The sequence below is a fragment of the Pantoea sp. FN0305 genome, from assembly GCF_050113845.1.
Lineage (GTDB): Bacteria > Pseudomonadota > Gammaproteobacteria > Enterobacterales > Enterobacteriaceae > Mixta > Mixta alhagi.
Map to the genome: position 1 here is coordinate 113,237 of NZ_JBNJSN010000009.1, position 46,652 is coordinate 159,888.

Annotated in this window: 44 protein-coding genes, 2 tRNA genes and 5 pseudogenes (1 of these 51 cut by a window edge); 14 read left to right on the plus strand and 37 right to left on the minus strand. The window is 52.6% G+C overall.

The genetic code is table 11. The features are described 5' to 3' along the window. A protein-coding gene (locus ACQE3Y_RS17485) for a hypothetical protein (protein WP_426982163.1) crosses the window boundary here: on the minus strand, positions 1-237 show its 5' end (the start). The gene continues 468 nt to the left of window position 1, outside the view; 237 of the gene's 705 nt are visible here — the first part of the coding sequence; it begins with the start codon at positions 235-237; its stop codon lies off the left edge, out of view. Positions 238-1,091: 854 nt separating this feature from the next. On the opposite strand from ACQE3Y_RS17485, the gene ACQE3Y_RS17490 reads away from it, so the two are divergent. Then, positions 1,092-1,439: a putative T6SS immunity periplasmic lipoprotein gene (locus ACQE3Y_RS17490; protein ID WP_426982164.1), complete on the plus strand. Its 348-nt coding sequence runs from the start codon at positions 1,092-1,094 to the stop codon at positions 1,437-1,439. 170 nt (positions 1,440-1,609) lie between these two features. On the opposite strand, the gene ACQE3Y_RS17495 is transcribed toward ACQE3Y_RS17490, so the two are convergent. From ACQE3Y_RS17495 to pepA, 4 genes are all read right to left on the minus strand, one after another. Next, entirely contained in the window at positions 1,610-2,113 is a 504-nt protein-coding gene (locus tag ACQE3Y_RS17495) for a GNAT family N-acetyltransferase (RefSeq protein WP_250651634.1), read from the minus strand. Between the two features lie 134 nt (positions 2,114-2,247). Next, positions 2,248-5,103, minus strand: a complete 2,856-nt coding sequence (locus ACQE3Y_RS17500; RefSeq protein WP_250651635.1) for a valine--tRNA ligase — start codon at positions 5,101-5,103, stop codon at positions 2,248-2,250. A 5-nt stretch (positions 5,104-5,108) separates the two neighbouring features. Continuing rightward, positions 5,109-5,579, minus strand: a complete 471-nt coding sequence (locus ACQE3Y_RS17505; RefSeq protein WP_250651636.1) for a DNA polymerase III subunit chi — start codon at positions 5,577-5,579, stop codon at positions 5,109-5,111. Between the two features lie 205 nt (positions 5,580-5,784). Further along, on the minus strand, positions 5,785-7,293 hold the full coding sequence (pepA, locus tag ACQE3Y_RS17510) for a leucyl aminopeptidase (protein ID WP_085068239.1): 1,509 nt from the start codon (positions 7,291-7,293) through the stop codon (positions 5,785-5,787). Positions 7,294-7,555: 262 nt separating this feature from the next. On the opposite strand from pepA, the gene lptF reads away from it, so the two are divergent. From lptF to ACQE3Y_RS17530, 4 genes are all read left to right on the plus strand, one after another. After that, a complete protein-coding gene (gene lptF, locus ACQE3Y_RS17515) occupies positions 7,556-8,656 on the plus strand; it encodes an LPS export ABC transporter permease LptF (protein WP_426974828.1) in 1,101 nt (366 codons plus the stop codon). Then, positions 8,656-9,732: an LPS export ABC transporter permease LptG gene (lptG, locus tag ACQE3Y_RS17520; RefSeq protein WP_426974827.1), complete on the plus strand. Its 1,077-nt coding sequence runs from the start codon at positions 8,656-8,658 to the stop codon at positions 9,730-9,732. Before lptF ends, lptG begins: the two co-directional genes overlap by 1 nt. 584 nt (positions 9,733-10,316) lie before the next feature. Then, on the plus strand, positions 10,317-10,724 hold the full coding sequence (locus tag ACQE3Y_RS17525) for a YsnF/AvaK domain-containing protein (RefSeq protein WP_426982165.1): 408 nt from the start codon (positions 10,317-10,319) through the stop codon (positions 10,722-10,724). A gap of 30 nt (positions 10,725-10,754) precedes the next feature. Then, positions 10,755-11,894 (plus strand): YsnF/AvaK domain-containing protein, encoded by a 1,140-nt coding sequence (locus tag ACQE3Y_RS17530; RefSeq protein WP_426982166.1) that lies wholly within the window; start codon positions 10,755-10,757, stop codon positions 11,892-11,894. Here ACQE3Y_RS17530 and ACQE3Y_RS17535 read toward each other — a convergent pair whose 3' ends face one another. Both ACQE3Y_RS17535 and ACQE3Y_RS17540 read right to left on the minus strand, forming a co-directional pair. Further along, positions 11,895-13,187, minus strand: coding sequence for a DUF445 domain-containing protein (locus ACQE3Y_RS17535; RefSeq protein WP_426982167.1), 1,293 nt, complete (start codon positions 13,185-13,187; stop codon positions 11,895-11,897). Positions 13,188-13,225: 38 nt separating this feature from the next. After that, positions 13,226-13,711 carry a winged helix-turn-helix domain-containing protein gene (locus ACQE3Y_RS17540; RefSeq protein WP_426974823.1) on the minus strand — a complete coding sequence of 162 codons (486 nt, stop codon included), beginning with the start codon at positions 13,709-13,711 and terminating at the stop codon, positions 13,226-13,228. Positions 13,712-14,289: 578 nt separating this feature from the next. Between ACQE3Y_RS17540 and ACQE3Y_RS17545 the strand changes: the two genes are divergently transcribed. The 4 genes from ACQE3Y_RS17545 to ACQE3Y_RS17560 are packed head-to-tail and all read left to right on the plus strand — an operon-like array spanning position 14,290 to position 19,048. Further along, entirely contained in the window at positions 14,290-14,811 is a 522-nt protein-coding gene (locus tag ACQE3Y_RS17545) for a fimbrial protein (protein WP_426974822.1), read from the plus strand. Positions 14,812-14,865: 54 nt separating this feature from the next. Further along, positions 14,866-15,549 (plus strand): fimbrial biogenesis chaperone, encoded by a 684-nt coding sequence (locus ACQE3Y_RS17550; protein WP_426982168.1) that lies wholly within the window; start codon positions 14,866-14,868, stop codon positions 15,547-15,549. A gap of 30 nt (positions 15,550-15,579) precedes the next feature. Continuing rightward, positions 15,580-18,081, plus strand: coding sequence for a fimbria/pilus outer membrane usher protein (locus ACQE3Y_RS17555; protein WP_426982169.1), 2,502 nt, complete (start codon positions 15,580-15,582; stop codon positions 18,079-18,081). A gap of 22 nt (positions 18,082-18,103) precedes the next feature. After that, complete coding sequence (locus tag ACQE3Y_RS17560) at positions 18,104-19,048, plus strand: fimbrial protein (protein WP_426982170.1); 945 nt, start codon at positions 18,104-18,106, stop codon at positions 19,046-19,048. Between the two features lie 66 nt (positions 19,049-19,114). Here the strand turns inward: ACQE3Y_RS17560 and ACQE3Y_RS17565 are convergent, their stop codons facing one another. After that, on the minus strand, positions 19,115-19,624 hold the full coding sequence (locus ACQE3Y_RS17565) for a DUF2501 domain-containing protein (protein WP_426974818.1): 510 nt from the start codon (positions 19,622-19,624) through the stop codon (positions 19,115-19,117). Positions 19,625-19,862: 238 nt separating this feature from the next. Between ACQE3Y_RS17565 and ACQE3Y_RS17570 the strand changes: the two genes are divergently transcribed. Further along, positions 19,863-19,947: transfer RNA gene (locus tag ACQE3Y_RS17570), tRNA-Leu, on the plus strand. 148 nt (positions 19,948-20,095) lie between these two features. On the opposite strand, the gene ACQE3Y_RS17575 is transcribed toward ACQE3Y_RS17570, so the two are convergent. The 8 genes and pseudogenes from ACQE3Y_RS17575 to ACQE3Y_RS17610 all read right to left on the minus strand — a co-directional run bounded on the left by ACQE3Y_RS17575 (position 20,096) and on the right by ACQE3Y_RS17610 (position 25,302). Then, positions 20,096-21,022, minus strand: a complete 927-nt coding sequence (locus ACQE3Y_RS17575; RefSeq protein ID WP_426974817.1) for a tyrosine-type recombinase/integrase — start codon at positions 21,020-21,022, stop codon at positions 20,096-20,098. Continuing rightward, a pseudogene (gene mobH / locus ACQE3Y_RS17580) lies at positions 21,012-22,611 on the minus strand (MobH family relaxase). Before mobH ends, ACQE3Y_RS17575 begins: the two are co-directional and overlap by 11 nt. A gap of 243 nt (positions 22,612-22,854) precedes the next feature. After that, positions 22,855-23,766: an ArdC family protein gene (locus ACQE3Y_RS17585; protein ID WP_426974816.1), complete on the minus strand. Its 912-nt coding sequence runs from the start codon at positions 23,764-23,766 to the stop codon at positions 22,855-22,857. A gap of 216 nt (positions 23,767-23,982) precedes the next feature. Continuing rightward, positions 23,983-24,063 (minus strand): annotated as a pseudogene (locus ACQE3Y_RS17590) (PFL_4703 family integrating conjugative element protein); the annotation flags it as partial. Then, entirely contained in the window at positions 24,060-24,413 is a 354-nt protein-coding gene (locus tag ACQE3Y_RS17595) for a TIGR03750 family conjugal transfer protein (RefSeq protein WP_426974815.1), read from the minus strand. The gene ACQE3Y_RS17595 and the pseudogene ACQE3Y_RS17590, both read right to left, overlap by 4 nt. A gap of 3 nt (positions 24,414-24,416) precedes the next feature. Further along, a complete protein-coding gene (locus tag ACQE3Y_RS17600) occupies positions 24,417-24,743 on the minus strand; it encodes a TIGR03745 family integrating conjugative element membrane protein (RefSeq protein WP_426974814.1) in 327 nt (108 codons plus the stop codon). A 17-nt stretch (positions 24,744-24,760) separates the two neighbouring features. After that, positions 24,761-24,994, minus strand: a complete 234-nt coding sequence (locus ACQE3Y_RS17605) for a TIGR03758 family integrating conjugative element protein (protein WP_426974813.1) — start codon at positions 24,992-24,994, stop codon at positions 24,761-24,763. After that, complete coding sequence (locus ACQE3Y_RS17610) at positions 24,991-25,302, minus strand: RAQPRD family integrative conjugative element protein (RefSeq protein WP_426974812.1); 312 nt, start codon at positions 25,300-25,302, stop codon at positions 24,991-24,993. Before ACQE3Y_RS17610 ends, ACQE3Y_RS17605 begins: the two co-directional genes overlap by 4 nt. A gap of 145 nt (positions 25,303-25,447) precedes the next feature. On the opposite strand from ACQE3Y_RS17610, the gene ACQE3Y_RS17615 reads away from it, so the two are divergent. After that, positions 25,448-26,110, plus strand: a complete 663-nt coding sequence (locus ACQE3Y_RS17615) for a hypothetical protein (protein ID WP_426982171.1) — start codon at positions 25,448-25,450, stop codon at positions 26,108-26,110. A 344-nt stretch (positions 26,111-26,454) separates the two neighbouring features. On the opposite strand, the gene ACQE3Y_RS17620 is transcribed toward ACQE3Y_RS17615, so the two are convergent. The 14 genes and pseudogenes from ACQE3Y_RS17620 to ACQE3Y_RS17685 all read right to left on the minus strand — a co-directional run bounded on the left by ACQE3Y_RS17620 (position 26,455) and on the right by ACQE3Y_RS17685 (position 37,686). Then, positions 26,455-27,372: a nucleotidyl transferase AbiEii/AbiGii toxin family protein gene (locus tag ACQE3Y_RS17620; RefSeq protein WP_426974810.1), complete on the minus strand. Its 918-nt coding sequence runs from the start codon at positions 27,370-27,372 to the stop codon at positions 26,455-26,457. After that, positions 27,365-28,138, minus strand: a complete 774-nt coding sequence (locus ACQE3Y_RS17625; protein WP_426974809.1) for a type IV toxin-antitoxin system AbiEi family antitoxin — start codon at positions 28,136-28,138, stop codon at positions 27,365-27,367. The genes ACQE3Y_RS17620 and ACQE3Y_RS17625 overlap by 8 nt, the downstream gene beginning before the upstream one ends. Positions 28,139-28,268: 130 nt before the next feature. Next, positions 28,269-28,952 (minus strand): TIGR03747 family integrating conjugative element membrane protein, encoded by a 684-nt coding sequence (locus ACQE3Y_RS17630; protein WP_426974808.1) that lies wholly within the window; start codon positions 28,950-28,952, stop codon positions 28,269-28,271. Continuing rightward, positions 28,952-29,218: a hypothetical protein gene (locus ACQE3Y_RS17635; protein ID WP_426974807.1), complete on the minus strand. Its 267-nt coding sequence runs from the start codon at positions 29,216-29,218 to the stop codon at positions 28,952-28,954. The genes ACQE3Y_RS17630 and ACQE3Y_RS17635 overlap by 1 nt, the downstream gene beginning before the upstream one ends. Continuing rightward, positions 29,181-31,214: a type IV conjugative transfer system coupling protein TraD gene (traD, locus tag ACQE3Y_RS17640; protein WP_426982172.1), complete on the minus strand. Its 2,034-nt coding sequence runs from the start codon at positions 31,212-31,214 to the stop codon at positions 29,181-29,183. Before traD ends, ACQE3Y_RS17635 begins: the two co-directional genes overlap by 38 nt. Then, a complete protein-coding gene (locus ACQE3Y_RS17645) occupies positions 31,211-31,585 on the minus strand; it encodes an integrating conjugative element protein (RefSeq protein WP_426982173.1) in 375 nt (124 codons plus the stop codon). The genes traD and ACQE3Y_RS17645 overlap by 4 nt, the downstream gene beginning before the upstream one ends. Further along, positions 31,582-32,115: a transglycosylase gene (locus ACQE3Y_RS17650; protein ID WP_426974803.1), complete on the minus strand. Its 534-nt coding sequence runs from the start codon at positions 32,113-32,115 to the stop codon at positions 31,582-31,584. The genes ACQE3Y_RS17645 and ACQE3Y_RS17650 overlap by 4 nt, the downstream gene beginning before the upstream one ends. Continuing rightward, the gene (locus tag ACQE3Y_RS17655; RefSeq protein WP_426974802.1) at positions 32,091-32,741 is read right to left on the minus strand and encodes a TIGR03759 family integrating conjugative element protein; all 651 of its coding nucleotides are present in this window, start codon (positions 32,739-32,741) and stop codon (positions 32,091-32,093) included. The genes ACQE3Y_RS17650 and ACQE3Y_RS17655 overlap by 25 nt, the downstream gene beginning before the upstream one ends. 5 nt (positions 32,742-32,746) lie before the next feature. Beyond that, positions 32,747-33,355 carry a hypothetical protein gene (locus tag ACQE3Y_RS17660; RefSeq protein ID WP_426982174.1) on the minus strand — a complete coding sequence of 203 codons (609 nt, stop codon included), beginning with the start codon at positions 33,353-33,355 and terminating at the stop codon, positions 32,747-32,749. A 47-nt stretch (positions 33,356-33,402) separates the two neighbouring features. Continuing rightward, complete coding sequence (locus ACQE3Y_RS17665; protein ID WP_426982175.1) at positions 33,403-33,801, minus strand: hypothetical protein; 399 nt, start codon at positions 33,799-33,801, stop codon at positions 33,403-33,405. A 120-nt stretch (positions 33,802-33,921) separates the two neighbouring features. Continuing rightward, positions 33,922-34,338, minus strand: a complete 417-nt coding sequence (locus tag ACQE3Y_RS17670; RefSeq protein ID WP_426974798.1) for an STY4534 family ICE replication protein — start codon at positions 34,336-34,338, stop codon at positions 33,922-33,924. Between the two features lie 565 nt (positions 34,339-34,903). Next, positions 34,904-35,398, minus strand: coding sequence for a DUF3158 family protein (locus tag ACQE3Y_RS17675; RefSeq protein ID WP_426982176.1), 495 nt, complete (start codon positions 35,396-35,398; stop codon positions 34,904-34,906). Continuing rightward, positions 35,388-36,088: pseudogene (locus ACQE3Y_RS17680) on the minus strand (PFL_4669 family integrating conjugative element protein). Before ACQE3Y_RS17680 ends, ACQE3Y_RS17675 begins: the two are co-directional and overlap by 11 nt. A gap of 278 nt (positions 36,089-36,366) precedes the next feature. Continuing rightward, positions 36,367-37,686 carry a hypothetical protein gene (locus ACQE3Y_RS17685; protein ID WP_426974796.1) on the minus strand — a complete coding sequence of 440 codons (1,320 nt, stop codon included), beginning with the start codon at positions 37,684-37,686 and terminating at the stop codon, positions 36,367-36,369. An 814-nt stretch (positions 37,687-38,500) separates the two neighbouring features. Here ACQE3Y_RS17685 and ACQE3Y_RS17690 point away from each other — a divergent pair. Next, positions 38,501-38,797: pseudogene (locus ACQE3Y_RS17690) on the plus strand (helix-turn-helix transcriptional regulator). 558 nt (positions 38,798-39,355) lie between these two features. Then, positions 39,356-40,432: a protein adenylyltransferase Fic gene (fic, locus tag ACQE3Y_RS17695; protein ID WP_426982177.1), complete on the plus strand. Its 1,077-nt coding sequence runs from the start codon at positions 39,356-39,358 to the stop codon at positions 40,430-40,432. 50 nt (positions 40,433-40,482) lie between these two features. Here fic and ACQE3Y_RS17700 read toward each other — a convergent pair whose 3' ends face one another. From ACQE3Y_RS17700 to ACQE3Y_RS17725, 6 genes and pseudogenes are all read right to left on the minus strand, one after another. Further along, positions 40,483-41,616, minus strand: a complete 1,134-nt coding sequence (locus tag ACQE3Y_RS17700) for an STY4528 family pathogenicity island replication protein (RefSeq protein ID WP_426974794.1) — start codon at positions 41,614-41,616, stop codon at positions 40,483-40,485. Positions 41,617-41,634: 18 nt separating this feature from the next. Further along, positions 41,635-42,174 carry a DUF2857 domain-containing protein gene (locus ACQE3Y_RS17705; protein ID WP_426974793.1) on the minus strand — a complete coding sequence of 180 codons (540 nt, stop codon included), beginning with the start codon at positions 42,172-42,174 and terminating at the stop codon, positions 41,635-41,637. Beyond that, positions 42,158-43,640: pseudogene (locus tag ACQE3Y_RS17710) on the minus strand (ParB family protein). Before ACQE3Y_RS17710 ends, ACQE3Y_RS17705 begins: the two are co-directional and overlap by 17 nt. Further along, the gene (dnaB, locus tag ACQE3Y_RS17715; protein WP_426974792.1) at positions 43,637-44,992 is read right to left on the minus strand and encodes a replicative DNA helicase; all 1,356 of its coding nucleotides are present in this window, start codon (positions 44,990-44,992) and stop codon (positions 43,637-43,639) included. The pseudogene ACQE3Y_RS17710 and the gene dnaB overlap by 4 nt, the downstream one beginning before the upstream one ends. Beyond that, positions 44,985-45,359, minus strand: coding sequence for a hypothetical protein (locus ACQE3Y_RS17720; protein WP_426974791.1), 375 nt, complete (start codon positions 45,357-45,359; stop codon positions 44,985-44,987). Before ACQE3Y_RS17720 ends, dnaB begins: the two co-directional genes overlap by 8 nt. Continuing rightward, entirely contained in the window at positions 45,356-46,240 is an 885-nt protein-coding gene (locus ACQE3Y_RS17725) for a ParA family protein (protein WP_426974790.1), read from the minus strand. Before ACQE3Y_RS17725 ends, ACQE3Y_RS17720 begins: the two co-directional genes overlap by 4 nt. Positions 46,241-46,285: 45 nt before the next feature. Between ACQE3Y_RS17725 and ACQE3Y_RS17730 the strand changes: the two genes are divergently transcribed. Then, positions 46,286-46,376, plus strand: a tRNA-OTHER gene (locus ACQE3Y_RS17730). A 167-nt stretch (positions 46,377-46,543) separates the two neighbouring features. On the opposite strand, the gene ACQE3Y_RS17735 is transcribed toward ACQE3Y_RS17730, so the two are convergent. Next, the coding region (locus tag ACQE3Y_RS17735) for an IS3 family transposase (protein WP_426981673.1) at positions 46,544-46,652 on the minus strand (109 nt) is incomplete at its 5' end.

A 46,652-nucleotide genomic window follows, 5' to 3' on the forward strand; every position in this document is an offset into this window, starting at 1 on the left:
TGTCCCGCCGACTTCAGCGATAGCAACGCCTGCCAACAATAAAGCCGGGATATGTTCTTCTTTTGCTATTTTAATTACTTTATCTTTATTATAAGTCAGGTAAGCCGCTTTATAGGCCCATAGGTAATTTTCCCCTGTAAGGAAGCGTTGGTTATTTGGAAGAAACCAAAAACGCATGAAGTCGACTCCGTTCCAATGGGGAAAACCTTCGTTATCAACTTTGCAAAACATATTCATGTCGCCTCTCCTGGCATTAATTCCATAGACTATATTTTACTTTCTGGTTAAAAAGTCGTCAATAACGAATCTATTAAAAAGGCGCTTACAGCGCCTTTAACATCCTTACTTCGCAGTCGTCGTGACCGTTGCAACCGAGCGGCCCGTAAATATACTAAAATTATAAATACGATAATAATGTAGGAATTAATAATACAAATCTAAACATGGTTAAAAAAAACACTATTACGATAAAGCGCAATACTGGCAAGTGTGACAAGCTAAGCAATATATCGCATTTTTAATTGACAGCATCTATCTAAAGCAGAGTATGATTTATAGTCAGCAGACAAGGAGGTTTTTATGGGGATACAAAGAGGTGGGTTACGTTTAATGACACCTGGGGAAATTAATTTATCTCAGCAACTATATCATCATTCAATACAATAAGGTTTGGATACATCACGGGAGCTTTTTACCTTTTGGCATGCAAGAAAACAATACTGCGATGACACCAACTGGTGAGATATGGTTTGAAACGAATGTATATTCAGATGATTACTCTATAGTTCCATCGATTTACAACACCTTTTTATACATGAAATGATGCATGTCTGGCAAAAACAAAAGGGCATGTATGTGATAATGCGTGGGCTATTCTCCTGGGCTGCTGATTACTCTTATGATTTGACAAAACTCAGGCTGGCTGACTATTCACTGGAGCAACAGGCTGCTATCGTCGCTGATTACTGGTTGCTAACGTCACACGGGTTTAAAAATTATTCTTATATTGTAAAGTATAAAGGCCTTCATCAGAATGAAAACCATAATTCATTAATTTTGAAATATAAAAAAGTATTGGGAGGGTTTCCTTTTTGAGAAATTTTATTTTACTCGCTCTGTTTTTTTTAACATCCTGCGGTTCAGGGGACAGACTGCAATTTAGAAATCCTGGTAACTCAAGCATTACTTTAAATTCAGTGTGTATTAATGCACAGCCGGGTAAGGTGTTATCTTACTACTTGCTAAGCTCTTCCGTTAATCATTATAAAAAGCCTATTGCTACAGAAGATAATATAAAAAAATCTTATCCAGATGCGTGTATTTCCACAAGCCTGCAATCAGATGCGAAATACACTCTTATTTATATTTTAGATAACGATAAGTACAGGCTGGAGTTTTCCGTTGATCGTCAGGGAAAGATTAGCCCGGGAGGAAGATAACTTAATGTTATCAGTGTTTTGATAAGATTAGTTTCCATAGTATAACGCTATGCTATAACGAGAATTCTTATATGTGTTAATTTCAACTTACTGCTTTTACCTGGTACTGCTACCAGGTACAGCTGTGTTCACCAGTGATGAACTCACTAAGACAAGCCAATAAAAGGCGCTTACAGCGCCTTTAACATCCTTACTTCGCAGTCGTCGTGACCGGTGCAACCGAGCGGCCCGTCAATATGTTGAAAACCCAGTTTTTCATATAACCGAATCGCCTGCGTCAGGCTGGCGGTGGTTTCCAGGTAGCAGCGCTTAAAGCCGTGCTCACGGGCAAAATCCATCGCCTGTAGCGCCAGACGGTGCGCCATGCCGCGACCGCGCAGCTGCGGCAGGAAATACATTTTTTGCAGTTCGCATATATCCGGCGCGCTGCACTGCAGCGGAGCCACGCCGCCGCCACCCATAATCTTGCCATCCAGCTCAATAACCCAGTAGGCGCTATTCTCCGTGTTATACAGCTCAAATAGCCGATCCAGATTAGGATCGGAAACGGTATAGCCTTTATCAGCGGTCAGGCCGAACTCAGCGGATACGGTACGTATTACCTGCGCAATATGCGGGTTATCTGCTGCGGTAATCGGGCGGACGCGAAGCGAAGTGTCTGGGGCGATATTCATACGTCTGGCTCAGATTAAGAAAAGGAAAAAGAGTGTAATAACACCGCTTGCCGCCTGATGCAATGGCACAGGATGATGACATAAAAAAACCGTGGTCAGGTTGCCCTGCCACGGTTGTTTTTTGCTTTAGCGGATTACAGCGCGGCGATAACGCTCTGCTGTTCAATCAGCTTGGCTTTGCCCTGTTCCAGCTCCGCCATACGATCGCGCTCTTTCGCAACCACCGCTTCCGGTGCGCGGGCAACGAAAGACTCGTTGGAAAGGCGAGCATTGATTTTTTCCATCTCGGCTTCCAGCTTCGCCAGCTCTTTGGCCAGACGATCCAGCTCCGCTTCCTTATCGACCAGACCCGCCATCGGGATCAGCAGTTCAGCGCCATCCACCAGCTTGGTGACGGAAAGCGGACCTTTCTCTCCCTGCGCCAGCACGGTAATGTCGCTTAAACGCGCCATCGCCTGCAGGAAGTTACGGTTCTCGCTCACGCGACGCTGAGCGTCGGCACTGGCACCGCGCAGCAGCAGCTCTAACGGTTTACCCGGAGAGATATTCATCTCGGCGCGGATATTACGTACCGCTACAATCGCCTGCTTCAGCCATTCCGTATCGGTCAGCGCCGCATCGTCTGCCTGTGCCGCGTTATAAGCCGGGAAAGGCTGCAGCATGATGGTATCGTCGCTGATGCCTTTCAGCACTTTTACCCGCTGCCAGATGGTTTCAGTGATAAACGGAATAATCGGGTGCGCCAGGCGCAGCAGCGCTTCCAGCACGGTAACCAGCGTATGACGCGTACCGCGCAGCTCCGCTTCTGAACCGTTGTGCATCACCGGCTTGGTCAGCTCCAGATACCAGTCGCAGAACTGGTTCCAGGTGAACTCATACAGAATGTTCGCAGCGATATCGAAGCGATAGCTGTCCAGCGCTTCACGATAAGCTTTCACCGTGTTGTTGAACTCTGCCAGAATCCAGCGATCGGCCAGCGACAGCACCATTTCGCCGCCGTTCTGCCCGCAATCTTTCTCTTCGGTATTCATCAGCACAAAGCGGCTGGCGTTCCACAGCTTATTACAGAAGTTGCGGTAGCCTTCCAGACGCTTCATATCCCAGTTGATATCGCGACCGGTAGAGGCCAGCGCCGCCAGCGTAAAGCGCAGCGCATCGGTGCCCGCCGGCTCGATGCCGTTCGGGAACTGCTTCTCGGTGCGCTTGCGAATTTTTTCCGCCAGCTGCGGCTGCATCATGTTGCCGGTACGTTTTTCCAGCAGCGCCTCAAGCGAAATGCCATCCACCATATCCAGCGGATCGATGACGTTACCTTTCGATTTCGACATCTTCTGGCCTTCTTCATCGCGGATCAAACCGGTCATATAGACGGTTTTGAACGGCACCTGCGGCTTACCGTTTTCATCCTTCATAAAGTGCATGGTCAGCATGATCATGCGCGCAATCCAGAAGAAGATGATATCGAAGCCGCTGACCAGCACGCTGGTCGGGTGGAAGGTGCGCAGCGCGTCGGTATTCTCCGGCCAGCCAAGGGTAGAGAACGTCCAGAGACCGGAAGAGAACCAGGTATCCAGTACGTCATCGTCCTGATGCAGCGCAACGCTGGCATCCAGCTGGTTTTCCGCGCGCACTTCTTCTTCGCTGCGGCCAACATAAACGTTGCCCTGTGCGTCATACCAGGCAGGAATACGATGACCCCACCACAGCTGGCGAGAAATACACCAGTCCTGAATATCGCGCATCCAGGAGAAGTACATGTTTTCGTACTGCTTCGGTACAAACTGAATATCGCCGTTCTCAACCGCTTCAACCGCCACTTTTGCCAGCGGCGCGGTGCGCACGTACCATTGATCGGTCAGCATCGGCTCGATCACCACACCGCCGCGATCGCCGTAAGGCACGGTCAGGTCGTGAGCTTTAACCTCTTCCAGCAGGCCCAGCGCGTCAACGGCAGCGACGATCGCTTTACGTGCGGCAAAACGTTCCAGCTTCTGGAACTGTTCCGGCAGGGTCGTGGCGTAGACGTCAGTTTCTTCGCCGTTGGTATCGTAAACCTGGGCGCTTTCACGGATATCGCCATCAAAGGTCAGAATATTGATCATCGGCAGCTTATGACGACGGCCAACTTCATAGTCGTTGAAATCGTGCGCCGGGGTGATCTTCACGCAGCCGGTGCCTTTTTCCATATCGGCATGCTCATCGCCCAGAATCGGGATACGACGATCCACCAGCGGCAGCACGACATACTTACCGATCAGATCTTTATAACGCGGATCTTCCGGATTAACCGCCACGCCGGTATCGCCCAGCAGGGTTTCCGGACGGGTCGTGGCAACCACCAGATAATCTTTACCATCAGCGGTTTTCGCGCCGTCCGCCAGCGGATAGCGGATATGCCACATGGAACCTTTGGTTTCACGGTTTTCCACTTCCAGATCGGAGATGGCGGTGCGCAGCTTCGGATCCCAGTTAACCAGGCGTTTGCCACGGTAGATCAGGTTCTCTTTATACAGGCGAACAAACACTTCTTTCACCGCATTAGAGAGACCTTCATCCATAGTGAAGCGCTCGCGCTCCCAGTCTACAGAGTTACCGAGGCGGCGCATCTGGTTAGTAATGGTGCCGCCAGATTCCGCTTTCCATTGCCACACCTTGTCGATAAAGGCATCGCGACCGTAATCCTGGCGTGTTTTTCCCTCTTCAGCGGCAATCTTGCGCTCTACAACCATTTGCGTGGCGATACCCGCGTGGTCGGTTCCGACCTGCCACAGGGTATTTTTTCCCTGCATGCGCTGATAACGCACCATAGTGTCCATGATGGTTTGCTGGAAGGCATGACCCATATGCAAGCTACCGGTGACGTTCGGCGGCGGGATCATGATGCAGAAGCTTTCCTGGCTGGTATCGCCATTCGGTTTAAAGTAGCCCTGCTTTTCCCAATGCTCGTAAAGCGGCTGTTCGATCTCTTGCGGATTATATGTCTTTTCCATTTCTGCTATGTCGTTTGCGGCTGTGGCGGGGTTGCCGTATTCAAGTGGAAGCCGACGCTGCGATAGGCTTTATAGCGTGCACGCGCCTGCTGTTTCAAAGATTCTTCGCTCGGAACAAAGTCTATCACTTCATGGAAAGCGGTGGCAAAATCTGCAAACTGCGGCAGCAGGCTGATCAGCAGATCGCGCGGCGCGTTGCCCCGGCGCTGCGGCCAGGCCAGCTCCACCGGCGCGCCATATTTCGGGCCTTCTCCGGCCAGATTATGCGGAACGAAGGCGTTGGCCGGACGTTGCCACAGCGCCTCATCCAGGCGAATCGCCTGCTGTTCATCTTCACAGGCGATCAAAATGCGCTGGCCTTTACGCCAGTGTTCGGCAGCAAGGTCGCAGGTCAGCCGCTCAATGGCGTTCAGACCATCCGCGGCGGAGTCTTGGTCCGGAACCTGCTCCAGAAGATAGAACGTTGCGTTTTTCATGGTCTGGATTCTTTATGCGTGACAGAAAATTCTTGTTCCGGGCTTGGATGCCGGAAGAAAAAGCACTTTACCATAAGTGAGTGAGGATTTGCCCGCCTGGCACAGAGTGGCGTAAGGAAACCTGCGTCAGGCGATACAACGCGTGCGCCGGCAGGCAAAAAAATCCCCGGCTTAAGCGCCAGGGACTTTTTATCATGAGGAAGGCTTAATCGTCGCCGTTCAGCCCGGCGCGGTTCAACAGGAACTGCGACAGCAGGGCGACAGGACGACCGGTCGCACCTTTGGCTTTACCTGAGCGCCAGGCCGTGCCCGCGATATCCAGATGCGCCCAGTTATATTTGCGCGCAAAGCGAGCCAGGAAGCAGGCAGCGGTAATGGCTCCACCCGGACGGCCGCCAATATTTGCCATATCAGCGAAGTTGGATTCCAGCTGCTCCTGATACTCATCCGCCATCGGCAGACGCCAGGCACGGTCGCCCGCCTGCTCGGAAGCGCCGATCAGCTCGTGCGCCAACGGGTTATGGTTCGACAGCAAGCCGCTGATATGATGACCCAGCGCGATCACGCAGGCACCGGTCAGCGTGGCAACATCAATCACCACGTCCGGATCGAAACGCTCAACGTAGGTTAAGGCGTCGCACAGCACCAGACGGCCCTCGGCATCGGTATTCAGCACCTCTACCGTCTGTCCGGACATGGTGGTCAGCACATCACCCGGACGGAACGCCCGGCCGCCCGGCATGTTTTCACAACCGGCCAGCACGCCGACCACGTTCAGCGGCAGGTTCAGCTCCGCCACCATGCGCATCACGCCATAGACCGAAGCCGCGCCGCACATATCGTATTTCATCTCATCCATGCCTTCGGCAGGCTTGATGGAGATACCGCCGGAATCGAAAGTCAGCCCTTTACCCACCAGCACAATAGGTTTGCTTTCCGGGTCCGGACTGCCTTTATATTCAATCACCGACATCAGCGATTCATTCTGCGACCCCTGGCCGACCGCCAGATAGGCGTTCATGCCCAGCTCTTTCATCTGCTGTTCGCCGATAACGCGCGTGGTGATGTTGCTCCAGGCGTCCGCCAGCTGACGCGCCTGCGAAGCCAGATAGGCAGCGTTACAGATATTCGGTGGCATATTGCCAAGATCTTTTGCCGCTTTGATGCCGGCGGCAATTGCCAGGCCGTGCTGAATGGCGCGCTCGCCGCTGGTCAGCTCGCGGCGCGTAGGCACGTTAAACACCATTTTACGCAGCGGACGACGCGGTTCGACTTTATTGCTTTTCAACTGGTCGAAGCTGTAAAGGGTCTCTTTCGCCGTTTCCACCGCCTGGCGTACTTTCCAGTAAGTGTTGCGCCCTTTAACATGCAGTTCGGTCAGAAAGCAGACCGCTTCCATTGAGCCGGTATCATTCAGCGTATTAATGGTTTTTTGAATGACCTGCTTATACTGGCGCTCGTCCAGCTCTCGCTCTTTTCCACAGCCAATGAGCAAAATCCGCTCAGAAAGGATATTCGGCACATGATGCAGCAGCAGCGTTTGGCCCACTTTACCTTCCAGCTCGCCGCGGCGCAGCAGGGCGCTGATATAGCCATCGCTGATTTTATCCAGCTGTTCGGCGATTGGCGACAGACGGCGCGGCTCAAAGACACCCACAACGATACAGGCACTACGCTGTTTCTCGGGGCTACCGCTTTTTACACTGAACTCCATGCACTCTCCTGAATCTTAAAGACAACGGCGCTGGCTGCGGCTAGAATGTACCGCTTCGTAACGTTTACGCCGTTGCGTACGACGCTCCTGGTAGCCAGGCGTCAGTTTGTGTTTCAGTGACATTGTTATTTTTGACGTCACCTGAACGCTTGTGTCATACAATAGATCTATGACAACGGCCATTGATGATGAGAAATGGCGAATAAGCGTTGAAACTATCGATTTTCCAGCAAAAAGACAAGTTTTCACAGGCATACGAAGCGTGATAATCATTAGATATCTGGTTCGGGAAACGCTCAAAAGCCAGCTGGCAATACTCTTTATCCTGCTGTTGATCTTCTTCTGTCAGAAGCTAGTCAGGATCCTGGGCGCTGCCGTGGATGGTGAGATCCCGACAAACTTAGTTCTTACCCTGTTAGGGCTCGGCGTGCCAGAAATGGCACAGCTTATACTGCCGCTCAGCCTGTTCCTGGCCATCCTGATGACGCTGGGGCGGCTGTATACCGAAAGCGAAATCACCGTGATGCACGCCTGCGGCTTAAGCAAGGCGGTGCTGGTCAAAGCGGCGATGGTGCTGATGCTGCTAACGGCGGCGGTGGCGGCAGTCAACGTTGTCTGGCTTGGCCCCTGGTCATCGCGCTATCAAAGCGAGGTGACGCAGAATGCGAAAGCTAATCCTGGCGCTGCGGCGCTGGCGGCGGGGAAATTCCAGCCCTCCAGCGACGGCAATAGCGTTCTCTTTATTGAAGATGTGAAAGGCAATCAGTTCGGTCACGTTTTCCTGGCGCAGCTGCGTCCGAAAGGCAATGCGCGCCCGTCCGTTGTAATGGCGGATAGCGGCTATATGGAGCAGCGTCCGGACGGTTCGCAGGTGGTCACGCTGGATAAAGGCACCCGCTTTGAGGGCACCGCGCTGCTGCGTGATTTCCGCATTACGGATTTCACGCACTATCAGGCGATTGTCGGCTATAAAACCGCCACGCTCGATCCTAACGACGCCGAACAGGCGGAGTTTAAGGATCTGTTCGGCAACAGATCGCCGGAGTTCCGCTCTGAGCTGCACTGGCGTTTAACGCTGATATTTGCCGTGCTGGCGATGGCGCTGATGGTGGTACCGCTTAGCGTGGTAAACCCACGTCAGGGACGCGTGCTTTCCATGTTACCGGCTATGCTGCTCTATTTAATCTTCTTCCTGTTACAAAGCTCGCTAAAATCAAACGGCGCGAAGGGACGGCTCGATCCGGCAATCTGGATGTGGGCGGTTAACCTGAGCTATCTGGCGCTGGCGATTGTTCTGAACGTGTGGGATACGGTGCCGATGCGCCGTCTGCGCGCCCGCTTTACGCGTGGAGGCTCAATCTGATGTTTGGCGTATTAGACCGCTATATCGGTAAAACGATCTTTAACACCATTATGCTGACGCTTTTTATGCTGGTATCGCTTTCCGGCATTATTAAGTTTGTCGATCAGCTGCGCAAAACCGGGCAGGGCGCCTACACAGCGTTGGATGCAGGCTATTACGCGCTGCTCAGCGTGCCAAAGGATATCGAGACATTCTTTCCGATGGCCGCGCTGCTTGGCGCGTTGCTGGGCCTTGGCACCCTGGCGCAGCGCAGTGAGCTGGTGGTGATGCAAGCCTCTGGTTTTACCCGTCTGCAAATCGCGCTGTCGGTGATGAAAACTGCCATTCCGCTGGTGCTGCTCACCATGGCGATCGGTGAGTTTGTTGCGCCGCAGGGCGAGCAGATGGCGCGTAACTTCCGTGCGCAACAGCTGCTCGGCGGCTCGCTGCTCTCTACCCATTCCGGCCTCTGGGCAAAAGATGGCAATAGCTTTATCTATATAGAGCGCCTGAAGGGCAATAATGAACTTGATGGCGTCAGTATCTACAACTTTAACGATCAGCGGCGGTTGGTGAGTGTACGCTATGCCGCTACCGCTACCTGGGATAAAGAGCAGCGGCGCTGGAATCTGGGGCAGGTGGATGAGTCCAATCTGACCGATGCCAAACAGATCACCGGCAAGCAGAGCATTAACGGCCAGTGGAAAACCAATCTGACGCCAGACAAACTTGGCGTGGTGGCACTGGACCCGGATGCGCTGTCGATCCGTGGGCTGTATAACTACTCTAAATATCTGGTGCAGAGCGGTCAGGAGTCAGGACGCTATCGGCTTAATATGTGGGGCAAGATTTTCCAGCCGCTGTCGGTGGCAGTAATGATGCTGATGGCGCTGTCGTTTATCTTTGGCCCGCTGCGTAGCGTATCGATGGGCGTGCGTGTGGTCACCGGTATCAGCTTTGGCTTTCTGTTCTATGTGCTGGATCAGATTTTTGGTCCGCTCAGCCTGGTATATGGCTTACCGCCGATTTTGGGCGCGGTGCTGCCCAGCGCGGCCTTCTTTGCTATCAGTGTCTGGATGCTGATGAAGCGACGTTAAGCTTCTGGTGCGGCAGATGACTGCCGCACCGGCTTAGCAGCCTGACGGGCTGCTGTTTTCTTGCACGACCTTTCTACCCTGTTTACGCTGCTTCCTGCTTCCTGCTTCCTGCTTCCTGCTTTCTTATTTCTCTGTTCTTTGCTGTGATTTTATTTTTATAAATATTAACTGGGGTCATGACTTTTAATTTTTGCAAATTTATTTTATTGCGAAATATCTGATTTTTTGCCTGCTCATAATTTATTACGGCCCTGATAAGGTAAATGTAAATAGTCTCGTGATTTTTTTTCTCGACGCGTCACGCTTGTTTAATTTGCTGCATTTATAACAAGTTAGGCGCTAAAGAAAATCTGGCGCGGATAAAAGGAAAAACAAAAAGGCCGTTAAGCCAGAAAAAGCGGCAATAATCAGGGCCGTTTACCCGCTCATTATTAACAGGATTTATATTTCTTAACAATTTGCCGTGCTCGATTATTACATAAGCTCCCGTTTGGTCTATGCTTTATAACTATTACGGTAAGTTATCGGAAACGTTCGATAATCGATGCATATTCTGAACGGCGCTATTTTATGGAGGGCGAGTAATGACGAAGAAAATTGCGCCGCATGAGAAAGTAACGGAACAGCATGAAGCCATTCCGTTAGCAGAAGAGCAGGCGGAGGTAAGCACGCAGCGCGTGGTTGACCGTCGCATCCGTATTAGCCGCTCCACGACAACGGCAGAGAAGCTGTTAGAAACCGAGCTCTGGCATGAAGAAGTTAAGATAGAACACATCGAAAAAAATGAACCAGTGGAGGCAGGCTATTTCCCAGAGGTTCGTCAGGAAGGCGATGTGTTAATTGTGCCGGTAATTGAAGAGCAGGTGGAAATTATTCGTCACTATATATTGAAAGAAGAAGTACATATTCACAAGCTGAAGAAAAGCGAACAGTTTCAGCAAAAAGTAACATTACGTAGCCAGGAGATAGAGATCAACAAGGAAGATACTTAACCGTCAACCTAAGCACGAGGAGACTATTATATGGCACACGAAAAAATCGTAACTGCTTTTAATCAGATACAGCAGGCGCAAGTGGCTAAAGAAAAACTAATTGCCGAAGGTATTGCGGAAAATCATATTGATATTATTTCAGGTGAAAGATTACGCGTAGAAGGTAAAGAGATCCGTCATCCAAGTTTCTGGCAGCGCCTGTTTGGCGATGATGTTGATGATGATTACGCCACTGAATATAACAAAGCAATTCAGGGCGGCGGCGTGCTGCTGACCGTACGCGCACCGAAAGAAGATGCCGACCGTGTTGAAGCGCTGCTGGATCAATATTCCACCGATTACTCCGCCTCTTATAATCGTTCTGGCGTTGCAGACACCACTGGCGCTCATCGTGAACACCTGGGTGAAACCAACGATCTTACCGGGCGCACCACCTCCGCAGGCTTTACTGCCGGTGCCAGCGGCGTAACCGGTAACAACAATCCGGCATCAGGCGTGCCGGGCACACTGGATGATAAAAACACCACCGCAGGTAAAACGGGCGCAACCGATCTGGTTAATGATGCCACCACCAGCGGTGTGGTAACCGGTACCGGTACTGGCGCGACAGGCGCTGCGGCAACCGGCATTGCAGGCACCACCGCCGGCGCAACGCTTACCGGCAGCGAGAACGCCGAAGCGCTGAAGCTGGCTGAAGAAGAAGTGGCTATTGGTAAACGTCAGGTCAGCGATGGTGTGGTACGTCTGCGTCGTTATACCGTTGAAGATGAAGTTGCTGAAGACGTATCGCTGTTTGAACAGCACGCCGACGTTTTCCGTACCGCTGTTGATGAACCCGCTTATCTGAGCGACGTTGACTGGTCCGATAAAACCATTGAAGTGGAAGAGTCCCACGAGATCCCAACGGTAAGCAAAACTGCACGCATTAAAGAAGAGGTGGGTGTACGTAACGAAACCTCAGAACGTGTAGAAACAGTGAAAGATACCGTTCGCCGTCAGGAAGTGGAAGTAGAGCAGACCGGCGCTACCGGCCTGGAGAAAGATAAACTGGCGGGTACCACCGGCCTGCATCAGGATCCTCTGACCGGCACCACCGGCCTGGAGAAAGATAACCTGACCGGTACCGGCAGCGATCTTGAAAAAGATCGTCTTACCGGCCTGAAGAAGTAATCAGTGACTCTGGCCCGCGCTGAGCATTTGCCACAGCGCGGGCAGCTGCGTTATTAACCACAGCAGCAGCCCTATACAGCCTCCCACCAGCGTTCCGTTGATACGAATAAACTGTAAATCCTTCCCGATATTCAACTCGATCTGTTGCGACATCTCACGCGCATCCCAGCTTTTTACCGTGTCGCTGATATGACGCGTCAGGAATGCGGCGAAGTCGGGCGCAACGGTACGCGCCGCCTGTTCCATATGCTGATTCAGCGAAGAGCGTAGCGCGCTGTCATTCACCAGCGTTTCACCCAGCCACAAACCCGCTTCCGCCACGCGCTGTCGCACGCGCGAATCTTCAGCATTCAGATCCGCTTTCAGCCATTCACGTAAATCGCCCCACAGTTCACTGATATAGCGGTTCAGCGCTTCATCTTCCTTCAGATAACCTTTAATGGTTTCTGCGCGCTCCGCCATATCAGGATCGTTTTTCAGCCGGGAAATCAGTTTTTCCACCGCACGATTAAAGCCCATACGCAGCTCATGACCTTGATCCTGGCTGACATCATCAAGCAGTGAATTCACCGCGCTGGAGACCAGTTCAGCGCTATGCTCGCCCAGCCACTCGGTTGGCAGCATTTTGGCTTTAATCGGATGTTCGCGCTTCAGCCAGCGCACGATTTGCATGGCGATAAAGTCGCGCGTGCTTTCGCGATTGATCAGGCGCAGCAGCTGTTCCACGGCGGCATCCAGTAGCGCCTGATGGCGATTATTTTTGGTCAGGCTTTCCAGCAGCAGGGCGCTTGACTGCGTCAGATCAACTTTATCGATCGCTTTATGTACGGCGTGGCGAATAAAGTGCTGAATACGCGTATCGTCGGTAAGATCCAGAAATCCGCGCATCAGCTGCAGCAGATGTTGCCCCAGCCGCTGCGCATTATCCGGCGCGCTCAGCCAGTTGCCGATCAGCTGTGCCGGATCGTGCCGACGAATCAGCGCCAGCAGCGACTCCGCATCAAGAAATTTTTCCTGTACGAAGCGGCCCAGATTTTCGCCGATGCGATCTTTATTACGGGGGATGATGGCCGTATGACGAGAGATAAAGGGCACCGGAACGCGCCGAAACAGCGCAACCACGGCAAACCAGTCGGCGAGTGCCCCAACCATTGCGGCTTCCGCTACCGCTTTCAAACCGCTCACCCACAGCCGGGGCGGCATAAACAGCGTAGCAATAAAGGTGGCTGCCGCCATCAGCAGCAGTGAAAGCGCCAGGCGCTTGGCTCGTTTAAGTTCGTTTATTTTCTGCATGCTACCAGCATAGCGTAGCGCGTTAAGAAAATCGTGCCTCACTGATTAAACGCCGTCCATAAGGCAAACAGGCTTAACAGCAGCGCCATCCACAGCACTAAAAACAGGCTCAGGCTGCCTTTTCTGTTGAGCGGGATATCGTCCTGTTGTTCCAGCACTAAATGAGGTGACGTGGTGAGAAAGTTTTTATCCGCCACCGTCTCAACTTTCGCTGAAAGAGTAATTCCTTTTTTGGGCACGGTGATAATAATATTTTCATCAATACCGACGCGCTTTAATGTTTTCCGCAGAATAGAGATATTTTGATAAAGCGTATTGACGGTGACTTCCATTCCATGTTTACGCCAGACTTCATTCATAAAATCCTCCTGCGTAATAACGCTCCCTTTTCTCTCAATTAATAATGACAAGCAGCGGCTGGTTGGCTGATTAAGCCTGGTATCCTTTTCAGGATAGAATTTACTTGAGGTTAAAGTATGTTTTAATGGATCGAAGATAACGTTATTATTAATGCAGTAGAGCATGGTTAATCCCTCAGTAACCTAATCCATGAGTAACAACACGCAACGAGTGAATAGAGCGTCAAGCTAACATAACGCTGTTTTTCATTCAAACCCCTTACCAGACGCAGAGTGAATTAAAAGGATGCATAATCTTATTTTTCATATTTTTTAAATATTTCAATTTTTAATTACCTATTCACTTTGATTTAATTTTTTGATTTTAATCATTTTTAGTTGCTGATTCAGCCTGATGTCGCGCTGTTGTTTTCTTATATTATGAAGTTTTTTTTCGCTTTCCTGAATTATGCATTCTTCACTTTCCATTTTCCGGTTTTCTTGTAGTTTTGCTGTTGCTGGGCAATTCACCTGCTGTGGTTAATTCTTTACGTAATTATGACTGCAACGGATGCGGCGCCAGCTAATAAATTAATAACCTGGATGATGCTTTATAACACAGTCGTTCTGTACCTCTGTTATGCCTGTCTACTCTTTTACCGGCATTGCGAATAATTTTTGATGACTGCACCAGGGAATAAAAGGAAGAGTGCCCATTCCGGGCATTCGGGTCTATCACCTTTAATCAGCTCATAAGGATGTATATGAAACGTCTTAATAAAATCTCATTAGGGATGGCGTTCCTGCTCGCCTCGGCTTCAACGCTGGCCTACGACGGGACGGTAAATTTTAATGGTGAAGTTATTGATAATACCTGTGTAGTTTCACTGGGCGACAGCGGCAATAGCCTGATAGTCCCTATGGGTTCGGTAAATAAAAGCAGCTTTACCGGTAAAGGCTCCATCGCCTCAACCACTCAGTTTGTTCTGACCCTGACCGATTGCCCGGCGGTTAACGCACGCGTGAAGTTTGATGGCCCTACCTATGATGGCGATCAGGATGTGCTGGCGCTTAATGCTGGCGCGGGCGTGGCATCGGGCGTTGGTATTCAGCTTTACGATCAGAACATGACCAAACTGCCGCTGTTTACCGCCTCCAGTCCCTATGAGCTGCAGGAAAAGGTGGCTAACAACCTGAAGTTTTATGCCAGCTACATCGCGACGTCTGCAAGCGTTTCGCCTGGCCCGGCTAACGCCGTTGCCACCTTCACCATGAATTATAATTAATCCAACCTGCAATGGGTCGGCTCAGGCCCATTGCTTCTTGCAGGGATAGCCGGAATGTATAAATGGATTTTTGGCTGGTTGCTTATGCTGGTGCTGCTGAATAGCACTGCGACAGCAGGGGTTATCGTAGGCGGTACGCGGATTATTTTCCACGGCGCAAAAAAAGAGACCGCCATTAGCGTAACCAATCCAGATAACAACGTCTGGTTAATTCAGTCCTGGGTTGAAAGCCCTGATAAAAGCAAAGCCCCCTTTATCTTCTCGCCACCGCTTTTTCGCCTCGATAGCCAGCAAAAGAACGTGTTACGCCTGATCTATACCGGCGCGCCATTACCGCAGGATCGGGAAAGCCTGTTCTGGGCCAATATAAAATCGATCCCCAGCGCGGCAGACGATGAGAACGTCTTACAGATTGCGATTAAAACGCAGATCAAACTTATCTGGCGTCCCGTTGCCCTGGAAAAAACAGTTACCCGTGCTGAGATGGCCAGACTTAGCTGGCGCTGGCAGCAGGGAAAACTGCAGGTATCCAACCCCACGCCCTATTACATGAACTTCCATTCACTTGAGGTTAATGGCAACGCGATTGCCGGGCCGGAATGGGTCGCGCCCTTTGACAATAAACAGTACGCCTTACCGCAGCCGGCGCGCTCCGGAAAAGTAAGCTGGCGGCTGATAAATGATTATGGCGCGATCACCCAACCCTTTGAGGCGACCTATTCACCACACAGCCAGTAAAAGAACGACGCTGTCGTTAAGGAAAAGAATATGGCGGAGGGAAAATTACGCCACTTATTATTGCCGTGCATGATTACGGCGGTTATTCAGACCAACAGCAGCTATGCCGTCACCTTTAATCCGGCGCTGCTGGAGCGCCACGGGCTGGATAACGAAGCGGTGGATCTCTCCGCTTTTGAGAACAACCTGCTGCCACCCGGCACCTATCGGGTTGAGGTTGTGGTAAATAACCAGCCGCAGGAGACGCGTGACGTGTCCTTTCGTTGGTCAGACTCACAGGAGCTGATGCCCTGCCTGAGCGTGGACGATCTGGCACGCTACGACGTGAACATTGCGCGCTACCCTGAGCTGCAGCAGAGCGACGGCTGCGCCGATCTGACGCAGATTCATGATGCGGCGGCGCGGCTGGATGTTAACGCCCAGCGCCTGCTGCTAAGCATTCCGCAGGCGGCGTTACAGTACCAGGCGCGAGAGACAGTGCCGCCGGAGCAGTGGGATAACGGCATCAACGCACTGCTGCTTAACTACCGTTTCAGCGGCGCGCACAGCGAAGCGCTGGAAGCGCATCACCACAACAGCGACAGCCAGTTTTTGAGCCTGCGTCCCGGCCTTAACATCGGGCCGTGGCGGGTGCGCAACTACAGCACCTGGTCGCGCAGCCGCCACCGGCAGGGCGACTGGAACAACCTTTATACCCTGGCGCAGCGCGAGATTGTGCCGCTACAGGCGCAGCTTACGCTGGGAGAGAGCAGCTCCCCCAGCGACATGTATGACAGCGTTAACTTTCGCGGCGTACAGCTGGCGTCGGATGAGGATATGCTGCCGGACAGCCTGAGAGGCTATGCGCCGGTGGTACGCGGCATCGCCCGCAGCCACGCGCAGGTTAATGTTTATCAGAACGGTCAGATCATCTATCAGACCTACGTCGCGCCCGGTGCCTTCGCCATTGCCGATATCTATCCTACCGGCGGCAGCGGCGATTTGACCGTTATCATTAATGAAGCGGACGGCAGCGAACAACAGCTGGTGGTGCCTTTTGCCTCGGTGCCGGTGTTACAGCGTGAAGGACACATTAAATACAGCATCACCGGCGGCGAGTACCGTGGCTACGGCAACCACCACGGCGGCGATCTCTTTTTCCAGGCGACCGGCATCATCGGCCTGCCGCAGGCATTTACGCTCTATGGCGGCACGCAGCAGGCGGAGAACTATCGCTCGCTGGTGGCGGGCGTTGGGAAAAATCTTGGCTCGCTGGGGGCGCTCTCGCTGGATGCCACGCTGGCGCATAGCCAGCCTGCCCATCAGGATCGATCGCAGGGGCACGCCTGGCGGCTGCGCTATGGCAAAAACTTTATCAACACCGGTACCAGCGTGGCGCTGGCGGGCTACCGCTATGCCACCAGCGGTTTTTACAGCCTGAACGATGTCATGGAGAGTGATACGCGCGATCGCCTGTGGCAGTGGGATCGTCGGCGACAGCGGGCCGAGCTGACGCTTACCCAGAGCCTGTGGCCGGGAGCGGGGTCGCTTACGCTCAGTGCGATCAAGGAAGAGTACTGGGATAACCAGCATCAGACGCGCTCCCTGAACCTTGGCTACAACAACAGCTGGCAGGGCATCAGCGTCAGCCTGAACTACAGCTATAACCGCAACACCCTCAAGCCCGCCTGGCGCGACAAAAGCGCGCGCGAAGATCAGGTGCTGGCGTTATCGCTTAGCGTACCGCTCAGCCGCTGGGCAGACCACACCTGGGCCAACTATCAGATGAACAGCGCCCGCCACGGCAGCAGCAGCCATTCGGCCGGACTGAGCGGCACCGCGCTTGCTGACCATAACCTAAGCTGGAGCCTGCGCCAGGGCTACACCAGCCGCAACGAAGGCAGCAGCGGCAGCGGTGAGATCGATTTTCGCGGCGCTTATGGCGAAGCGGATGCGGGCTATGCCTGGGATCGCCATAGCCGACGTCTGAGCTACGGCCTGAGCGGCGCGCTGGTGGCGCATCGGGATGGCATCACGCTCAGCCAGCCGCTGGGCGAGACGGCGGCGCTGGTCAAAGCACCGGGCATCGCCAACGCCTCCGTACTTAATCAGACCGGCGTCAGCACTGACTTTCGTGGCTATACGCTGGTGCCTTATCTGCGCGCTTATCGCATAAGCGAGATCATGCTCGATCCGCTGTCGCTACCGGATACGGTTGAGCTACAGCAGACCACGCAACAGGTGGTGCCAACGCGTGGTGCAGTAGTGCGGGCGGATTTCAGCGGCAGAGTGGGCGAGCGCGCCCTGGTCACGCTGATCCGGCGTAACGGCCTGCCGGTTCCCTTCGGCGCAACGGTCACGCTTGCCGACGATAGCGGGGACTACAGCAGCATTGTTGGCGATAACGGCGAGGTGTGGCTGAGCGGCCTTTCTGAGCAGGTATCACTACAGGTGAGCTGGGGCAGCCGCGCCGGAAGCCAGTGCCGCGCTGATTTTACCCTGCCAGAAGAGAGAGATGACATCGTGACGCAGCTACAGACCATCTGCCAGTAACCGGCGCGAAGAGGAAGATGCCATGAACACGCTAACGAACGTGCTGGTGCTTATCGCAGGCACTATTACGGCAACCAGCGGCCTGGCCGCAGGCTGCGATATCGGCGCACCTAAAACGCAGCGCATTGCGCTGTCCGACTTGATTATCGATCCTAACCTGCCGCCGGGCAGCCTGCTGGATAGCAAGATCATCAACGTAGCGGGATGGATGGCGCAGAGCTGTAGCGGCAGCGTGCCCTATCACTCTGCCATGACCGGCAGCTGGAGCAGGCCGAGCGCGGTAATGCCGGGAGTTTATGACACCGGCGTGCCGGGCGTCGGCGTTAAAATTACCGACTATCGTTTCTCCGATCGCTTTGTGCCGCTGAGCGCCACGCTGACGCCAGAAGGTGATGCTCCGGTGCTGGGTTCCGATATTCAGCTGCTGTTTTACCGCACCGGCGATATCACGCCGGGCAGCTTTCCCGGTGGTGAGGTGGCGCACTTCTCGCTGCCGGACAGCAGCGGCAACCTGACCAGCGTGCTGAGCCTGCAGCTGGTATCCGGCGATGTGCGCATCAAAAGCTGTTATGCCAAAACCCCCAACCAGACGGTGCAGCTGGGAACCATCAGCCGCAGCGCCGCAGTGGGCTACGGCAGCAGCGTGGCGCCTACGGCATTTAAAATTGAGCTGCTGTGCCAGGGCGATCTGCCGATAAACGTTTCTTTTTCTTCCGCCAGCAGTGTGCCGTCGCCGGAACCAGGCATAGTGCCGATCGATAACATCCCGGGCGCGGCCACCGGCGTGGCGATTAAGATTATGTATCGCGACGGCAGCCCGCTCTATTTTGATACGCCGCGCACCTATCACAACCAGGGTGAACGGGAGATTGCCATTCCGCTGCTGGCGGCCTATACGCCGTTTGGCAATAAGGTGACGCCCGGCACGGCACGTGCAGCGATTACGTTTACCATTACGCAGAACTAGAGAAGGTGAACAACGGGGAGGGGAGACTCCACGCCCTGCCATGCAGGACGCGAAGAAGAGGGCGTATCAGGAGATAAAGTTTTTGCCCTGTTTCAGCACCACATCGCAGGCTTTGGTTTTCAGCTTCTCGCCCATCGGCGTATTGCTCAGGCTTTTCAGGTTAAGCTGCTGACCGCTGCCGGTATTCAGTAAGCCCATCAGCCCCTGCTGATAATCGGTTTGCTGCGCCTGTTGGGTGGTGTTTTGCAGGCCCAGCTTGCTCAGCACCTGATCCTTGATACTGGTGGCGTTATTTTTAATCACGTTATTCTTCACGCAATATTCCATCACTCCGGCGGCATTGGTCATGCTGGTACTGCTGACCGCCTTATCGCCGCCGTTCAGCAGCCCGGAGAGGGAAGAGAGCGACAGACCATTTTGACTGGTGGTGCTCTGCGTGTTGGTATTGTTCTGCTGGCTGAGCTGCGATGCCGCACTATTCAGCTGATCCTGCCAGCTCGCCGCCAGCGCCGTTCCCGTTGCCATAAGAGAGAGCATGCCCGTTGTCAGCGCCAGGCGCCGTAATGTTGTTTTCATTGCCAACCTCGATTAATTTGGCGCGTCAACCACGGCGCGCCCGCTATCAGCTAGTTGGGACTGCCCACGGCGGCCAGAGTTCCGAAACGCGCGCCATTCGCGGCTTGAAAGGCGGTGAATGAGAATTGTCTGTAGGCTGAGGTGAAATTTTCGGCACTTAGCGCACAGCACAGACAATTGAGGTTGCACAGGTGACAGGTAACGGTATAATCCACAACGTTTTCCGCATCCCTTCCGTGCCGGAGTGGCGAAATCGGTAGACGCAGTTGATTCAAAATCAACCGTAGAAATACGTGCCGGTTCGAGTCCGGCCTTCGGCACCAAAAACAGTGTGGGTAAAGAAAAAACCTACAACCATCAGTATGTTGTACAATGAAGCTGGACGTTGACGGCAATTGAAAAAAAGCCGCATATCCGGCTTTTTTGTTTATAAAGCTTCGGGCCGGATCTTTTCACTCACTTCCTGTTTTGTCAATCTCTCTCCACACAACTTCTGAGCATCTCGACATTGTGTTCAATATAGCTGAGCGTCACCTTAATATCGCGGTGGCCGAGCAGTTTCTGCGTGACATACAGATTTTGCTCTGGTTTCTGCATCAGTTCGGTGGCGACGGTGTGCCGGTAGCGGTGCGGTGAAAAGCGGCTGTGGCAGGCATCGCTGAGTTTGGCAAAGAAATAACTGACCTGATTTTCCGTCATTACTTTGCCCTGCCGTAGCGTCCGCCGACTGAATTGGTTGATATTAAACAACTGCTCGCCTGCCCGCATGCCATGCGTTTCGGCCTCGGCAAGTAAATGTTCCAGATATGGTCGTAGCCGTGAGGCGGTGGGAACAAGATGTTCATCATGGCTTTTACTGCCCTCACTCTGAATAAACAGGGTGTCATAGACCAGATCGACATCTTTGACGCGTAGATGAATAAGCTGGTTCAGACGGATAGCGGTGTAGTTGAACGTTTCGACCATGGCCAGCCAGAACCAGGCCGGATAGAACGGTGAACGGTAGCCTCGCTGTGTATTCTCCTGTTCAATAAAATGGTTCAGTATTTTGCGTGAGGCGAGGATCTGCTCGCGGGACAGGGTTTTCTTTTTCTTGCGGGATTCCCGAAGCGATGTTTTATGAAACGGATTGATAAACTGCTCCAGAAGGCCCTGTTCAATCGCAAAGTTATATAATGCCCGCATATGGCGCATATAGTGATTCCAGCTCACCGGCTTTATACCGCGCACATTTAACAGATAGCTGCGCCACTCCAGTACCGTATGAGGCGTTACTTCGGCGGGCAGGACGTTGCGCCAGTGGGTAAACTGATTTACCGCCGTGCGATAGCAGTCCTGGGTATCAGGGCGCAATAGTCGGGCAAAAAAATACTCTTCCAGGAGTTTTTCAAAGGTCATTTGCATCTTTTCCTTCACTGAGCAAGAGATGAGGGTTATTGAAGGGAATGTCATCTCCAAAAAGCGGCGTGGGATCGTCAAGAAGATATCCCTTCAGACGTGAGCTACGGCGCGGACCGACAACGGCGCAGTGCCAGATGTTGAGGCCGTTTTTTCTTTTTCGGTGAAGGTGCAGATTCTGAAATCCTTTCTGTACTTCCCGCCAGCGCTCCGCAGGTTCATTCTGGCTACAGGCGTCCAGCCAGAGTTTAAAAATACCGGGAGTGACCAGAAACGCCGTCCCGGCGACGGTGTGGATCCGGGCGTTGGGTTCGTTTATTTTCAGATGCTGCGCCCGGCAGTTATCAACCAGCCACTGCCAGAATGTTTCGCCCGAAAATGGCGTGTCATCTGGTTCGGTGGGTGATTGTTCCACAGGTGCGTCTCCTGAAACTACGGCTTCTGTCTCTTTTAGCGCTTCCGTTAACGGCGTAACTGTTCCACTAAAGATTGCAGGACGTTGCTGTGGATCCTCCCAAATCAGCGAGGGGGTGAAGCGCAATAGTGTGAGTTCACTGCTCCAGCCTCCGTTGGCTGTAATCCGGCAATGCCAGATAGCCTTGTCTACGCATGGGATCAGTAACTGATGCGCCTGCATCTCATCGAACAGCCGCACGTTATGCTGCGGTACGGCGTCAATCCCAGCCACGCACGGCATCGGCAGCGTTCTTGCTGACCAGCCACAGAGCCTCTTCAGTCAGCCAGCCGTCAGAGCCGCCGTTCGGGTTATTGAGCCTGAATTCATGCCCCAGCAGGTCGCGCAGGGCGGCGATTATTTGCTGCGGCAGCGAGGTTTGCGGGCGATGAATGGCCTTGACCGGATCGCCACCGAGATTAAACGCCACCGATGCCCGGTCGGCTTTCTGCACCAGTTCACCCGCCAGCCCGGCATATTGATACTGTCCGTTCAGGCAGTGCAGCAGAGTGGACAACGCAGCGGCGTCGGCGGCGAGCCAGTCGAGGTTTTCCGGCGGGAGAAGTTGGGTAAGCAGAAGGGCTGCCGCTGCCGGATGGCGCAGATAATCACGTTGCGGCAAATAGCGGAACCGATAAGCCTGGACCAGCGGACCATGCCATGGAAACCAGCGTTGCCCGCTGGCATCTTCCACCTCAATATCGGTGACAAGTTTGCCCACATCGTGCAGCAGAGCAGCGTAGATGATGACCGTTGTCCAGCGTTCGGACTGAGCGGCCTGATCTTCCGGTGCTGCATCAGGCGGGAAAAGATAACTCTGCCGCAGCCGTGCGGCATAACAGGCGGCTTCGAGGCTGTGATCGAGCAGACCGCCTGCATGGGCATGATGGTGGTTTTCCGAGGCGGGGAATGACTGCGCCAGTTCCGCAAAGCGGTGGAGCGGCGTTAACCAGAAGCGTTCAAATAGCGAGGCAGGAAGCGCGGTGCTCTGGCGAATAAACTGGATAAGCTGCTGGCGCGATGAGACAGCCAGTAGTGTTTGCGAAGATTCAGGTTGCAGCCATCCCTCCGTGGCGCTCGGCTTGCCGTCGGATGGTGTGGTTACTGGTTTTTTGCGCGTCAGCCATATCCGCATAATGGCCCTTTATACCCAATGGATTTTGGGTTGCAGGAAAGCCAATGCATCTGCAACCCGAAAGAAGAAGGGAAGCCCCTTTTTCGGGTAAGCCCGTTACCCCTTCACACTCTTCCCCTTAACCTTTAGGATTTTGCCTTTTGGTGCCGCCAGATTTGGGACGAAATTGTTTATTGGGCCGCGCAAATTTATTGGAGTAAAGAAAAACGGCGGAGCAGGGATGCTCCGCCGTGAATATGAAGATCATGCGCTCAGCGCTAACGGCTGCTGCGCCCGTTCAAGCAGGTATTCGCAGGCATTACGCGCTAATCCGCTGGCACGGAAAATCGCTTTTTTGTCCTGCTGTAACACCTTCAGCCACGATGCGATGTAGCTGTCATGCTGTAGCTTCGCCTGAATACCAACATGGGCGCAGAGAAATGCAGACCCCATTTCGGCGACGAGTTCTTCAAAACTATACGTCGGATCGCCAAAGGTATGGTTTCCGGCGGTAATGCCGTCCCGACTCAGTCGCGAAGCATGTCCGGTAGCGTGCGTCAGCTCATGCAATAGCGCGCCGTAATAGTCCTCACGCGAAGTGAACTGCTCAGGATGCGGCATGATGATGCAATCGCGTCCCGGCGAGTAATATGCCCGGTTCTGGCGTCGGTGAGTGATCGTCACTGCGCTTTGCCGGGCAACCTGCTCAGCGGCGGCAATGGGATCATTGACCATCACGACAGGTTGCGAGAAGGCTTCCGGCAGTCCTTCGCATTGCTGAAGGTTGAACAACCGGAACTCGCGTACCACAGCGTAAGACGTCACTTTGGGGTTGCCGTCAGCATCAAGAACCGTGTTCCCATTGCTGTCCACAACCTCGCGCTGCTGGGGCAGATAGAACACGGCCAGTGTCGATTTTTCGCCTTTGCGGATATTACCGCCCGCATTGCGAATTTGTGTGAAGGTCAGCCAGCGGTCGCTCTCGTATCCCTGCCGTTCAGCACTGTTCCAGAGCAGAGGAATATTGATGCCGTGATACAACCGCCCGGATAAGGCATTCATCGGCACCACCGGTTCTCCTTCCCGCCATGGTCGAACCCAGGGGATCACGCCTTTCTCCAGCGCGGCGATAATTTTATCGGTGACTTTCTGATAAAGATCGTTGCTTCTGTCCATAAGTTTAACCTCATGATTAAGAAGCCGGGTACAGCGCTCCCGGTCGGGAGTCGCCCGGCACGGGGAGTGAAGGATGCTGAGGCAATCAGCTGGTATGAAGGGCAGTAACCAACAGGTGGTTATCCTCAAGCGTTAAGCGCAGCGGCGTCATCAGCGGTACATTGCTGCTGCCGTCAGGGGGCAAACAGTACAGACCGAAATTAATGCTCTTACGGTCAGGAATAACGCAACCAGCGTAATATGCAGGGTGCGGATATGCGCATCCCGCGCGGCCAGCGCGTGCTTAAAGGCGCTCATCGCCGGCTCCGGCGAATGGCCCAGACGCCATCATGCAGCACAAAGCGTTGTGTGCCGATCCCGAAGTGGGCCAGTTTCAGCTCCAGCGCCCGGTACAGCCAGCTCTCCGGACGCCCGCGCTTCAGCCGCGTCAGCCAGCGTCCACCGCAGAGGATCGCCAGCGCACCGCCGGGCAGAGAGTAGCCGGGGATAAGGCTCCAGTTTCGCCACAGTATTGCCGGAATGGTTCCAGCGATTGCGCCAGTAGCCAGCCCGATAAGCAGCGCTATCAGCAGCTCGCTGACCGTCAGGCCGCGAAACACCGCAGGCTCGCGGTTCAGTCGTTCCGGGAGAAAGGGGATGGTATTCATGGTTTACAGAATGTCCGAGGCCTGATTAAGCAACCAGATGGTGATCACCAGCAATACCGCGCCAACGCCCGCCATTGCGCCCAGGTCTTTCCACTGTTTTCGTCCTGCCTGGATTTCGGAATAGGTGGCGATGCAGTTGTTGGCGACGACCAGAAAGCCAATGGCGCAGATGCCCAGTGTCATCCGGACCACAATGTCGTAACCGTAATTCTGCAATGTTTGCATGATGCCCTCGCCCTGCCCACGGGAGGGATCCTCCATTTTCGGAAGATCGGCGCGGGCAGACAAAACAGGGAACCCCAGCAGCCATCTGAATAGCCATTTTTTCATTGTGCCTCCTGAAGCGGTTAGCTCAGCACCAGCCAGAAGCTGACCAGCAGCAGTAAGATGGTTCGTCCGGCGATGCTGCCCAGCGCCCGCCAGCTTACCCGCGCGGTTGTCACGCCCCGGTAAGCGTCATTCAGCACCCAGACGACCCACAGCAGTAAAAAGGCGCTAAACAGGCCAAGCATGACCAGGTTGACGGCGGCGGGTTTTACCTGGCTGGCAGCCTGGAAAGCGCTGATTTGTTCGGGGGTCATGGCGTGGTTTTCTCCTGACGGTATTGCCCGACCATCGTCATCACATCACGCGGCTGGGCGCGAGCGGGAGTAAGGTAGTGTTTAATCCCGTTACGCAGGATGGTGATATCGCTGTGGATGCGTGGGTAATCGAAATAGTAGCGCTCATTGATGCCGGTTCTGGCGCTTTGCTGTGCGCGGTGGAGCGAGGCTTCGATTTGGTTAAGCTGGTTGAGGGACAGGGTTAGCTCTTCGCGCTCGGTGAGGGGGGCTGCGAGAGCGGGGCTGATTATAAACAGGCTGGCGATAAATGTTGCGATGGTTTGCATAAGCGGTTTTTCTTCAGTTCTGGTTTATAGAGTACCATGCAACGATCTGCATGTAGATTTCAGCCAGAAATTGAAAATACGATTACCAGGTTTATGTTGTGCTGCTTTATCCTCATATACGGTTTCATTTTGTGAGGAATAGGCTATGGATAAAATGTTGGATATAGTGAACGGATGGCTCACTTCTGCTGTGTCTAGCGGTGCATTGCAGATAAAGCAGATTCTTCTCTTTATTTTTATTGCAGGGCCTTTGGCTCTGGTTATCTGGAAAATACGAGGGATTGTCGGATTTTTTAATGAAGTCAGGAACTCCAAATTAAATGAGTTGCAGCGCCTTCTGGATAGCCACGAGCTATCGGATGAAGTGAGCATCTGTATAAAAGATGATATTGAGAGAATAACCAGCCATCGTATGACTGGAATTTCTGATGTCGCCAGAAAAAAAATCATTTTGCGGCTATTTGTAGAAAATAGAGATTTAATATCTATCGGTTTCTTCAAGAAATTCAGGGCGTTTTTGCTGATTAAAGATGGAGCTCTTGTATTCAAGAAAGGATTTTCTTTCTGGTTTGAGAACGTTATGTATATTTTGTTTTCGCTTCAGTTCCTGTCTCTTGCTATTTTATCTTTAATGCTTTCTACTTACAGACATGAACAAATTCCTGTTTGGGGACATTTGATATTATATACAGTTGCTGTGGTTATGTTCCTTTTCTTTATTGCTTTTGGGAGAATGATACCTCGGCCTGAGGAATGTAAATTACTAAGTAAGATACTACAGACTCAATATAATAATTCATCTGAATGATTTGTTGATGATGGGGCGAACACATATACTTTTTGAACGCCTCACCCGCCGTAGATACCGTTAGTCCAATTCCCTACCGTTCCCGGCACCAATATATACTCTTGCGTGTAAATAAACTTACTACCAGCCACGCTAACCCCGTTGCTGCCTGGCATGACGATAAATAAATCCGGACTCATGGCTTGCGTCAAAGCACCGCAGGTCCTGACAAACTCGATCTCTTGCGAGGCCAATAGCAATCCTGGTTTTAAGTGCTGGAAGGAAATTGATCCCGGGATTGCTTTGCTGGTTTATAAAAAATGATATAGTTTCACTATTGGAGTAACTATACTAAATTTAATAAACTAGCTCAGCCATTCTGTCATGACCTTTTCCAGTTTCTCCAGCGACTGCACGCGCTTTTCCTCCGACATCCGTCCAATATTGCGCAGCTTCCATTGAACGGCTGGCAAATTCTGAATATGGGTTTCTGGTGCTAAATTCCAGTCAGGCTCCCCTCGTTTAAATGACGTCAGGAAGTCGAAATCTTGTTGAGTGAAATGCGCTTTCAACGCTCTGAGCATTCTTTCCGGGACCTCTCTCAGCGCTTCCAGTGAGACCTCCTCAAAGGTCATGCCGCTGAATTCATTTTGAAAGGGTTCAGTAATATCCTTCCAGCGTGGGCTAAGCACTTCGGACAATGGGCGATTATGGCTAAGCAAATAAGCGATAAAGCCATTGAATATTGCGCGGTCGATTCCTTGTGTATCAAGGAGCATTTTAACGTCGTAGAAATCTCTGGGATGCTGGCGATCTAACGCAGCACACAGCTTGCCGCCGTATAAGTCAGGCAGTGAGACAACCGGGATCGCGGCAAAACCAAATTCTTCCTCCACGGCTTCCACGACGTCGCGTTCTTGCGGTGGATACAATGTTCCCCGGGCTACTGGTGAAACTTCGATTTTAATTTGCGCGTCGTCCGTGGTGGCTATGATACGCATCTCATCTGGATTATTGGTTTGCAGCACTGCGCTGAGCCCCGCTTGTGTTTCCAGTTCACCGGCGATGCGGGTGAGCGCCTCCCGCACGTTGGGTAATGCAACCTCTCTGCTTTCCAGCGGGGTGTAAGCCAGATCGATATCAACGGACAATCGGGGAAAATCACGGATAAATAAGTTGATCGCTGTACCGCCTTTCAGCGCAAAACAGGTCTCGTTAGCGACATAGGGTAATGCTCGCACCAGCAGGGCGACCTGGCGGTAGTAGGGGGAGGTTTTATCCATGGCTTATTCCCTTCTTGGTAAAATTTTCGGGCACGGTAATCTGGTATTGCGTGTCCAGCTTGCCATTAACAACGACTTGTCGGTTTCCCGATCCCAGGTCGATTTTGCTGGTATCCACGCGTTTGAACCATGCATGTTCATAGAAACTGGCGAAAAACAGATACAGGCGCTTGGTTTGTACGGACTGGCTGAGCGTAAGCAGCTTCTCCACTTTACGTGGGTTGAGATTGACCAGCCCCTGAAAAAGCTCGGCAGCGTGCCCAAATGAGATTTCCTGAGGGACTGCGCTTAACAGCTCATAGGCTGCCAGTTCTGGTACGCTGGCGGTTATTTTTTTCCCTTTAACGTCAAGCTCGGTTCGGTACTTCTCATCTAGTTTAGGAAGCTTCAGAGCTGATACTATCAGCCACTCAACGCCGGGAAATTCTTTAAACCATTTGGGTAATATCGTTTTGCTTTCAACGCTAAGCCAGCATTGACTCTGCTTAAGTTGCAGGTAATGGGAACGGCCCTGCCAGGAGAGACTACTCAGTCCGGCCAGATGCACCGGCGCTTCAAGCTGGCTTTGCAGACACCATAGCGCATCACTCCAGTCTGGTTCTCGTCCTGCGCGCGCATAAACGCCAGCCCGCAGTTTTTTCAGCCAGCCACTTTGCGCATATTTAAAGGTCAGAGAAGGCGATATGTTGTTCCGGGTTAGCCAGGATTGCAAAACCAGGCTTCCCGGAGAGGTGTTTTGCAACAGCCAGTTTATTTTTGATGACATAGATTCACTCAGGGTGTAACTATAATAAAAAAAGTAAACTATTTGGCGAGTGAAAAGTCAATGTACGGTGTCTGTCGCAGCATAAATGTTGCCAGCGAGAGTTGTATCAGTTGGGCTGGAAATGATGACATCAGACGTATTTTTTGAAAGATCCGCCCGTCATGGATACCGCCAGCCCAATCCCTGCCGCCGCTGGTATAAACACATACTCTGGCACAAGAAAAATCGGCACCGCCAGCCACACCAGTCCCGTCGCAACCAGGCTGGATGAAATCATACGCCTGGCATGGTGATAAACAAACCCGGACTCATGGCCTGCGCCGAATCGCCGTAAGTCGCGACGTACCAGTCCGTCAATCAGCCCGATGACGATGGTCAGCACAAACAGCGGCAGTGCCTGCAACAAAATCACCAGCCGCAGCAGAAAGGTGAGGGTGACGTTACCCGCAGACAATAACGCGCAGCGGATCACCGTAGTGACCGTCTCTGTCCAGAACAACCCGCTTTGCCCGTTGAGAGAAGCAATCAGCGCTACGATCCCTTGTTGCAGCTTATCACTGACAAGCGCCAGATCTTCTACTAACCACATCGGTGCGCCAGCGGAACTTCTCCACCAGTGCCATGTTGCCTGCAATACCTGTTCACTGTGGCTGGCGCAGTTATTCCGCCAGAAAAACGCTTCGCCCAGCCACTCCAGCGCTATCGCCAGCATCCATGCGCCGAGACAAAAGCCAACCAGCACTCCAGGTAACAATGCGAGCCAGCCAATTAGTCCGGGGCGGCGTGCAGGCGGCGGTGGCGCATGTTCGGACATCAGTGCAGCGGCAGGGTTATATAGCGGCAGAGGAATCGAGCCTCGTGCGCCTCATCCAGTCGTATCTGAAAAATGTCGTGTTCATCCTGTGGTGATGCAGGTTCGCGCCATGCCTGAAAGCCCTGCAAATTCATGCGGGCGATAATCTGATCGGGCATTTCTCCCTGCGTCAGCGCTTCCACCGCCTGTTGCAGGGGAAGAGGCAGCGTTTGCGCAGGCCGCATCACTTCAACGCTTACAAGCTGGCGGTGTGTCCGGGGTATCATCGGTCAGTTTCTCCGTGGTTTCGCTGTCGTTCAGCCATAAAATAGGGTTATTTTTCGCCGTTACAACTGTCTCCGGGCGGTTCCACCATACGGGTATGCTGTCGTACTGTTTTTCCATATAACGGGCGATTTGCGCGATGTTTTCCGGCATCAGCGGATCGTGCGCTGTGTCTGGTAACGGGATGCGTAGTTTCCAGAGCTGACCGCCTTCCAGCAGGGCGAACGCCTGACCTTTAGGGAGCTGAACCAGTGACGCGGGTTCCAGTAGCGGCACCTGTACGCTGCTCACCCGATCCTGGGTATTGCTGGAAAAACCGATGTTGCCCTGAACGTCGGCGCTGTCGGTGACGCCGGAACTGACGCTGTTGCTGAGCACATCCACCTGCGGCAGTTGTCTGGTCAGCAGTTCGGCGGTGGCGGACTCCCGTACCCGCATCATGATCAGGCTGTTGAAGTTGCCAACTACCTGTCCCGCTTTGGCGCGGTCGCCGATGCGGGCTTCGATATCGGAAAGCGTCTGGGTGTAGGCCGTGACTTGTATGCCCGCGCCGCCGCCTTTGTTGATCAGCGGAATAAATTCATCGCCCATCAGTTCGCTGAACTCATCGCAGTGTAGGTTGATTGCCACTTTTTCTTCCGTCTGCGGCAGGCCGTCCATCACACCGTGCTTGTAGATATGCCCGGCGACGCTGACCAGATCGGCAAACATCGAGTTGCCCACGGCGGCGGCAATTTCTGCATCGGATAGCGCATCCAGCCCGACATAGACAATCGCCCGCTGGCGAATCGCCTGCTGCCAGTCAAACACCGGGCGTGGGTCGTTGAGGTTGCCGTAGTCCGGAGCCAGCAGTTGCGCGATTTTCCCGGTGGTCAGCTTTTCCAGAAGCGGCAGTAGAGAGGCGACGATCTTATCGAAATAGGTTTTGTCGTAGCGTACGGCGGAGCGCAGGCCGTCGAGGATCGGGTCATGCAGCCGGGTGGTGGAAAGATATTGTTCCAGTGCCACGACGTAGCTGTCCCGTCCCTGAAGGTTTCGCGGCGTGTTTTTTTCAGTGGTGCCACCGGCAATCCGTACCACGTTGTCCCATGCCTGACGGTCGTGACCGGGCAGAAAGACGCGGGCGTAGTCGATAAACAGTTCGTCGATATTGATAACGTGACGGGCGATACGGGCATAGTCCGGGCGCTGGCCCAGCGCCACCAGGGCGCGGGTAATGATGTTGACGAAGCGCCAGGCAAACTCGCGGAAGGCGGTGGAGTTGCCTTCGGTGGAAAGCTGCCCGGCGATGCGGCTGGCCACTTCTGAGATGCGGCCAAAACTTCCGACGGCGTTGTAGCGGGCGGAAATTTCCGGCCAGCCGAGATGGAACAGCCAGAAGACGCTTTCCCGCCCTGCGCGGTGCGCCTCTGCCCACACGCGACGCAGTAAATCGGCGTCGCCCTTGGGATCGAAAACAATCACCGTGTCGCCACGGCGGATATCCTGGGCAATCAGCAGCTCCGCCAGCCGGGTTTTGCCGACGCGGGTGGTGCCGAGCACCAACGTATGCCCTGGTCGATCGCGCAGCGGCAAGGTGACACGGCCTTCGCGCAGCTCCACGCCATGCAACAGCGGATCGCCGCCGCAGGCGGAAAGACGATCCGTCCGTAGCCAGTGTTCACTCTGTGGCAGGCGACTTAGATACAGCCGCTGGGTATGCGTGGGCAGCCAGCGAAAGCCGCGCCCGAGAAACAGCGCGTCGGGGAACAATGGGATACGGCTCGCGGAGAGCGTCCAGAGTGGCAGATGGCACACGCGGCGGCGAAAGCGCAGGATGCGCAGCCCCTGCTTTAGACGTAGGGCCGACAGTGCAAGCAATACCAGCGCCAGCAGACAGCCAGGAAGGGGAGTAAGCAGCAGCGTTTGCGGAGCCGCTACGCACCATACTGCCGCCAGCAGGGCCGCGCTGGCGCTGTAAAGCTCCACTGCCGGGCGCAGGATAAAATCGAGCCTCACGGTTCCAGCCCCTTGTCGGTGATGAGCACCGGATAGGCGCTGATGGGCAGCAGCGTTAATGCTGGAGCGATAGCCCTCAGGGCATTCAACCGCGCCAGCGTGGCGACGTTCACGACCAGCCCGGTGGCGTGCAGGATTCTTAACGCGTCCCGGTGCTGGCGCAGCCATTCTGTGGACAGCGGATCGTCGCCGATTAAAAACAGTGGCGTCATCCCCGGCAGATTGAGTGCCAGACGAGGTTGTTGACCGGGATGCAGATTGTGGATGACGACCGGCAGTAACCGCGCTTCATCCAGCGCCTGCATGGGAACGGCAGGCCCGGCAATAGCGGCGGCAGCGGCCAACAGCATCGCTGGAATAAGGTATTTCATGACGAGGTCCCTGATGCTGATAGCAACCGGATTTGCTGGCTGATTTTCTGGCGATAAATGGAAGCGGCTTTACCCCCGGCGGGGTGGTGGTAGCGGGCGGCGGCGTCCAGCCAGCTTCCGGGGAATGCGTTGTAGTGCTGACGCAGCAGCAGGGCAGTAACGGTGAGATTGCCCGCGGGATCAAAGCTGGCACACAGCGAGGGAAACCAGTGGCCGTTCCAGCCGAGATTAATCTGTCCCAGCCCGGAGTCGATGCGTTTCAGGCTGTGGGTACGGGCGAAGTCCAGCAATGCCCGGCAGGCTGACGAACGGCTGGGGTAATGGTAGCCGGTTCCGGCAATATTAAGCGTCCACGGCCACGGATGCAGCCCCTGCGCCAGTCGGGTGCCGCTTTCAGCGCGGGCCACCGCGTAAAGCAGTTCAGCCGGAACCCGCTGCTGGCGGGCGATTTGTTCATACAGCGGCGGCACGGCGCAGGCGTGAGTGCTGATAAGCAGGCCGACTGTCAGGGCGCAGAGACGGGATGCCATTGCTCCCCCTGTTGTTCCAGCAATAACGGTAGTTTTCCACCGCCGAGGCGTTGCCAGCGCCCGTTATCGTGATTAAGCGTTATCTGCCCGCGTTCGACTTTGCGCATATCAATATGCTGGCGCTGTGCCCAGCGTTGCAGGATGGCATCGTCGTTACGGCTGTTGATCAGCCAGATGTCCAGTGGGCGGTCGTCGTTGAGAAGCTTCTGCGCCAGCGTCTCGCAGGCCGGGCATTTTTCGCTGACGAACAGCGCCAGCCGTGGCTGGACGATGCTACGGATGGGTGTCAGAGTCGGATAAAGCCGCTTCCATGCCTGGTTGTAAGCACGCTGGAACGCCAGTTCTTTTTCCACCCGCTGATGCTCTTTACGGGCCAGTAGCTCGGCGTAGCGCTGGCGTTCAGCGTCGCTGTTGGCTTCCACGCCGAGGGTGGTTAGGGGATCGAGTCCCGGCGACCAGATGCCGCGCTCGCCCTGCCGCAGTTGCTGGTAGTGCTCCCATTCGCTGTCGTTTAATCCCCACTGCTGTGCCTGAGTGTGGGTGATGGTCTGTTCTTCAATACGGGTTTGCTGGGGGCTGGCAAACAGCGGCAGTAGTAAAAGGCACAGCAACAGGTATCTGCGCATCGGTTTTACTCTCCGGCGTTCAGCGTCAGCCGCTGCCCGCCTTTACGGAAAGTGGCGTAACTGTCGTCCAGTTGCAGCAGTTGCCAGCCCTGCACGCTGTCGCCGGGAGCAACAAGCTGAAGCTGTGAGAGCGAGCGATAGCCGGATGGGGCAATGACGGCGAACTGTCGTCCGGCGCGGAACTCGCTGCTGATAAGAGAAAAAGGGGCCTTTGCGGCCCAAAGCGGAGATGGGGCGGGGCGTTTTGCCTTGGCGCGGCTGCGCGCGGCGGACTGTTGTTGCAGGTGTTGATAACTGGTGCTCAGGGTTCGGACTTGTCCGTCCAGCTCCCTGAACTGCTCGTTAATGGGCTTAAGGCGTTCGGCCTGAGAGCTGGTGGCATCGTTAAGCTGCCTGGCAAGGGCTTCCGTGCGTCCGGTGATATTCTTTATAGCAGCCTGTAGCTGTTGATAATCGCTGTCTGGCTGCGGCTGATCGCGCCACTGAGTTATCTGGCGTTGTGTCTGTTGCTGCGCCAGCGTCAGGGTATTCAGACGGTTAAAGCACCAGAACATCGCCGCCGCCAGCAGCAGGAGAGCAGCGCCAGCAATCAGGTAGGCCAGGCGTTTAAGCATGATGGTCTCCCGTTCCCGACGTGTTCAGGTGAAAACAGACTTCCCGGTTAAGTACATCGGCCTGCATCAGCCAGCCCGGTCCGGCCAGCGTTTTCAGCGCCTCTTCCAGTCGCATCGGGCCGAGCCGGTATTGCGAAAGCGGCAGCGGTTTGCCAGACAGAAACTGCATCGGCGCACAGGCTGTAGCCGCTCTGTTTCAGCAGCCAGGTGAAGGCGTCGCCCACGGTGAGCTTCAGGTTCAGCGGCAGGTTGATGTTGACGACCTGGTGCAACAGGTTGTGCTGAGCTTCGTCGGGGCGGGTGTTAATCAGCAGGTAGCGGTCATAGCGCACGACTTCAGGCGTGGGTGGTGTGGCTGATTTTGGCGTAGGCGCAACGGGCTCTCGGGGCGCGGTGCAGCCGCCCAGCATCAGCAATGTGATAACCCATCCTGTTATTCGCGCCATTGTTTCTCTGAATCTTGTAAGGAATAGCCAGAGGATGCGCAATGGTGGGAAGGCAGACAACGCGAAATTGTTTTTCGGTGAGGAAAAAAAGACGCCCGGAGTGGGCGTCACGATAAAGATTCAGGCTGCATCAGCTTCTGCCTCTGCTTCCTGATTTCCGGCCTGCCAGACGACTTCACCGTCGATTTTGATAAGGCCAATATAGAGCAGTCGGGCTTTCAGGCTGACGCCCGTTTCGCCTTTACGCTCGCCTTTGCTGTAAGTGAACATATCGACGTATAAGTCGCCCAGGCGGAAGTGGATCAGCACTTTGCGCTTTTCATTGACCGCCTGCTCGCAGCGGGCAATCAGCTTACGCGCTTCGCTGCCAGTGACTTTGCAGTCAAAGCGGACATAGTCCACGTCATCGGCAGCCCCGCTTAATGCGGCAATGTCACAGCATAAAAAGGGTTCGCCGCGTTTAGGGGTGACGGTGCAGACACGGTTAACGTAACCCAGACCGCTGGTGTACAGATTGAAGTAAGTTTTCTCGTTCATAGGATCCTCCCGCGTGGCTGAACGCGACGCTTGGTGATATGCAGAGTGCATCGGGTGAAAGGGATGCGCCTGTGTGATGCTGCGCAATTAAAAGGCTATGGAACCGCGCCTTACGGCGGGCAGCTTGCAGGTTCCGGCTACCGGATAAGCAAGGGGATTTAAACGAGGGGAAAGGGAAATTGCGAGGCGATATTCTGTTTTGCTGCACCTTAAATATTGTGTTCCGCACGGAGGCTGTTAAGGTGCAGCGGGCTGAAGGGGCACTGGTCGCGTAGGGTTACGCGCGATTTCTGTCAGCAGTGTAAATCGTCATAGCTGGCGCTTGCGCACAAACGGATCCCGTTGTTATCCGGTGGGCGCCGGAAAAAAGCAGGAGTTCCGGACGGATAGCGAGACGGCTGTCGCCTTGCTATCCGCCCGGAATGATACTGAACAGGAGCGTAAAGGGTGTTTTGCGCGACGGGAGCGTCACGAGCGCGAACCAGTAAAACTTGACGCGCTGTTGGGAGTGCATTGAGAGTAATCGCGCAGTCGCTTAGTGTCGTGCTGCAATTCATGTCCTGCGTCAGCTATTTTGCCGCCCCTGATACAGTATTTCTGCCTGGTTCATCTTTTCCTGACATTCCCGTGCCTGGCGGATGATGAAGGTCAGTACCGACATCTGCATATTGAACACGATGCGATCCCGCTCGATTTCCAGCAAGGCATCTCTGGCACGTTGCAGGATTTTTGGATCGCCAATCAGGTTGCAGAATGCCGGGGTGCCAGATTTATTGTTCTGCTGGTTCCGCCAGCGCAGGAAGTTTGCGCCGGACGGGGCTGGGCCGATGGTGAATATCAGCGGAAGCTGGCGCACGGGGTAGCGTCTGGCGCTCTGGATTAGACGCTGCATCAATGGCTCCATCATCTCGCGCACGCTTCGGGAGTTGCTCTCGAGCAGCTCCAGCTCCCCCTTACTCTTAAAAGGCTTTAAAAGGCCTTTTAGCGAGGAGACGTAAGCCAGCATTTTATAGTCTTCATCAGCCAGCGACTGATAGCCGGTTATGGGGTTATTCATCATCGGCAGCTCTGGGATTTTCGGTCTTACCAGGCAATGGTGATGAAAACGATGAGCGCAGCTTGCCGCTCAGTATCGCTTCCGGCAGCGGGCCTAAACGTTCAATGACGGCTCTGGCCTGCGGTGTATCGTCGATAAAGTCCTGACGAGTCAGCCCGGAACCGTGATACTTCTGCGCCAGACCAAAGGCGCTACGAATAACCGTTGCGCCATTATTTAACCGGTTGTGCATTTCCCTGCGGGAGATGACGGCGATATGTGAGGCCAGCAGAAGCTGGCGTGCGAGCGGTCGAAGTCGGTCAGCAGATAAACACCCTGATAGGCCAGCGGGGCGTTGATAAACAGCGGAAAGCGAGCAGGCTGAATATTGAAGCAGGTTTCAATATCGATGCCTTCTGGCAATTCGCTGAACATGGCTTTCGCCTGATCCAGCATCACTTGCATCAGCTTACGCGATTGCACCAGTTTCTCTTCCATGCGCAGCATCCACAGATCGGCGTAAGGATCGTTATGTTCTGCGGCAATGCGCATCTGGTTGAGGATTTCGATAAAGCGCGGCATTCCGATGATTGGCGCAGGGCCGTTTTCGGTCGCCCGTCGCCCGGTCCACAGTCGGGTGGCATTATGGGTGTGAAGCTGAATAATATGGATCGCACTACGCAAGGGACCCATGTTGAAGGTGTAGTCCGACATATGTGTTTCCTGTTGCAGATGGGTGTCAGCGCAGAGTGATGGCATGAGGGATTGTGAGCAATGGGAAAACGCATACGCATACGGGAAGATTGCTGGGAGAGAGATTAATAACGTTATACTCGGTTAGATAATATTTTTAAGTTTGTAAGGACTTCCCTCTTATTAATTGATGTCGAGGATTAGTTATCCCTGTAACTTTGTTTTTTAATTATATACTTTCACTTTTTATATCTATAAATTAATGTCATTCTGGCGCTGAATTATCAACGCCAGAGAGGCTATGCTCTAATGCTAAAATTCTTAGTGCTGGTTATATTAGCAAGTATACCTTCATTTTTTTCATATTCAATTGCTAGCTTTTGCATCTCTTCATTCCAATATGAAGCATCATTAACAATAAAAAGGCGATCCCTGCGTGATGATTGTATATTCGGCAAGCATGCGCCAAAAATTATTTTCATATCTCTAAACTTGGATTGTGCAACAAGTAAATATTTACTGAGTTGAGAAAATAATATATTTATAACAATATCATCAGAGACATCTTCTGGTATCTCAGGGTAAATTAACCATAAGTATAACAATCCCGGAAAATCATTGGATTCGACAATGTTAGCCCAAAAGAATCCAGGATCTTCTTGTGCGACTTCAATTAATGGCATTGAAATAAGTTGACGTCCAAGTCTTGATTCAGAGGCTAATAATCTGAAAGCCCTCTCGTGGTAATTAATTGATTCATGTTGACCAATGATTAAACTTTGGTTTTCATATTCGGTATGAATGTGATCTATCAAATTATCTATAGTATAGGAGTTTTTTCGAGTTTCTTGTCTTATTCTTTGATTTTCATCGCTATTATATTGTTCCCAAAGGCCTGGGCCGATATGATAAATGTCATCTGCTGTACGAAATAGTTCATATGGCATATGGAACGGAGCATTACCTGGCTGGCTAAGCATCCAGGCTGCCAATAGCTCTTCTTCGCCATATATTTTAATGTGCTTATCTGAAGTTGTAAGTAAGTTTTCCCTAGCTTGAATGTAATCAATGAAATCTCTGGTTGTATCTAAACATGTAAATATTTTATCTAGACTGCTATCATTGAATATATGGACGAATTTTCTTGTGGGTATACCTATGGTAAATAAAGTGTCTTTTCCGGTACATGCTGTATCAATATTTAATCCATAGCGACCGTATTTTCTATAGCATGCGTCAGAGCAACCATTTGCGATAGCAATTAAATGAATGCATATTTCATCCGAATGTGGTAATTCCATTGAGAATGGCTCTGTTGCTTGAGCATCAGTATATAGATTGTCGGGATATGAGTTTATATGTTTATATGCACCATTTAGCTGTTTTATGCTGCTTTCGATAGCACTTTTATACCATCTATTCCATGCGATTTTTTCGTCAATTTCAATATTATAATTAATAAGTTTATCTGACATGATGATTACATCATTGCCAAAGACGACCATTACATCGCAAAATTCCTTTCCTTTCTTATAGAAAATATTACTGTGAGACCACATTGACAGAAATGTTTTCTTTGTGAAGTTAAGCAACCTCTCTTCTGATTCATTAACGGGCATATCTTTTAACCTCAGTTCTAAATATTATATAGTGTGAAGTTTTATCTTCACTTGATTTTTTAGTAAATGATGATTTTTATACTTTTCTTGTGGTTTTAATTTTCATAAAAGCATTGTACTTATTTTTATAATGCAAGCAGTTAAGTTTTTCTGTGTTTTTCGTTAGTGGCATCTGTATGATCACTTTATTACCCATAAGTCAGTGAATACTTAAATCTAATGTACATATATAATAGAATCATTATTTTCATGTTTTATAGTCATTTGCTTTTATAGCCTTTATTTTAAATCAAAGCAATACTATGGTTATTAATATTTCATTCATTGTTACCAAGCATGTCTAACTAAAAACTCTGTGGAATAATACTGCTCTCTTGGCTAGCCAGTGATATTGTCGTTTTATCTATTGATTTGTGATGGATTGATAGGTATTCATGTGATGCCAATGGCATCACCCTTTTACCTATTGATTGGTGTTGGATTGATAGGTATTGATGTGATTTCACTGGCATCAAAGCTTATTTTGCCTTTTATCTCTACATAAAGGGCACGTAAAATTCTCTTTTATGTAGAGATAAAAAACTCCCTTATTTGTCACTCTTAGCCTAACCATCTGGCGTTAGAATTAATTCACACCTTTTCTTCAAGTTATTCGCGCGAAAAACTTGAATTGGGGAGTTTAACAATTTCCCTTTTCAGCTCGGTGATTGAGTAGATTTCATTAGGTTAAGTCGTCTTTTTTACAGTCTATAGGGTGTATTGGTTAAAAACAGCTTATAGGCTGTAAAACGTTCTAGAAAATGGTGAATGCCTTATGAATACTGTTTATCCGTTGAAGACCATAAATCAGTTACGCCCCCTTCTGATTGGCTTTCGTAAAGTAAATGGACTGACCTAAAAGGATATTGCAGAGAGGCTTGGCGTAACACAGCAAACCTATGCTCGATTGGAGGCGAACCCAGGTAGCGCCAGTATTGAGCGGTTGTTCAAAGTGTTTAGTGTGTTGGGCGTTGAAATAGAACTTTCTTCTCCATTGGTTTCATCAGCCATAAATTCATATAAGTTAACTGAGAAATATAGAGATTCTCTAGCCAGACGAGAAAAGTGGTGATGATGTCTATGTGATAGTCTATGGTGAAAACCTTAGAACATGTCGATAAAATTCATTTTTTTAAACGTGTTGCCGGAATATGCTTATGGCATCGACACGTTCTTATTATATGTCGATGAAATTTGCTTTTTTAAACATGTCTTCTGGATATGTTTACCGCATCGACACATTCCAGCCATATGTCGATAAAGCCTTATTTTTTAAACATGTTGCCGGAATATGCTTATGGCATCGACACGTTCTTACTATGTGTCGATGAAATTCGCTTTTTTAAACATGTCTTCTGGATATGTTTACCGCATCGACACATTCCAGCCATATGTCGATAAAGCCTTATTTTTTAAACATGTTGCCGGGATATGCTTATGGCATCGACACTTTCTGGCTATGTGTCGATGAAATTTGCTTTTTTAAACATGTTGTCTGGATGTGTTTACCGCGTCGACATGTTCCAGTGATATGTCGATAAAACATGACTTTTTAAACATGATGACGTGACATGTCGATGACAACGACATATTATGGCTATATGTCGATTAAAACGGTTTTTATAAACATATGAACTGGAATGCAGAAACCCCTTACAACGATTTGCCAATACTGCCGCCTGACCTGGAGCGCATTGAAACACGCAGCGTACTTAAAGCATGCATAAGTGCGCGCGCAGCAATCGCTGAGTTGAAAACTGCTGGTGAGTTGATCCCTGACCAAGGGTTGCTGATAAACATTCTCCCGATGCTGGAAGCGAAGGACTCATCGCGCATAGAGAATATCGTAACTACCAGCGATCAACTCTTTCAGTATGCTGACCGCGCAGATGGCGCAGATCCGGCTACTAAAGAAGCGCTGCGCTATCGTACAGCGCTCTATGATGGCTATACCCAGCTTGAGGACTATCCACTCTGTACAAACACAGCGGTAGCTATCTGTACTAAATTACGTGCAGTTCAAACTGATATCAGGAAAACTCCGGGCACGGTATTGCGTGATCAGAATAATAACGTGGTATATACGCCGCCGGTGGGTGAAGACGCCATTCGTGAGCTACTGGCGAACTGGGAGCGGTTTATACACGGTGATGATGATTTAGATCCATTGGTTAAAATGGCTATTGCGCACTATCAGTTTGAGTGCATTCACCCGTTCCCGGATGGGAACGGGAGAACGGGCCGTATCTTGAATATTCTATATCTGATCCAGAGCGAATTGCTTTCGCTACCAATCCTGTATTTATCCCGCTTTATCTTGGAGAGACGCGATGATTACTACACGCTCCTTCGTAGGGTGACAGAAGAGGGTGACTGGGAATCGTGGATATTATTTATGCTGGAGGCTGTGGAGAGTACGTCCCGATGGACTACTGATAAGATATCGATTGTGCGAGCATTAATGGCTGAAACCACAGAGTATGTACGCGAGAAGCTACCGAAAATCTACACCCATGAACTTGTCCAGGCGCTTTTTGCACAACCATATTGTCGGATCGATAACCTTGTCGAACATGGGGTGGCCAAGCGCCAGACGGCATCGACATACCTCAAGCAGTTGGTCAAAATTGGTGTGTTGGAGGAAATGAGCGTTGGCCGTGAAAAGCTGTATATCAATACTAGGTTGCTACAGGAGTTGAATCAGTAGTGAATGGGCCCAGAAAACAAAAGCGTGGACAAATGGTGATGCCACTGGCATCACTTTTTCTCCAAACACTGCGCCCGAATCTCCGCAACCAACTTACTGATATCCCGCTTTTGACGCGGCCTTGCCGGTATGTCTGGCTCTGAAACTACAGGCGGCACAAATTCCGGTATCGCCGCTTTGCCGCGCCGATACTGATTAAACTCACCGTCCTGCGCTTTGCGCAGCGTTGCCAGCAGATAGGCGAGCGGGTTTTGTATGCCGCCACGGGCAACGCGTTGAGCTGCATCATCGAGCACTTCCTGGCGCAGTGGGGGCGGCAGGTTCTGCATGGCCTGTAAAACAAGCTGTTTTTCAGGATGGGTTAACGGAATTTCCGGCGGCCAGTTCGGAGGTGAATCGTTCGCGCGCGCGGTAGTACTATTACACAGATCTGTAGGTACAGTACGTACAAAAGCTTGGTCCTGATTTGAGACTAAGCCGTCAGGCCCCGGTTCCCGGCTTAGTCTCGATTCGGTACTCGGGGAAATTTTGCCTGGTACCGTATTGAGACCGGATGTTTCTGGCTTAGTCTCCTCAGGAGACTGGCGCTGCTGCCATCGGGCGCGTTCTTCTAGCAACTCTATACGCGAGGATAGATAGCGCAGACTGGTGTCCTGGCGAATGTCGTACAAAATGCCTTGCGCAGTGGCGCGTATGGCCTTGTTTTCATGTCGTGAGCACTGCTCCAGCAAATGAAGATAGCTGGCATCAAAGCGTACAGCATCCAGTACGCTCAGCGGTTCATCGTGCAGGGCATAGATATTCCCGAGGATACGACCGGAAACCCGATCTCGCGCCTTATGGCACAGACTGAGCCAGCGTGTCAGGCGCAGCATCAGTAATGCCCGGCTGACGGTACTGCGCGAGGCTTTTTCATCCTGCGGGCGGTTAGAGAGCTGCACCTGCAATTCACTGTAAGAGGGGAACACCGCGCCGCCGTTGTCCTGCGCCTGCATTCGTATCACCTGCCAGGCAAATTTATCTCTGGGCGATAACAGCGGATCCTGCAACAGGCGACGAGGAACCGTGTCATGTTGATTGCCCATAAACAGCAGGCTATCGGAAGCGGTTGCCGGATCCTTCTGCATCCGTTGCTGGAGTTTGTCGCCGGTCATAGTGATAAGCGCCTGGATATACGGTGTCATGATCTTCCCCTCGGTCACTCAGATTTTTTCCCACTGCCGGATCAGATTCCAGACCAAGGTCAGTGGGAGCGAACGTTCCTGCGCCAGCAGCATCATGGCTTCCAGTGCCGGTATGGAGTCGATGTTATCGACTTTGAGCTCCTGCCAACGGTTCCAGAGCGCGGCTTCCTCTTCTTCGCCGGGAACCTGGTTGCGCCCCTGACGAACGTGGATCCCCATCAGCCGACGGCGGGCACTGATTTCAGCAGTCGATATCCCGAAGTAGTGGCTGATTAACGCTATTGAACCGCCAAGCTGTACCGCCTGGCCGACCAGTTGCTGAAATTTTTGTTCCTGGCGCACCTGAACCAGCATTTTGCGTAGCACGTCATGGTTGATGGTGATTTTCAGGAACTGAGCTGAGGTGTTGCCCATGTGCATCAGTTCCTCAAAGGTCAGGGCGTTAAGTTCGTTCAGCTCCTCACGGTCAAAGCCCAGCGCTTCGCAATAGCGCACATTGCCGTCCTTCAGGGCTTGTATCACCTGTGACAAAACGGCCTGATTAATCGTCGGCAGCATGTTGTGCCTCCTGCTGTAATTCTTTGATCCGGCGGACAATACGGATCAGCCGGAATGCTTTAATAAGAAATTCATCGCTGAAGAAGAAGCCGTCTGCATCACGTTGAAAAAAGAGCCCAGGCGTCAGTGCAGAGGCCAGATCTTCCGTTAGTGGGATCTCGTTGAGCGCCGCCAGCAGCGCCCAACAGGCGCGTGACTGTGGCCGGGTGAACATGGATGATCTGATGCGAATGGCATCACATGAAAGCCAATGCCATTTACATCGGCATCTGAAATTATCCGGTCGTCAATGGCGTAATGCTCAGCCAAATCCCACGCCAGGCGATCGCTAACAGATCGTAAGGACTCCGTGGTATCCCACAGTTGTGGGATGCGCCAGATATCCGTCACGGGTTCGGTCCCTTCACATAAGAGCGAGGGTGCTTCTTCTGGTTCAGGCAGAGGAGCGGGCGTGCCAACTTCTTCTTCCTCTGTTTCAGGTTTACGCCTGCGCGTTACCTGGCGTGGTTCGGGTTCTTCCGGTGGAATATAGGGCGGTGGTTCAGGCGTGGGGCCGAGCACGGCCTGACGCTTTTGCTCAGAGGGATCGACGTCCAGCAACAGCAGGTTGTAGTCAACGTTCAGCTCCTGACTCATCAGCCCCAGCAGCTCATCCTGCACCCGCTCGATAGCGAAGTCTTCAGGCTGGTCGTTGAACAGTGACAGCGCAGAGGAAAAAAGATCGTCAAAGGAACCGACGTCTTCGGCGGCATGACGCTGCCAGAGATGTAATGATGCTGCCCGCAATGACAGCAGTTTTTCCACCTGCGAGCGACCCATCCCCGCGTACAGCACCTCGGGGATACAGGGCAGCAGGTATTCTAGAGCCTGTTCCATCCGGCTGATATGTGACTGGTTGATCGGATAGCCGTCGTTCTTCAGATGCTCTGCTAGCTCTCGTTGCGAAAGCTGACACCCTTCCACCTGCTGGTACAGCTCCCGCGCCTTGTTGATCCCCAGTGCCCGCTCGATGAAGCTGAGTTTGCCGTGCATATCGTTTTCCGCCAGATGGCCGATCAGGCAGCGCAGTTCGCCCAGCATGGGTTGAGCGGATGTACCGGCCCACGGCTTGTACAGACACTGAATGCGCCAGAACCGCTCGTCATGCGTTCGCGCCACAGTTCGTTGAGGATCGACAGGCGGGTATTGCCACCGTTGGCGATGATGAACCACTCCTGATCGGGACGACGGGTGATCGGCGGCGGCGTGTCCAGCCCGCGACGACGGATCGATTCCTTGATGTCGTCATAGCTGGGGTTACGCATCAGTCGCGGATTGAGATCGTAAGGGCGAAGCTGCTCCAGCGTGACGATCATCGAGGTTTCCATCAGCGGATCGGCAAATCGCTCATCAGGCGATCTTCCACGATCAAAATTGCCCTGTAGCAGGCGGGACTGGAGTTCTGTCGAAGTCAGCTTGTTGTTCATGACCCGACTCCTTGCTGGCTGAGCGATTCGAAGCGGGTTTGATCGCTGATAAATCGGGTTTGCACCGTGCCTATCGGGCCGTTGCGCTGTTTGCTGACAATGACTTCAGCGATACCCCGATCCAGCGTGTTGGGATCGTACAGTTCGTCGCGGTAGAGGAATAAGATGACATCCGCATCCTGCTCGATAGAGCCGGAATCGCGCAGATCAGCATTGCAGGGGCGCTTGTTAAGGCGTGACTCCAGCGCCCGGTTAAGCTGCGACAGCGCCAGCACCGGGCAATTTAATTCCTTCGCCAGCGCTTTCAGCGAGCGGGAGATCGTCGAGATCTCCTGATTGCGGTTCTCCGCGCCGCCGCTGCGCATCAGTTGCAGATAATCAACCACGATCAGCGAAGGAGGCCCGTACTGGCGCAGCGATCGTCTGGCCCGACTGCGTAAAATAGATGTGGTGAGGATCCCAGAATCGTCGAGCAGCAGGCGATCTTTCCAATCGTTCATCAGGATACTGGCGCTGACGCCAATTTGTTTCCAGTCGTCATCAGCGAGATCGCCGCTACGCAGCCGGGTTTGCGAGACGCGGCCAATCAGAGAAACCAGCCGCAGCAGTAGCTGTTCCGATGACATTTCCATGCTGTAGATTTGCACCTGCTGAGCAGGGCGCAGCATTAGCGCGTTCACACATAGCGTCAGGGCGAAGGCGGTTTTGCCGACGGAGGGACGAGCAGCGGCGATAATCAGATCGGCAGGCTGGAAGCCGCAGGTCAGGGCATCGAGTTGTTCCAGTCCGGACGGTGTGCCGCTGAGGCTACCGCGTTCTGCCTCATAGCGCTGAGCGATGCCTGCCAGCACGTTATCAAAGCAGGTGTTGATATCTGTCAGGCCACCATCCTGATGCGACTGCGCAATGGCAAACAGCTTTTGCTCCGCGAAGGTCAGTACGTCAGCTACATTACTTCGCGGCTGGCTTGCCATATCGCTCAGTTCATTGCCCAGTAACAGAAGCTGGCGCAACTCACCATAGCTGGCAATGTATTGCGCGTAGGGAATGATATTGGCGGTGCTGGGCGTGTTTTTGGAAAGCTCCGCCAGGTAGGCGAAGCCGCCCACCTGCTCAAGCTGCTCCTGCTGTTCCAGCGATTCGCTCAGGGTAATCAGGTCGATGGGGTTTCCCTGTTCGACCAGGGTTTGCATATGGCTATAGATAGTGCGGTGTGCCGAGATAAAGGAGTCCTGCGCGGAGATCTGTGTGGCGACGTCATCCCAGCGATCGTTATCCAGCATCAGTCCACCAAGTACCGATTGTTCCGCCTCGACGGAGTGGGGTGGTTGTGGCCGTTTGCGCTTACTCATCCCGATTACCCTCCTGACAGGCCAGAAAAGCCTCCCACAGCCGTGTCTGTTGATGCGGCGGCAGCAGTAATAGCGGTAAATCACTGGAGTAGAGCGGCTTATTGTTGGACCAGCCGATTTCAAATAACGGCCAGTCTCTGGGGGACGTCAGTGAACCGGACGTATCCCGTAGCTCGTTCTCATCCTCCAGGTTGAAGCAGTCCACTTTTTCCGGTGGGATATGCCAGAGCAGCGACATTAATACCGGCAGCGTTTCCCGCGCTTCTTCACGATCAGCGGCTTCAAAGAACACGATCACTTCATCGTCTTTCTCGAAGGGATACTGGGCGTAATAAGAGCAAAATGCCCGCCAGATTTTCCGTTTCATGCGATGCCCTCCACCGGTTGATGGGGCAGGGCGAGAACCTGTGGGAACAATTCTTCGGCCAGCATCCGCATAGTTTCAGCGGAACAGGGCGTTGCCCGGCCTCTGGCGCGAGAGGCATCCAGCCGATGTACCGGCATTCCCAGCGATGCCGCCCGGCGATAGGCCACACTGGCGTAAACCGGCGTCATCAGTATCTCGGTGGGCACCAGTAGTTCCTGCTCTTTCTGTTTGTGCTGGAGAACCTGAAGCAGGTTGTGGTGGATTTCGCGGGCGTCGTTGGTGTGGTCGAGTTTGTTGATCACCGCCTTCAGCGGCGGTAGCGGGATGCCGTAGCGGGTGAAGGGCTGGAGATCCCGGTACATTTGCAGCGTGCCGCGCAGAAACTCGCGTGCGGAGAGCATTTCCGGTAGAACCGGGGAGATAATGAGATCGCTGGCTAGCAGCACCATTTCCAGCGCGATAGTGCGTGCGCCAATGGTATCGATCAGAATGACGTCATAGCCGGTTATCTGGCGTACTAGATGGCGCAGGCGGATCACGCCGTCGGGCGCAGCCTGAAGCAGGCTCATCAGCTCGCCGCGCGGATCGTTGGAGATGATGATATCCAGTCCGGGAATGGAGGTGTGTGAGATGATGATCGCTGGATCCAGCTCGTTCTGCGCGATAAGCTCGTAGATGCCACCTGGAGCTTCGTTATCAAGAGGGTAATAGCTGCTGAGCGTCGGCTGGCGGATATCGGCATCAATCATCAGGACTTTCAACCCCTGATCGGCCAGGTAGCCGCTGAGGTTAGCCGTATCGGTAGTTTTCACCACGCCACCTTTGGTGGAAAGGATGGCGGCAATTAGTGTAGGTAAACTGTGTGCATCTGCGTTTTTCATAACCAGTGCCTTTTTCGTTGTCTGAAAAGGGCTTCACTGTAAAACGCTGATTTGTTAGTAGGTTAAGTTACCTGATCGCTTTGATTCAAAATCAACCGTAGAAATACGTGCCGGTTCGAGTCCGGCCTTCGCACCAAATGATGCAACTAAGTCGCCCAGGGGCGGCTTTTTTTGTGCCTGAAATCCAGTATCCGCAAGGTTTTACCGCTTTTTCACTCAACCTAAGTCAACCTGATTCAATCTACATCAACTTGCTGATGTATACCCGCAGTGAAAGATATGCTTTGAATCGCCACGGATAATCTAGACACTTCTGAGCCGTTGATAATACTGGTTTTCATATTCTGCCGGTGACATCTGATCGCTAGAACCATGCCGACGCTTACTGTTATAAAACATTTCGATGTAATCA

Bases quoted from the DNA above. Each gene is read 5' to 3' on its own strand.
- ACQE3Y_RS17495 (WP_250651634.1), bottom strand. From the start codon at position 2,113: ATGAATATCGCCCCAGACACTTCGCTTCGCGTCCGCCCGATTACCGCA.
- ACQE3Y_RS17500 (WP_250651635.1), bottom strand. From the start codon at position 5,103: ATGGAAAAGACATATAATCCGCAAGAGATCGAACAGCCGCTTTACGAG.
- ACQE3Y_RS17505 (WP_250651636.1), bottom strand. From the start codon at position 5,579: ATGAAAAACGCAACGTTCTATCTTCTGGAGCAGGTTCCGGACCAAGAC.
- pepA (WP_085068239.1), bottom strand. From the start codon at position 7,293: ATGGAGTTCAGTGTAAAAAGCGGTAGCCCCGAGAAACAGCGTAGTGCC.
- lptG (WP_426974827.1), top strand. From the start codon at position 8,656: ATGTTTGGCGTATTAGACCGCTATATCGGTAAAACGATCTTTAACACC.
- ACQE3Y_RS17525 (WP_426982165.1), top strand. From the start codon at position 10,317: ATGACGAAGAAAATTGCGCCGCATGAGAAAGTAACGGAACAGCATGAA.
- ACQE3Y_RS17530 (WP_426982166.1), top strand. From the start codon at position 10,755: ATGGCACACGAAAAAATCGTAACTGCTTTTAATCAGATACAGCAGGCG.
- ACQE3Y_RS17535 (WP_426982167.1), bottom strand. From the start codon at position 13,187: ATGCAGAAAATAAACGAACTTAAACGAGCCAAGCGCCTGGCGCTTTCA.
- ACQE3Y_RS17540 (WP_426974823.1), bottom strand. From the start codon at position 13,711: ATGCTCTACTGCATTAATAATAACGTTATCTTCGATCCATTAAAACAT.
- ACQE3Y_RS17545 (WP_426974822.1), top strand. From the start codon at position 14,290: ATGAAACGTCTTAATAAAATCTCATTAGGGATGGCGTTCCTGCTCGCC.
- ACQE3Y_RS17550 (WP_426982168.1), top strand. From the start codon at position 14,866: ATGTATAAATGGATTTTTGGCTGGTTGCTTATGCTGGTGCTGCTGAAT.
- ACQE3Y_RS17555 (WP_426982169.1), top strand. From the start codon at position 15,580: ATGGCGGAGGGAAAATTACGCCACTTATTATTGCCGTGCATGATTACG.
- ACQE3Y_RS17560 (WP_426982170.1), top strand. From the start codon at position 18,104: ATGAACACGCTAACGAACGTGCTGGTGCTTATCGCAGGCACTATTACG.
- ACQE3Y_RS17565 (WP_426974818.1), bottom strand. From the start codon at position 19,624: ATGAAAACAACATTACGGCGCCTGGCGCTGACAACGGGCATGCTCTCT.
- ACQE3Y_RS17575 (WP_426974817.1), bottom strand. From the start codon at position 21,022: ATGACCTTTGAAAAACTCCTGGAAGAGTATTTTTTTGCCCGACTATTG.
- ACQE3Y_RS17585 (WP_426974816.1), bottom strand. From the start codon at position 23,766: ATGGACAGAAGCAACGATCTTTATCAGAAAGTCACCGATAAAATTATC.
- ACQE3Y_RS17595 (WP_426974815.1), bottom strand. From the start codon at position 24,413: ATGAATACCATCCCCTTTCTCCCGGAACGACTGAACCGCGAGCCTGCG.
- ACQE3Y_RS17600 (WP_426974814.1), bottom strand. From the start codon at position 24,743: ATGAAAAAATGGCTATTCAGATGGCTGCTGGGGTTCCCTGTTTTGTCT.
- ACQE3Y_RS17605 (WP_426974813.1), bottom strand. From the start codon at position 24,994: ATGACCCCCGAACAAATCAGCGCTTTCCAGGCTGCCAGCCAGGTAAAA.
- ACQE3Y_RS17610 (WP_426974812.1), bottom strand. From the start codon at position 25,302: ATGCAAACCATCGCAACATTTATCGCCAGCCTGTTTATAATCAGCCCC.
- ACQE3Y_RS17615 (WP_426982171.1), top strand. From the start codon at position 25,448: ATGGATAAAATGTTGGATATAGTGAACGGATGGCTCACTTCTGCTGTG.
- ACQE3Y_RS17620 (WP_426974810.1), bottom strand. From the start codon at position 27,372: ATGGATAAAACCTCCCCCTACTACCGCCAGGTCGCCCTGCTGGTGCGA.
- ACQE3Y_RS17625 (WP_426974809.1), bottom strand. From the start codon at position 28,138: ATGTCATCAAAAATAAACTGGCTGTTGCAAAACACCTCTCCGGGAAGC.
- ACQE3Y_RS17630 (WP_426974808.1), bottom strand. From the start codon at position 28,952: ATGTCCGAACATGCGCCACCGCCGCCTGCACGCCGCCCCGGACTAATT.
- ACQE3Y_RS17635 (WP_426974807.1), bottom strand. From the start codon at position 29,218: ATGATACCCCGGACACACCGCCAGCTTGTAAGCGTTGAAGTGATGCGG.
- ACQE3Y_RS17645 (WP_426982173.1), bottom strand. From the start codon at position 31,585: ATGAAATACCTTATTCCAGCGATGCTGTTGGCCGCTGCCGCCGCTATT.
- ACQE3Y_RS17650 (WP_426974803.1), bottom strand. From the start codon at position 32,115: ATGGCATCCCGTCTCTGCGCCCTGACAGTCGGCCTGCTTATCAGCACT.
- ACQE3Y_RS17655 (WP_426974802.1), bottom strand. From the start codon at position 32,741: ATGCGCAGATACCTGTTGCTGTGCCTTTTACTACTGCCGCTGTTTGCC.
- ACQE3Y_RS17660 (WP_426982174.1), bottom strand. From the start codon at position 33,355: ATGCTTAAACGCCTGGCCTACCTGATTGCTGGCGCTGCTCTCCTGCTG.
- ACQE3Y_RS17665 (WP_426982175.1), bottom strand. From the start codon at position 33,801: ATGGCGCGAATAACAGGATGGGTTATCACATTGCTGATGCTGGGCGGC.
- ACQE3Y_RS17670 (WP_426974798.1), bottom strand. From the start codon at position 34,338: ATGAACGAGAAAACTTACTTCAATCTGTACACCAGCGGTCTGGGTTAC.
- ACQE3Y_RS17675 (WP_426982176.1), bottom strand. From the start codon at position 35,398: ATGATGAATAACCCCATAACCGGCTATCAGTCGCTGGCTGATGAAGAC.
- ACQE3Y_RS17685 (WP_426974796.1), bottom strand. From the start codon at position 37,686: ATGCCCGTTAATGAATCAGAAGAGAGGTTGCTTAACTTCACAAAGAAA.
- fic (WP_426982177.1), top strand. From the start codon at position 39,356: ATGAACTGGAATGCAGAAACCCCTTACAACGATTTGCCAATACTGCCG.
- ACQE3Y_RS17700 (WP_426974794.1), bottom strand. From the start codon at position 41,616: ATGACACCGTATATCCAGGCGCTTATCACTATGACCGGCGACAAACTC.
- ACQE3Y_RS17705 (WP_426974793.1), bottom strand. From the start codon at position 42,174: ATGCTGCCGACGATTAATCAGGCCGTTTTGTCACAGGTGATACAAGCC.
- dnaB (WP_426974792.1), bottom strand. From the start codon at position 44,992: ATGAGTAAGCGCAAACGGCCACAACCACCCCACTCCGTCGAGGCGGAA.
- ACQE3Y_RS17720 (WP_426974791.1), bottom strand. From the start codon at position 45,359: ATGAAACGGAAAATCTGGCGGGCATTTTGCTCTTATTACGCCCAGTAT.
- ACQE3Y_RS17725 (WP_426974790.1), bottom strand. From the start codon at position 46,240: ATGAAAAACGCAGATGCACACAGTTTACCTACACTAATTGCCGCCATC.